The 57,671-nt window shown below is 70.0% G+C and carries 49 protein-coding genes, 2 pseudogenes and 1 riboswitch (2 of these 52 running past the window's edge); of the genes and pseudogenes, 35 read left to right on the plus strand and 16 right to left on the minus strand.

Annotated features, from left to right (window positions below):
* Nucleotides 1-1,754 carry the 5' portion of an ABC transporter ATP-binding protein gene (locus ACTWOL_RS26055; RefSeq protein ID WP_474299219.1) on the minus strand. It extends 73 nt beyond the left edge of the window, so only the first 1,754 of its 1,827 coding nucleotides appear in the window; the start codon lies at nt 1,752-1,754; its stop codon lies beyond the left edge, outside the window.
* Nucleotides 1,755-1,918: 164 nt separating this feature from the next.
* Nucleotides 1,919-4,129, minus strand: a complete 2,211-nt coding sequence (glgX, locus tag ACTWOL_RS26060) for a glycogen debranching protein GlgX (protein WP_474301264.1) — start codon at nt 4,127-4,129, stop codon at nt 1,919-1,921.
* Between the two features lie 316 nt (nt 4,130-4,445).
* Between glgX and ACTWOL_RS26065 the strand changes: the two genes are divergently transcribed.
* The 4 genes from ACTWOL_RS26065 to ACTWOL_RS26080 all read left to right on the plus strand — a co-directional run bounded on the left by ACTWOL_RS26065 (nt 4,446) and on the right by ACTWOL_RS26080 (nt 8,801).
* Nucleotides 4,446-5,699, plus strand: coding sequence for a L,D-transpeptidase (locus tag ACTWOL_RS26065; protein ID WP_474299220.1), 1,254 nt, complete (start codon nt 4,446-4,448; stop codon nt 5,697-5,699).
* A gap of 203 nt (nt 5,700-5,902) precedes the next feature.
* On the plus strand, nt 5,903-7,153 hold the full coding sequence (locus ACTWOL_RS26070; protein WP_474299221.1) for a L,D-transpeptidase: 1,251 nt from the start codon (nt 5,903-5,905) through the stop codon (nt 7,151-7,153).
* Between the two features lie 95 nt (nt 7,154-7,248).
* Entirely contained in the window at nt 7,249-8,016 is a 768-nt protein-coding gene (locus tag ACTWOL_RS26075) for an enoyl-CoA hydratase/isomerase family protein (protein ID WP_474299222.1), read from the plus strand.
* A 281-nt stretch (nt 8,017-8,297) separates the two neighbouring features.
* Nucleotides 8,298-8,801 (plus strand): ATP-binding protein, encoded by a 504-nt coding sequence (locus tag ACTWOL_RS26080; RefSeq protein ID WP_474299223.1) that lies wholly within the window; start codon nt 8,298-8,300, stop codon nt 8,799-8,801.
* Between the two features lie 429 nt (nt 8,802-9,230).
* Here the strand turns inward: ACTWOL_RS26080 and ACTWOL_RS26085 are convergent, their stop codons facing one another.
* A complete protein-coding gene (locus ACTWOL_RS26085; protein ID WP_474299224.1) occupies nt 9,231-9,872 on the minus strand; it encodes a GNAT family N-acetyltransferase in 642 nt (213 codons plus the stop codon).
* Between the two features lie 118 nt (nt 9,873-9,990).
* Here ACTWOL_RS26085 and ACTWOL_RS26090 point away from each other — a divergent pair, with 118 nt between their 5' ends.
* Entirely contained in the window at nt 9,991-10,206 is a 216-nt protein-coding gene (locus ACTWOL_RS26090) for an EF-hand domain-containing protein (protein WP_385560651.1), read from the plus strand.
* Between the two features lie 118 nt (nt 10,207-10,324).
* On the opposite strand, the gene ACTWOL_RS26095 is transcribed toward ACTWOL_RS26090, so the two are convergent.
* The 4 genes from ACTWOL_RS26095 to gcvT all read right to left on the minus strand — a co-directional run bounded on the left by ACTWOL_RS26095 (nt 10,325) and on the right by gcvT (nt 14,714).
* Nucleotides 10,325-11,692 carry an L-serine ammonia-lyase gene (locus ACTWOL_RS26095; RefSeq protein WP_474299225.1) on the minus strand — a complete coding sequence of 456 codons (1,368 nt, stop codon included), beginning with the start codon at nt 11,690-11,692 and terminating at the stop codon, nt 10,325-10,327.
* Nucleotides 11,693-11,858: 166 nt separating this feature from the next.
* A complete protein-coding gene (glyA, locus tag ACTWOL_RS26100; protein WP_474299226.1) occupies nt 11,859-13,118 on the minus strand; it encodes a serine hydroxymethyltransferase in 1,260 nt (419 codons plus the stop codon).
* A 42-nt stretch (nt 13,119-13,160) separates the two neighbouring features.
* On the minus strand, nt 13,161-13,535 hold the full coding sequence (gene gcvH, locus ACTWOL_RS26105) for a glycine cleavage system protein GcvH (protein WP_474299227.1): 375 nt from the start codon (nt 13,533-13,535) through the stop codon (nt 13,161-13,163).
* Between the two features lie 63 nt (nt 13,536-13,598).
* Nucleotides 13,599-14,714, minus strand: coding sequence for a glycine cleavage system aminomethyltransferase GcvT (gene gcvT, locus ACTWOL_RS26110; protein ID WP_474299228.1), 1,116 nt, complete (start codon nt 14,712-14,714; stop codon nt 13,599-13,601).
* Between the two features lie 159 nt (nt 14,715-14,873).
* A riboswitch (glycine riboswitch) is annotated at nt 14,874-14,971 on the minus strand.
* 155 nt (nt 14,972-15,126) lie between these two features.
* Here gcvT and ACTWOL_RS26115 point away from each other — a divergent pair.
* From ACTWOL_RS26115 to ACTWOL_RS26150, 8 genes and pseudogenes are all read left to right on the plus strand, one after another.
* Nucleotides 15,127-15,786, plus strand: coding sequence for an AAA family ATPase (locus tag ACTWOL_RS26115; protein WP_474299229.1), 660 nt, complete (start codon nt 15,127-15,129; stop codon nt 15,784-15,786).
* A gap of 277 nt (nt 15,787-16,063) precedes the next feature.
* Nucleotides 16,064-16,816 carry an enhanced serine sensitivity protein SseB gene (locus tag ACTWOL_RS26120; RefSeq protein WP_474299230.1) on the plus strand — a complete coding sequence of 251 codons (753 nt, stop codon included), beginning with the start codon at nt 16,064-16,066 and terminating at the stop codon, nt 16,814-16,816.
* Nucleotides 16,817-16,926: 110 nt separating this feature from the next.
* Nucleotides 16,927-17,748 (plus strand): enhanced serine sensitivity protein SseB C-terminal domain-containing protein, encoded by an 822-nt coding sequence (locus ACTWOL_RS26125; protein ID WP_474299231.1) that lies wholly within the window; start codon nt 16,927-16,929, stop codon nt 17,746-17,748.
* 231 nt (nt 17,749-17,979) lie between these two features.
* On the plus strand, nt 17,980-19,641 hold the full coding sequence (locus ACTWOL_RS26130; protein ID WP_474301265.1) for an ABC transporter substrate-binding protein: 1,662 nt from the start codon (nt 17,980-17,982) through the stop codon (nt 19,639-19,641).
* A 106-nt stretch (nt 19,642-19,747) separates the two neighbouring features.
* Nucleotides 19,748-20,752: an ABC transporter permease gene (locus ACTWOL_RS26135; RefSeq protein WP_474299232.1), complete on the plus strand. Its 1,005-nt coding sequence runs from the start codon at nt 19,748-19,750 to the stop codon at nt 20,750-20,752.
* The gene (locus ACTWOL_RS26140) at nt 20,752-21,714 is read left to right on the plus strand and encodes an ABC transporter permease (RefSeq protein WP_474299233.1); all 963 of its coding nucleotides are present in this window, start codon (nt 20,752-20,754) and stop codon (nt 21,712-21,714) included. Before ACTWOL_RS26135 ends, ACTWOL_RS26140 begins: the two co-directional genes overlap by 1 nt.
* Before the next feature lie 4 nt (nt 21,715-21,718).
* Nucleotides 21,719-22,711, plus strand: a complete 993-nt coding sequence (locus tag ACTWOL_RS26145; protein WP_474299234.1) for an ABC transporter ATP-binding protein — start codon at nt 21,719-21,721, stop codon at nt 22,709-22,711.
* Nucleotides 22,708-23,799: pseudogene (locus ACTWOL_RS26150) on the plus strand (ABC transporter ATP-binding protein); the annotation flags it as partial. The gene ACTWOL_RS26145 and the pseudogene ACTWOL_RS26150, both read left to right, overlap by 4 nt.
* Nucleotides 23,800-24,097: 298 nt before the next feature.
* On the opposite strand, the gene ACTWOL_RS26155 reads toward ACTWOL_RS26150, so the two are convergent.
* The gene (locus tag ACTWOL_RS26155) at nt 24,098-26,143 is read right to left on the minus strand and encodes a S8 family serine peptidase (RefSeq protein ID WP_474299235.1); all 2,046 of its coding nucleotides are present in this window, start codon (nt 26,141-26,143) and stop codon (nt 24,098-24,100) included.
* 217 nt (nt 26,144-26,360) lie between these two features.
* Here ACTWOL_RS26155 and ACTWOL_RS26160 point away from each other — a divergent pair, with 217 nt between their 5' ends.
* The 3 genes from ACTWOL_RS26160 (at nt 26,361) to ACTWOL_RS26170 (ending at nt 28,414) form a co-directional block, all read left to right on the plus strand.
* The gene (locus ACTWOL_RS26160) at nt 26,361-26,828 is read left to right on the plus strand and encodes a hypothetical protein (RefSeq protein ID WP_474299236.1); all 468 of its coding nucleotides are present in this window, start codon (nt 26,361-26,363) and stop codon (nt 26,826-26,828) included.
* Nucleotides 26,829-26,980: 152 nt separating this feature from the next.
* Complete coding sequence (locus tag ACTWOL_RS26165; RefSeq protein ID WP_474299237.1) at nt 26,981-27,418, plus strand: hypothetical protein; 438 nt, start codon at nt 26,981-26,983, stop codon at nt 27,416-27,418.
* Nucleotides 27,419-27,484: 66 nt separating this feature from the next.
* Nucleotides 27,485-28,414 (plus strand): hypothetical protein, encoded by a 930-nt coding sequence (locus ACTWOL_RS26170; RefSeq protein WP_474299238.1) that lies wholly within the window; start codon nt 27,485-27,487, stop codon nt 28,412-28,414.
* 116 nt (nt 28,415-28,530) lie between these two features.
* Here ACTWOL_RS26170 and ACTWOL_RS26175 read toward each other — a convergent pair whose 3' ends face one another.
* On the minus strand, nt 28,531-29,094 hold the full coding sequence (locus tag ACTWOL_RS26175) for a hypothetical protein (RefSeq protein ID WP_474299239.1): 564 nt from the start codon (nt 29,092-29,094) through the stop codon (nt 28,531-28,533).
* A 54-nt stretch (nt 29,095-29,148) separates the two neighbouring features.
* A complete protein-coding gene (locus ACTWOL_RS26180; RefSeq protein ID WP_474299240.1) occupies nt 29,149-31,014 on the minus strand; it encodes a trypsin-like serine peptidase in 1,866 nt (621 codons plus the stop codon).
* A 476-nt stretch (nt 31,015-31,490) separates the two neighbouring features.
* Here ACTWOL_RS26180 and ACTWOL_RS26185 point away from each other — a divergent pair, with 476 nt between their 5' ends.
* The 3 genes from ACTWOL_RS26185 (at nt 31,491) to ACTWOL_RS26195 (ending at nt 33,729) form a co-directional block, all read left to right on the plus strand.
* A complete protein-coding gene (locus ACTWOL_RS26185; RefSeq protein ID WP_474299241.1) occupies nt 31,491-32,171 on the plus strand; it encodes a trimeric intracellular cation channel family protein in 681 nt (226 codons plus the stop codon).
* Between the two features lie 25 nt (nt 32,172-32,196).
* Nucleotides 32,197-33,063 (plus strand): thioesterase family protein, encoded by an 867-nt coding sequence (locus ACTWOL_RS26190; RefSeq protein WP_474299242.1) that lies wholly within the window; start codon nt 32,197-32,199, stop codon nt 33,061-33,063.
* A 168-nt stretch (nt 33,064-33,231) separates the two neighbouring features.
* On the plus strand, nt 33,232-33,729 hold the full coding sequence (locus ACTWOL_RS26195; RefSeq protein WP_474299243.1) for a hypothetical protein: 498 nt from the start codon (nt 33,232-33,234) through the stop codon (nt 33,727-33,729).
* A 48-nt stretch (nt 33,730-33,777) separates the two neighbouring features.
* Here ACTWOL_RS26195 and ACTWOL_RS26200 read toward each other — a convergent pair whose 3' ends face one another.
* Nucleotides 33,778-34,449, minus strand: a complete 672-nt coding sequence (locus ACTWOL_RS26200) for a TetR family transcriptional regulator (RefSeq protein WP_474299244.1) — start codon at nt 34,447-34,449, stop codon at nt 33,778-33,780.
* Between the two features lie 95 nt (nt 34,450-34,544).
* On the opposite strand from ACTWOL_RS26200, the gene ACTWOL_RS26205 reads away from it, so the two are divergent.
* The 3 genes from ACTWOL_RS26205 to ACTWOL_RS26215 all read left to right on the plus strand — a co-directional run bounded on the left by ACTWOL_RS26205 (nt 34,545) and on the right by ACTWOL_RS26215 (nt 36,315).
* Nucleotides 34,545-34,703, plus strand: coding sequence for a hypothetical protein (locus tag ACTWOL_RS26205; RefSeq protein ID WP_474299245.1), 159 nt, complete (start codon nt 34,545-34,547; stop codon nt 34,701-34,703).
* Nucleotides 34,704-34,720: 17 nt separating this feature from the next.
* Entirely contained in the window at nt 34,721-34,996 is a 276-nt protein-coding gene (locus ACTWOL_RS26210) for a hypothetical protein (RefSeq protein WP_474299246.1), read from the plus strand.
* A 155-nt stretch (nt 34,997-35,151) separates the two neighbouring features.
* Nucleotides 35,152-36,315 carry a cysteine desulfurase family protein gene (locus ACTWOL_RS26215; protein ID WP_474299247.1) on the plus strand — a complete coding sequence of 388 codons (1,164 nt, stop codon included), beginning with the start codon at nt 35,152-35,154 and terminating at the stop codon, nt 36,313-36,315.
* Between the two features lie 144 nt (nt 36,316-36,459).
* Here the strand turns inward: ACTWOL_RS26215 and ACTWOL_RS26220 are convergent, their stop codons facing one another.
* Nucleotides 36,460-37,170 carry an N-acetylmuramoyl-L-alanine amidase gene (locus tag ACTWOL_RS26220; RefSeq protein WP_474299248.1) on the minus strand — a complete coding sequence of 237 codons (711 nt, stop codon included), beginning with the start codon at nt 37,168-37,170 and terminating at the stop codon, nt 36,460-36,462.
* A gap of 99 nt (nt 37,171-37,269) precedes the next feature.
* Between ACTWOL_RS26220 and mnmA the strand changes: the two genes are divergently transcribed.
* From mnmA to ACTWOL_RS26265, 9 genes and pseudogenes are all read left to right on the plus strand, one after another.
* Nucleotides 37,270-38,394 (plus strand): tRNA 2-thiouridine(34) synthase MnmA, encoded by a 1,125-nt coding sequence (mnmA, locus tag ACTWOL_RS26225; protein WP_474299249.1) that lies wholly within the window; start codon nt 37,270-37,272, stop codon nt 38,392-38,394.
* A gap of 208 nt (nt 38,395-38,602) precedes the next feature.
* Complete coding sequence (locus ACTWOL_RS26230; protein ID WP_474299250.1) at nt 38,603-39,142, plus strand: LOG family protein; 540 nt, start codon at nt 38,603-38,605, stop codon at nt 39,140-39,142.
* 16 nt (nt 39,143-39,158) lie between these two features.
* Nucleotides 39,159-39,848, plus strand: coding sequence for an SDR family oxidoreductase (locus tag ACTWOL_RS26235; protein ID WP_474299251.1), 690 nt, complete (start codon nt 39,159-39,161; stop codon nt 39,846-39,848).
* The gene (locus ACTWOL_RS26240) at nt 39,845-40,855 is read left to right on the plus strand and encodes a methionine synthase (protein ID WP_474299252.1); all 1,011 of its coding nucleotides are present in this window, start codon (nt 39,845-39,847) and stop codon (nt 40,853-40,855) included. The genes ACTWOL_RS26235 and ACTWOL_RS26240 overlap by 4 nt, the downstream gene beginning before the upstream one ends.
* 35 nt (nt 40,856-40,890) lie before the next feature.
* Nucleotides 40,891-43,074, plus strand: coding sequence for an NAD-dependent DNA ligase LigA (gene ligA, locus ACTWOL_RS26245; RefSeq protein WP_474299253.1), 2,184 nt, complete (start codon nt 40,891-40,893; stop codon nt 43,072-43,074).
* Nucleotides 43,075-43,314: 240 nt separating this feature from the next.
* Entirely contained in the window at nt 43,315-45,438 is a 2,124-nt protein-coding gene (locus ACTWOL_RS26250) for a putative bifunctional diguanylate cyclase/phosphodiesterase (protein ID WP_474299254.1), read from the plus strand.
* A gap of 122 nt (nt 45,439-45,560) precedes the next feature.
* Nucleotides 45,561-46,157, plus strand: a pseudogene (locus ACTWOL_RS26255) (transposase); the annotation flags it as partial.
* A 1,110-nt stretch (nt 46,158-47,267) separates the two neighbouring features.
* On the plus strand, nt 47,268-47,990 hold the full coding sequence (locus ACTWOL_RS26260) for an ATP-binding cassette domain-containing protein (protein ID WP_474299255.1): 723 nt from the start codon (nt 47,268-47,270) through the stop codon (nt 47,988-47,990).
* On the plus strand, nt 47,987-48,850 hold the full coding sequence (locus tag ACTWOL_RS26265; RefSeq protein WP_474299256.1) for a hypothetical protein: 864 nt from the start codon (nt 47,987-47,989) through the stop codon (nt 48,848-48,850). Before ACTWOL_RS26260 ends, ACTWOL_RS26265 begins: the two co-directional genes overlap by 4 nt.
* 43 nt (nt 48,851-48,893) lie before the next feature.
* Here the strand turns inward: ACTWOL_RS26265 and ACTWOL_RS26270 are convergent, their stop codons facing one another.
* Entirely contained in the window at nt 48,894-50,870 is a 1,977-nt protein-coding gene (locus tag ACTWOL_RS26270) for a phosphocholine-specific phospholipase C (RefSeq protein ID WP_474299257.1), read from the minus strand.
* 88 nt (nt 50,871-50,958) lie between these two features.
* On the minus strand, nt 50,959-52,458 hold the full coding sequence (locus tag ACTWOL_RS26275; RefSeq protein ID WP_474299258.1) for an endonuclease/exonuclease/phosphatase family protein: 1,500 nt from the start codon (nt 52,456-52,458) through the stop codon (nt 50,959-50,961).
* A gap of 278 nt (nt 52,459-52,736) precedes the next feature.
* Here ACTWOL_RS26275 and gatC point away from each other — a divergent pair, with 278 nt between their 5' ends.
* Genes gatC through gatB form a run of 4 tightly spaced genes read left to right on the plus strand, consistent with a single transcriptional unit; the run spans nt 52,737 to nt 56,305 of the window.
* Nucleotides 52,737-53,033: an Asp-tRNA(Asn)/Glu-tRNA(Gln) amidotransferase subunit GatC gene (gatC, locus tag ACTWOL_RS26280; RefSeq protein WP_010984178.1), complete on the plus strand. Its 297-nt coding sequence runs from the start codon at nt 52,737-52,739 to the stop codon at nt 53,031-53,033.
* A gap of 5 nt (nt 53,034-53,038) precedes the next feature.
* The gene (gene gatA, locus ACTWOL_RS26285; protein ID WP_474299259.1) at nt 53,039-54,538 is read left to right on the plus strand and encodes an Asp-tRNA(Asn)/Glu-tRNA(Gln) amidotransferase subunit GatA; all 1,500 of its coding nucleotides are present in this window, start codon (nt 53,039-53,041) and stop codon (nt 54,536-54,538) included.
* Nucleotides 54,535-54,774 carry a hypothetical protein gene (locus ACTWOL_RS26290; RefSeq protein WP_474299260.1) on the plus strand — a complete coding sequence of 80 codons (240 nt, stop codon included), beginning with the start codon at nt 54,535-54,537 and terminating at the stop codon, nt 54,772-54,774. Before gatA ends, ACTWOL_RS26290 begins: the two co-directional genes overlap by 4 nt.
* A 16-nt stretch (nt 54,775-54,790) precedes the next feature.
* Nucleotides 54,791-56,305: an Asp-tRNA(Asn)/Glu-tRNA(Gln) amidotransferase subunit GatB gene (gene gatB / locus ACTWOL_RS26295; protein ID WP_474299261.1), complete on the plus strand. Its 1,515-nt coding sequence runs from the start codon at nt 54,791-54,793 to the stop codon at nt 56,303-56,305.
* 82 nt (nt 56,306-56,387) lie between these two features.
* On the opposite strand, the gene ACTWOL_RS26300 is transcribed toward gatB, so the two are convergent.
* Both ACTWOL_RS26300 and ACTWOL_RS26305 read right to left on the minus strand, forming a co-directional pair.
* Entirely contained in the window at nt 56,388-57,350 is a 963-nt protein-coding gene (locus ACTWOL_RS26300; protein WP_474299262.1) for an ATP-grasp domain-containing protein, read from the minus strand.
* A protein-coding gene (locus ACTWOL_RS26305) for an MFS transporter (RefSeq protein ID WP_474299263.1) crosses the window boundary here: on the minus strand, nt 57,347-57,671 show its 3' end. Its footprint extends 1,007 nt past the window's final position; the window shows 325 of its 1,332 coding nt (coding positions 1,008-1,332); its start codon lies off the right edge, out of view; its stop codon occupies nt 57,347-57,349. Before ACTWOL_RS26305 ends, ACTWOL_RS26300 begins: the two co-directional genes overlap by 4 nt.

Raw genomic sequence — 57,671 nt, forward strand, 5'->3', positions numbered from 1 at the left:
TGGTGCGTGCCGACGGCCGTGATCCTGCCGTCGGACAGCAGTGCCACCCGGTCGGCGAGCATCACCGTCGAGGGCCGGTGCGCCACCACCAGCGCGGTCGTGTCCCGCAATACGCGTCTCAGTGCGTCCTCCACAAGGGCTTCGGTGTGTACGTCCAGCGCCGACAGCGGGTCGTCGAGCACCAGGAACCGGGGCCGGCCCACGACCGCCCGGGCGAGGGCGAGCCGCTGGCGCTGGCCGCCGGACAGGCTCAGCCCCTGCTCACCGACCTGGGTGTGGACACCCTGCGGCAGCGCGTCCACGAAGTGGGCCTGCGCCACGTCCAGGGCGCGCCGCACCTGTTCGTCCCCGGCGTCCTCGGCACCCATCAGCACGTTCTCTCCGACACTCGCCGAGAACAGCGTGGGCTCCTCGAAGGCCATGGACACCAGTCGGCGCAGCTCCTCGCGCGTCATGGCGGTGATGTCCCGCCCGTCGAGCGTGATCCGCCCGCCGGTCACCTCGTACAGCCGCGGCACCAACGCCGTCAGCGTCGTCTTCCCCGACCCGGTCGCGCCGACCAGGGCCATCGTCTCGCCGGACCGGACATGGAGGTCGATCCGCTCCAGTACGGGCCGGGACGCGGGACCGGCGTCCGGGTAGCGGAACTCGACCGCCTCGAATACCAGGCCCCCGGTGGGGCGTACGGCATCGGCCACGGCGGGCATAGCGGACCGGTCGACGGGCGTCCGCGGCTTCAGGTCGGACTCCTCCGGCGCGTCCAGGACCTCGAAGAAACGATCCGTAGCCGTCGCCGCCTCCTGACTCATCGCCAGGAGGAAGCCGATCGACTCCACCGGCCACCGCAGCGCGAGCGCCGTCGACAGGAAGGCGACCAGGGTGCCGGCGGAAAGCTCCCCGTCGGAGACCTGAAGGGTGCCGAGGACCAGCGCCGCGCCGATCGCCAGCTCGGGAGCGGCCATGATGACGGCCCAGATGCCCGCCAGCAGCCGGGCCTTGACCAGCTCGGTGCCGCGCAGCCGCTCGGCGAGGGAGCGGAAGGCGGCAGCCTGGCTGCGGTGCCGTCCGAAACCCTTGACGATGCGGATGCCAAGCACACTCTCCTCGACCACCGTCGTCAGATCCCCGACCTGGTCCTGCGCGGTGCGCGCGGCCGCCGAATACCGTTCCTCGAACAGCCACAGGAGCACCACCAGCGGTGCGACAGGGATCAGAAGGACCAGTCCCAGCGTCCAGTCCTGTGCGAGCAGGATCGCGGCACCGACCAGCACCGTGACGCCGTTGACCAGCAGGAAGGTCAGCGGGAAGGCCAGGAACATCCGCAGCAGCATCAGGTCCGTCGTCCCCCGCGACAGCAACTGGCCCGAGGCCCAGCGGTCGTGGAAGGCCACCGGCATCAGCTGCAGATGCCGGAACAGGTCGGCCCGCATCGCCGCCTCCACGCCCGCCAGCGGACGCGCCACCAGCCACCGGCGGAAGCCGAACAGCGTTGCCTCCGCGATGCCCAGAAGCAGCAGATACAGCGCCCCCAGCCATACTCCGCCCACGTCACGCACGGCGACCGGCCCGTCCACGAGCCACTTGAGGACGAGAGGGATCACCAGGCTCAGACACGACGCGACGATCGCGACGACCGCCGCACTGAAGAGCCGGGCCCGTACGGGCCGTACATATGGCCACAGCCGCAGCAGCGAGCGGATGGTGGACCGGTTGTCCTCGGCGACGGAGTCGGTGACTGAATGTGTTGTGGGCATCAGGTGCGAGCCTACGTTTCACCACTGACACCCGCCCACTGAGTTTTCCTCCGGGCTCACCCCACCAGGAGCGGAAGGCCAACGGGCACACAAGGGCCGGGAATCGAAAGGAGTTTCCCCCCTCCGGGCGTTCACACACAGTCCCGCCCGAATCACCGGCCACGTCAGCCGCTGATCACCCGGAGCAGCCACACCGCCCGCGCCGGCACCGTCACCGTCTCGCCGCCCCGGTGCACCGTGTCCGGCGTGGCCGACTGGTCCTCCAGCGAGGTGTCGACCACCAGCTCGTACTCCTCTGCCCACGGAGGGCCCGGCAGCTGGAACGCCAGCGGCCGGCTGCCCGCGTGCAGCACCGCCAGAAAGCTGTCGTCCGTGACCTGCGCCCCCCGCGCGTCCCGGCCCGGGATGTCCCGGCCGGAGAGATAGAGCGCGACCGTCGACGCCGGCGCGTACCAGTCCTGCTCGGTCATCTCCGTTCCGTGCGGGGTGAACCACGCCAGGTCCCGCAGTCCGTCCGCGGTCTGCGGGCGGCCCGAGAAGAACGCCTTACGGCGCAGCACCGGATGTGCCCCGCGCAGCGCCAGCAGCCGGGACGTCAGCTCCAGCAGCCCGGCCGGCCCGGGCTCGTCCCGCAGCGACCAGTCGACCCAGCTGACCTCGTTGTCCTGGCAGTAGGCGTTGTTGTTGCCGTGCTGCGTACGGCCCATCTCGTCACCCGCCACCAGCATCGGCACCCCGGTGGACAGCAGCAGGGTCGTGAGCAGATTGCGGATCTGCCTGCGGCGCAGGGCGTTGATCCCCGGTTCGTCGGTCTCGCCCTCCGCTCCGCAGTTCCAGGCACGGTTGTCGTGTGTGCCGTCCCGGTTGCCCTCCCCGTTCGCCTCGTTGTGCTTGCGCTCGTACGTGACGAGGTCGCGCAGGGTGAAGCCGTCGTGGGCGGTGAGGAAGTTGACCGAGGCGTACGGGCGCCGGCCGCCCCAGGCGTACAGATCGCTGGAGCCGGAGAGCCGGTAGCCGAGGTCCCGCACATCGGGCAGCGCGCCGCGCCAGAAGTCGCGTACCGCGTCCCGGTAGCGGTCGTTCCACTCGGTCCACAGCGGGGGGAAGGCGCCCACCTGGTAGCCGCCGCTGCCGACGTCCCACGGCTCGGCGATCAGCTTCACCCGGCGCAGCACCGGGTCCTGGGCGATCACGGCGAGGAAGGGCGAGAGCATGTCGACGTCGTGCATCGAGCGGGCGAGCGCCGCGGCGAGGTCGAAGCGGAAGCCGTCGACGCCCATCTCCGTGACCCAGTAGCGCAGCGAATCGGTGATCAGCCGCAGCACCTGGGGCTGGACGACGTGCAGGGTGTTGCCGCAGCCGGTGTAGTCGGCGTAGCGGCGGGCGTCGGCCTGGAGGCGGTAGTAGCCGCGGTTGTCGATGCCCTTGAGACTGAGGGTCGGGCCCAGCTCACCCGCCTCTGCCGTGTGGTTGTAGACGACGTCGAGGATGACCTCGATGCCCGCCGCGTGCAGCGCCCGCACCATCCGCTTGAACTCGCCCACCTGCTGCCCTGCCGTCCCCGACGAGCTGTAGGCGGCGTGCGGGGCGAAGTAGCCGATCGAGTTGTAGCCCCAGTAGTTCCGCAGCCCGCGCCGCAGCAGATGGTCCTCGTGCGCGAACTGGTGCACCGGCAGCAGTTCCACCGCGGTCACACCCAGCCGTACGAGATGGGCGATCGCGGCCGGATGGGCGAGGCCGGCGTACGTGCCGCGCAGCTCCTCGGGAATCTCCGGGTGCAGCTTGGTGAAGCCGCGGACGTGCAGCTCGTAGATGACCGACTCGGCCCACGGTGTCTTGGGACGGCGGTCGTCGGCCCACTCGTCGCCGGGTGCGTCGTCGTGGACGACCACCCCTTTGGGTACGAACGGGGCGGAGTCGCGGTCGTCGCGCACGGTGTCGGCGACATGCTGCTGGAGCCAGTCGCGCACATGGCCGTAGACCTCCGGCGCACGCCCCGATTCCCCGAAGTCACCGTCCACGGCGCGTGCGTACGGGTCGAGCAGCAGCTTCGCCGGGTTCCAGCGGGCGCCGGTCCACGGGTCCCAGCGGCCGTGCACCCGGAAGCCGTAGCGCCGGCCGGGCCCCACCCCGGGCACGAACCCGTGCCAGATCTCATGGGTCAGCTCGGTCAGCGGGAGCCTGGTCTCGCCGCCCGCCTCGTCGAACAGACACAGCTCGACGGCCTCGGCTCCCGCAGCCCACAGCGCGAAGTTCGTCCCCGCGACGCCGTCGGGGCCGGTACGGAACCGTGCTCCGAGCGGGGTGGGCGAACCCGGCCAGACCCCGGCCGTGTCGCCCCGGCCGTCCCCGGGCCGCCGGCCGAGCCCGTTCAGCGTCGCGCGACGCCGCACATCAGGGGACGGCTGCTCCCCTTCCCGCACTGCCTCCTGCTCGGCTGCGCTCGACACCTGTCGGCCTCCCGCGGCTCGTCGGGCCCACGGCGCGCCGCGCGCGGCGTCCCGGCCGCGGCTGTCGCGACCCCGTCCGGTCGTCGGGCCGGACCGACCGGACAGGGCCTGCGCGTGGTCCTCCCACCTGTTCTGCCCGCGCTGTGCTCCTCCCAACATGCCCGGGCTCACGTACCCCTGCGAGGGGGCCGGTCGTTGGGCGGGGCGTGCTGTGTCTCTGCGACCCGACGAGGTGGACTCTGTGAGCAACGCGGTGAGGCGGACGAGGGCCACGCTGGCGGCCGTCCTCGTATGGACCGGACTGCTGGCCGCCCTGACCGGCTGTACCGGTGGTACCGGTGGTACCGGTGGTACCGGAGCCGAGGTGGAACTCGGCAACAAACCGCGGTCCCGCGCCGACACCATCCGGGTCACCCCCGAGGACGGGGCCAAGGGCGTGGCGGCGGACGGCAAACTGGAAGTGAGGCTGCCCAGCGGGCGGCTGGAGCGGGTCCGGGTGACCCAGACCGGGGACGCCCAGCCCGTCGAGGTCCCCGGCGCGATCTCGGAGGACGGGCTGCGCTGGCGGCCGCGCGCCGGCACCCGACTCGCCCTCGCGGCCAAGTACCAGGTCGACGCGGTGGGGCTCGACGCGCACGGCCGGCGCTCGGCCCGGCACACCACCTTCACCACGCTCGTGCCCGAGCACCATTTCATCGGGTACTTCAACCCGGAGGACCGCTCCACCGTCGGCACCGGAATGATCGTCTCGTTCGTCTTCAACCGGCAGATCAAGGACCGTGCGGCCGTCCAGCGGGCCATCCGCATCACGGCGCAGCCACCGGTGGAGGTCGTGGGGCACTGGTTCGACGGACAGCGGCTCGACTTCCGTCCGCGCGTGTACTGGCGACCGGGCACCAAGGTCACCGTCGATCTGAAGCTGCGCGATGTGGAGGGCGCGCCGGGCGTCTACGGGATCCAGCGCAAGACCACGGGGTTCACCGTGGGCCGCTCGCAGATCTCCACGGTCGACGTGCGCAGCCACACGATGGAGGTACGGCGCGGCGACCGGCTGGTGGCGACCCTTCCGGTGACGGCCGGAGCGAGGGAGACGTCGACGTACAACGGCAAGATGGTGGTGAGCGAGATGTTCGACGTCACCCGCATGGACGGCGCGACGGTCGGCTTCCGCAACGAGACGGGCAAGAGCGAATACGACATCAAGGACGTACCGCACGCGATGCGCCTCACCACGTCGGGCACCTTCCTGCACGGGAACTACTGGGCCGACGCTTCGGTGTTCGGTTCGCTGAACACCAGTCACGGCTGTGTGGGACTACGGGACGAGAAGGGCGGCAGCCAGAGCACCCCGGCCGGCTGGTTCTTCGACCGGAGTCTCATCGGGGACGTGGTGGAAGTGATCAACTCTCCCGACCGCGAGGTCGACCCGTGGAACGGTCTGAGCGGCTGGAACATGGACTGGGAGGAGTGGAGGGCCGGTTCCGCGACCGGCTGACCCCGCCGCACCGGCATGGCCCGCACCGGTCCTGGACATGTTGGGACTGAACGGTGACATCCGTGGGGAGTTACCACGGCTCGCGGTGTGATTATCTATCGCCAGATGCGCGCAGTCGGTGCGCGTGGGGGTAGCAGTCCGGCGCGAGGCCGGGATCCACGGGCCGTGGCGAGGCCAGGCCGTGTGAGGGGAGAAGACCAATCGTGAACGGGCAGCCGATATCGGGGGCATCGGCAGGGGCGTACAGCGGGCGCGGACGAGCCGGACGGGGTCTTCAGGCCCTGCTGCTGGGTGCGTTGTTGCTGCTGGTGACGGCATGCGGGGGCGGAGAGCCGGACAAGGGTGGTGACGGCGCGCCCAAGCAGGACGCGGGCCGGGCCGCCACCGCCGCCTCGCAGGCCGTCGTGACCATCGCACCCAAGGACGGCGCCGCCTCGGTCGCCACCAGCGGCGCCCTCAAGGTGACCGCCGACAAGGGCAAGCTGACCGCGGTCACCGTCAAGGACGACAAGGGCAACGCGGTGGAGGGGAAGCTCGCGGCCGACGGCGCCGCCTGGGAGCCGCTCACCCATCTGGCGGCCGCCACCAAGTACAAGGTGCACGCGGTCGCCAAGGACGGGGAAGGCCGCGAGTCCGCGAAGGACACCACCTTCACCACACTCGTCCCCAAGAACACCTTTATCGGCCACTACACGCCCGAGGACGGCGCCACCGTCGGCGTCGGCATGCCCGTCTCCATCCGCTTCACCCGGGGCATCACCAACCCCGAGGCCGTCGAGAAGGCCGTCAAGGTGACGGCCGAGCCCTCGGTCCCCGTCGAGGGCCACTGGTTCGGCAACGACCGGCTGGACTTCCGTCCCGAGAAGTACTGGGCCGCGGGCACCAAGGTGACGGTCAAGCTCAACCTGGACGGTGTCGAGGGCCGGCCCGGGGTGTACGGCGAGCAGTCCAAGACGGTGAAGTTCACCATCGGCCGCAGCCAGGTCTCCACCGTGGACGCCCGCGAGCACACCATGGAGGTCGTGCGGGACGGCAAGGTCGTCAAGACCGTCCCGATCACCGCGGGCGCGCCGGCGACGACGACGTACAACGGGCAGATGGTCATCAGCGAGAAGTACGAGGTGACCCGGATGAACGGCGCCACCGTCGGCTTCGGCGGCGAGTACGACATCAAGGACGTGCCGCACGCGATGCGCCTGTCCGACTCGGGCACCTTCCTCCACGGCAACTACTGGGCCCCGTCGGACACCTTCGGCTCGGCCAACGTCAGCCACGGCTGCGTCGGGCTGCGCGATGTGCGGGGCGGCTGGGACAAGAAGGTCCCGGCTGCCTGGATGTACGAGAACTCGATCATCGGTGACGTGGTGATCGTGAAGAACTCCAAGGACAAGCAGATCGCCCCGAGCAACGGTCTGAACGGCTGGAACCTTCCCTGGGCCGAGTGGACCAAGTAGGTCCACAGTGCGTACGACGCGTGAGCGGACACGGGCCCGGTGCTGTGACGGACAGCACCGGGCCCGTGTCCGTTAACGGGGGCTAACCTCCCCGTATGACAGTCACTCTCGAAGTCTCCGAAGGCGTGGGCACCATCCGCCTGGACCGTCCGCCGATGAACGCCCTGGACATCGCCACCCAGGACCGGCTGCGCGAGCTCGCCAGCGAGGCGAGCGACCGCGACGACGTCCGGGCAGTGATCCTCTACGGCGGCGAGAAGGTGTTCGCGGCCGGCGCGGACATCAAGGAGATGCAGGTGATGGACCACGCCGCGATGGTGAAGCGGTCCAAGGGCCTGCAGGACGCGTTCACCGCCGTCGCCCGTATCCCCAAGCCCGTGGTCGCGGCTGTCACGGGTTACGCCCTGGGCGGCGGCTGCGAGCTGGCGCTCTGTGCGGACTACCGGATCGCCGCCGACAACGCGAAGCTCGGCCAGCCCGAGATCCTGCTCGGACTGATCCCGGGTGCGGGCGGCACCCAGCGGCTCGCCCGGCTGGTCGGCCCGTCCAAGGCCAAGGACCTCATCTTCACGGGCCGCCATGTGAGGGCCGACGAGGCGCTGACGATCGGCCTGGTCGACCGGGTGGTCCCGGCGGCCGAGGTCTACGAGCAGGCGCACGCCTGGGCCACGAAGCTCGCCCAGGGGCCCGCGTTGGCGCTGCGCGCGGCCAAGGAGTCCGTGGACGCGGGTCTGGAGACGGACATCGACACCGGCCTGGCGATCGAACGGAACTGGTTTGCCGGCCTGTTCGCGACCGAGGACCGGGAGCGCGGGATGCGGAGCTTCGTCGAGGAGGGACCCGGCAAGGCCAAGTTCCTCTGAGACACCGTGAGATGCCCTGAAGCTCTTCCTGGTTGACGCCGGGTCAGGTGCGTCGGCGCGGGAGGCGGCTTAAGGGAACCTTAAGGGAGCCCTAAGGCGTGGCGCGGTCGCAGCGCTTCGCGATCATTCGTAAGCGCTGTGTCATGGCTGGTCAGGGACCTCAGGGCGGTTCATCGCTGCCAGCGTCATATGCCGATCCGGTACCCCGGGGCCATCCGCCCCGGGGTGCCGATTCCTCCGGAACGGCCCCCGGGGGCCTTCTGGGCGGCCATGATGGGGGTATGGCGGGGCTGGAGGGTGTGGAGCAACCACGGCGGCGCGGCGGTGCGACCGCCGAGCGGTGGATGCCGGCCGTGGACGACGAACAGGCCCTGAGGGCACTTGAGTTGTGCGGCAATCCCGCCGATGACGAGGTCGAGCTGCCGTCCCTCCCCGAGTCGGCGGCGACCGCTCGCAGACTGACGCAGTGTGTGGTGCTGCGTCACTGGGCGCTCTCCCCGCAGATCGCCGAGCACGCGATCCTCCTGGTGTCCGAGCTGGTCGGCAATGCGGTTCGCCACACCGGTGCGCGGGTCTTCGGTCTGCGCATGCTGCGCCGGCGTGGCTGGATCCGGGTGGAGGTGCGGGATCCCTCCCGGGGGCTGCCGTGTCTGATGCCGGTGCGCGAGCTGGACACCAGCGGCCGCGGCCTCTTTCTCGTCGACAAGCTCTCCGACCGCTGGGGGGTCGATCTGCTGCCGCGCGGCAAGACGACGTGGTTCGAGATGCGGGTGTCCGACCGCTGAGGCGTCGGGCCTGGACGTGCCCCGGCGGGCGCGGCCCCCGTCGCCCTTGGCGCACGAAGGCCCCCTGCTGCCGGGCGTGGCGCCGGAGGGGGCTTCATGCGTGCGGTCGTGGACAGGAGGGGTGGGATCCACGACCGCTGTAACGACCTGGCCCGGGTCAATGGGGGTCGTGGCACCGACTATGTCAGATGGGGGCCACGTCGCCAAAAGTGCCCCCTGGGTCAAATTCGCCCATTCTTGGACATTCTCAAAGTGAATCTAAGGTGAAATAAGGCACCCTCCTTGCAAACGGCGAAGAGACATCGACCGTCGTGCGTGATTCTTCGATCCAACGCGTCTTCGATCGGCGCTGGAGGGTGGGACCCCTGTCGATCCGGACGTAGGCGAATCGTTACCTTTTGCCCGTCGCACCCCTCCCGGGGCGATGCCTCAACCGGTCAGCAGCAGCGCCTCGGAGCCGACCGGACGGAACCCCGCCAGCTGGAACGTCCGCACACTGCGCGCGTTGCCCGGCGACTTCTGGGCCCAGACGTACGCACCGTCCGGGACCAGATGGCGCGCGGCGTCCGCGAGCCGTGGCCCGAGCCCGGCGCCGCGCGCCTCCAGCTCCACTTCGATCGCCGCCTCCCAGCGGCCGGCGACTCCGCGGCCGAGGACCAGAACCCCGCCGTGGGCGGCCCACACCCGCACGTCGTCACGGAACTGCAGGGCCCTCGCCACCCGCGGATGCTCCGGGTCCTCGATCTCACGGAGCGCGAGCTCCGGCGGACCCTGCCGCCATGGGGCGACGGAGAGCAGATCGATCGTGTTCATGGTGCGCCCGGTCCGCGCCATCAGCGCGCTCAGGAAGCCCGGATGCATGCTCGCCGCGAGCGGATCGCTCGAGACCGCCGCGAGGGCCTCACGGACCCATTCCGGGTCCTCGTCCGTGAACACCACCGTGTGCGCGGTGAAGGCCAGCACACCCGCGTCCCGTGCACTGGGCTGGGGAACCACGGTGGTCATGCCGTCGGGTGGCGGGAAGACGCCCCGCTCCGCCTCTGCCAGGATCCTCGCCAGCGCATCGCTCATATCCCCATGGTCTCCCCCTGGGGGCCCGAGCGGGTGGTCCTGACCTCCCCCCTCGGGCGGCACCGGGCCCCGCCGATACTCTGCCTCCATCAGTAATGCACCAAGAAGGGGTGGACCAGTGGCGGACATCGAGTCGGCGCGCAAGGCCTTCGATCGATACGACCTGAACGGCGACGGGCTGATCTCGGCCGCCGAGTACAAGAGCGTGATGGCGCAGCTCGGCGACTTCCATGTGACCGAGACCGTGGCCGAGGCCGTCATCAAGTCGAAGGACGGCAACGGTGACGGCCTGCTGACCTTCGACGAGTTCTGGGCGTCGCTCGACAAGGACTGACGCTTCCGGCGCACGACGACGGCCCCCGGCGCATGCCGGGGGCCGTGCAGTGCTGCTCAGGCGCTGATGGCCCCACCGCCCGACGCCGCGGAGATCCGTCAGAAGCCCCCTAGCGGCCTCAGCACTCGATGATGTTGACCGCAAGACCGCCGCGCGCGGTCTCCTTGTACTTGACCGACATGTCCGCGCCGGTCTCCTTCATGGTCTTGATGACCTTGTCCAGCGAGACCTTGTGACTGCCGTCGCCGCGCATCGCCATCCGGGCCGCGGTGACCGCCTTCACCGCGGCCATGCCGTTGCGCTCGATGCACGGGATCTGCACCAGACCGCCGACCGGGTCGCAGGTCAGGCCGAGGTTGTGCTCCATACCGATCTCCGCGGCGTTCTCCACCTGCTCGGGGGAGCCGCCCAGCACCTCGGCGAGCGCCCCCGCCGCCATGGAACAGGCCGATCCGACCTCGCCCTGGCAGCCGACCTCGGCGCCCGAGATGGAGGCGTTCTCCTTGAAGAGCATGCCGATCGCGCCCGCGGCGAGCAGGAAGCGGACGACGCCTTCCTCGTCCGCCCCCGGCACGAAGTTCATGTAGTAGTGCAGCACCGCCGGGATGATGCCCGCGGCGCCGTTCGTCGGGGCGGTGACGACGCGGCCACCGGCCGCGTTCTCCTCGTTCACGGCCATCGCGTAGAGCGTGATCCACTCCATCGCGAGGGCCTGCAGGTCACCCTCGGAGCGCAGCTTGCGCGCGGTCGTCGCGGCCCGCCGGCGCACCTTGAGGCCGCCGGGCAGGATGCCTTCGCGGGACATCCCGCGCGAGACGCAGGCCTGCATCACCCGCCAGATGTCCAGCAGCCCCCCGCGGATCTCGTCCTCGGTGCGCCAGGACTTCTCGTTCTCCAGCATCAGCGAGGAGATCGACAGGCCCGTCTCACGGGACAGCCGCAGCAGCTCGTCACCGGTGCGGAACGGGTACTTCAGCACGGTGTCGTCGAGCTTGATCCGGTCCTCGCCGACCGCGTCCTCGTCCACGACGAAGCCGCCGCCCACCGAGTAGTAGGTCTTCTCCAGCAGCGTGGCGCCCCGGGCGTCGTAGGCCCACAGCGTCATGCCGTTGGCGTGGTAGGGGAGCGCCTTGCGGCGGTGCAGGACCAGGTCCTCGTCGAAGTCGAAGTCGATCTCGTGCACCCCGAGGAGGCCGATCCGCCCGGCGCTCTTGATCTCCTCGACCCGCTCGTCGGCCGTCTCGACGTCGACGGTGCGGGGCGACTGGCCCTCCAGGCCGAGCAGGACGGCCTTCGGGGTGCCGTGGCCGTGGCCGGTCGCGCCGAGCGAGCCGTACAGCTCACCGCGGACCTTGGTGGTGTGGGCCAGCAGGCCCTCGTTCTTCAGCCGGCGGGCGAACAGGGCGGCCGCGCGCATCGGGCCGACCGTGTGGGAGCTGGACGGGCCTATGCCGATCGAGAACAGGTCGAAGACCGAGATGGCCACGGGGTACTCCTTGGGCGGTGGTAGACGTCGTCGTCTGCCGGGGTCGTGCAGAGAACATGAGAGCGCGTAGCGCCGTCGGGCGGGCGCATGGCGCGGGTGCGTGGTGCGGGGCACCGCATGCACCGGAGGTGTGTGCGGTGCCCCGTCCGGCTTTTCGCTCCGGCTGTTACAGCCCAGGGTAAAGCGGGTGCTTCGCGGCGAGTGCCGTCACCCGTCCGCGCAGCGCCTCGGCGTCGTAGGACGGCTTCAGCGTCTCGGCGATGATGTCCGCCACCTCGCGGAAGTCCTCGGCCTGGAAACCGCGGGTCGCGAGCGCCGGCGTACCGATGCGCAGACCCGAGGTGACCATCGGCGGCCGGGGGTCGTTCGGGATGGCGTTCCGGTTGACCGTGATGCCGACCTCGTGGAGGCGGTCCTCGGCCTGCTGGCCGTCGAGCTCGGAGTTCCGCAGGTCGACGAGGACGAGGTGCACGTCAGTGCCGCCGGAGAGGACCGAGACGCCGACCTCCTTGACATCGTCCTGGACCAGGCGGTCGGCGAGGATCCGCGCGCCGTCCAGGGTGCGCTGCTGGCGCTCCTTGAAGTCCTCGGAAGCCGCGACCTTGAAGGAGACGGCCTTGGCCGCGATCACATGCTCCAGCGGACCGCCCTGCTGACCGGGGAAGACCGCGGAGTTGATCTTCTTGGCCAGCTCGGACGTGCAGAGGATCACTCCGCCGCGCGGGCCGCCCAGCGTCTTGTGCGTGGTCGTGGTCACGACATGCGCGTGCGGCACCGGGTTCGGGTGCAGACCCGCGGCCACCAGGCCCGCGAAGTGGGCCATGTCGACCATCAGGTACGCGCCGACCTCGTCCGCGATCCGGCGGAAGGCGGCGAAGTCCAGCTGACGCGGGTAGGCCGACCAGCCGGCCACGATCAGCTTGGGCTTGGTCTCCTTGGCGAGTCGCTCGACCTCGGCCATGTCGACCTGGCCGGTGGCGTCGTCCACGTGGTACGCGACCACGTTGTAGAGCTTGCCGGAGAAGTTGATCTTCATTCCGTGGGTCAGGTGCCCGCCGTGCGCGAGGTTCAGACCCATGATCGTGTCGCCCGGCTTCAGCAGCGCGAACATCGCGGCCGCGTTGGCCTGGGCGCCCGAGTGCGGCTGCACGTTGGCGTGCTCGGCGCCGAACAGCGCCTTGATGCGGTCGATGGCGATCTGCTCGACCACGTCGACGTGCTCGCAGCCGCCGTAGTAGCGGCGGCCCGGGTAGCCCTCGGCGTACTTGTTGGTCAGGACGGAGCCCTGGGCCTCCATGACGGCGACCGGAGCGAAGTTCTCCGAGGCGATCATTTCCAGGGTGGACTGCTGACGGTGGAGCTCGGCGTCGACGGCGGCGGCGACGTCCGGGTCGAGCTCGTGCAGGGGAGTGTTCAGAAGCGACATCACGCGATCCCTTGTGGCCTGTGGTCGGTGGTCAGACGGAGGTCAGCCGGCGAAGTCGGTGTACTCGTCGGCGGAGAGCAGGTCGGCCGGCTCCTCCGCGACACGCACCTTGAACAGCCAGCCGCCCTCGAACGGAGCGGTGTTCACCAGCGACGGGTCGTTCACGACGTCGTCGTTGACCGCGGTGACCTCGCCGGACACCGGGGAGTACAGATCGCTGACCGACTTGGTCGACTCCAGCTCACCGCAGGTCTCACCCGCGGTCACCGTGTCACCGACCTCGGGGAGCTGCACGTACACGACGTCGCCGAGGGCGTTCGCCGCGTGCTCCGTGATGCCGACCGTCGACACGCCGTCCTCGGCGGCCGACAGCCACTCGTGCTCCTTGCTGTAGCGCAGCTGCTGGGGGTTGCTCATGGCCTGAATTCTCCTGTACGCGGGGGAGTGCTGCTGATGGGGGTCGCCGGGTGGCGGCGGGGACTACTTCTGGCGCTTGTAGAAGGGGAGCGCGACGACCTCGTACGGCTCATGCGTACCGCGGATGTCGACACCCACACCCGCGCTGCCGGGGGCGGCGTGCGTCGCGTCCACGTACGCCATGGCGATCGGCTTGCCCAGGGTCGGGGAAGGTGCGCCGGAGGTGACCTCGCCGACGACCTCGCCGCCCACGACCACGGACATCCCGGCCCGCGGCACCCGGCGGCCCTCGGCGATCAGTCCGACCAGCTTCCGCGGCGGGTTCGCCGCGGCACGCTCGGCGGCGGCCTCGAGGGCGCCGCGGCCCACGAAGTCACCCTCCTTCTCGAACTTCACGACCCGGCCCAGGCCCGCGTCGAACGGGGTGAGCGAAGTGGTCAGCTCGTGCCCGTACAGCGGCATGCCCGCCTCCAGGCGCAGCGTGTCGCGGCAGGACAGACCACAGGGGACGAGGCCGGCAGGTGCTCCCGCCTCGGTCAGCGCCTGCCACAGCTTCTCTGCGTACTGCGGCTCGACGAAGAGCTCGAAGCCGTCCTCACCGGTGTAGCCGGTGCGGGCGATCAGCGCGGGGACACCGGCGACGGTGCCGGGCAGGCCCGCGTAGTACTTCAGCCCGTCCAGATCGGCGTCGGTGAGCGACTTCAGGATGCCGGGGGACTCGGGGCCCTGGACGGCGATGAGCGCATAGGCGTCGCGGTCGTCGCGTACCTCGGCGTCGAAGGCCCCGGCGCGCTCGGTCAGGGCGTCCAGCACGACCTGCGCGTTCGAGGCGTTGGCGACGACCATGTACTCCTGGTCGCCGAGGCGGTAGACGATCAGGTCGTCGAGGATCCCGCCGTCCTGCCGGCAGATCATCGTGTAGCGGGCCCGGCCGACCCCGACCCCGCCGATGTTGCCGACCAGCGCGTAGTCCAGAAGGGCGGCGGCCTGCGGTCCGGTCACGGTGATCTCGCCCATGTGGGAGAGGTCGAAGAGGCCGGCCTTGGTGCGTACGGCGTTGTGCTCGTCGCGCTCGCTCGCGTACCGCAGCGGCATGTCCCAGCCGGCGAAGTCGGTCATGGTCGCGCCGAGCGAGCGATGCAGCGCATCGAGGGCTGTGAGACGGGGGGTGGTGCTCATTGGATAGGACTCCCAGGGCATGACTGGTGAGGACGATCCTCCCCATCTGTCATCGAAACCTGAGAGGTTCATCACGGCCAGACGTACACGGCGTACGCACAGGGCATGACTTGCACCTTGGGTGGAGCCGCTGAGTTGCGGCCCGCTTTTCAGATCTGCCTCATCCTCGCGGTACGGGGCCTGAGAGATTCAAGGGAGGGACTTGCTCCTTCGGCGCCCGGAACACACAGTGACCGGGACTCTCCCGCGCGGATTCAAACGGCCGGTATGCAGTTGGCGCGCTCATCATTGCACGGGTGCCACGATCGGCAAATCACTTGATGGCCATTACCTTTTCTTTAGGCTTCCTGGGCAGGGTCTCTCAGACCCGACAAGGGGGAGAGCGATGACGTTGGAGCAGTCAGGTGCCTCGATGACGACGAGAGCCGCGGTGCCCGCCGGGTCCCGGGCATCCGTACGCGGATTCCTGGGCGCCCACACGCCCGTGTCCCAGCCCGTGGTGCGTGACCTGCGGGAACGCGCCGGGCGCGGTCCGCGGGCCCTGGAGTTCGCCGAGGGGGACGTGGTCGTGATCTCCGGCCTGCCCGGGAGCGGCAAGTCCACGCTGATCCGGCGCGCCGCCGCCGGCGGTGGGATCGACTCCCAGGACACCCGCGACCGCTGGGACGCCCGGATGCCGCGGCTGCTGCCGTACGCGGTGTACCGCCCGCTGGTCCGTGTCGCCCACTACGCGGGGCTGCGGCGCGCGCTGCGCTCCGGTTCCGGGGTGATCGTCCATGACTGCGGCACCCAGTCCTGGGTCCGGCGCTGGCTGGCCCGCGAGGCCCGCCGCCGCGGCCGGTCCCTCCATCTGCTCCTCCTGGACGTCACCCCGGCCGTCGCCCGCGCCGGCCAGCGCGAGCGAGGACGCGGCGTCTCCCCGTACGCCTTCCGGAGGCACCTGCGCGCCGTCACCCGGCTGGTGCGGGACGCCGAGCGCGGCCGCCTCCCGCGGGGGTGCGCCTCCGCGGTCCTGCTGGACCGGGAGGCGGCGACCGCCCTCGGACGGATCGGGTTCGGCGCGAGGCCTTAGGTCCTGTCCGGGCGATCTTCTCGGGCCCGGACGACAGCTGCGGCGCCTCGCTGCGTTGTCGGAGTCGTCCGAGTACGTCCAGTACGGGGACGATCCTTCGCCTTGCGATGCACCGCATCTGACGCCGCGGGCTGGTCCTCAAAGATCGCCCGGACAGGACCTAGGCGGACACCCCCTGCCGTGCCTGTTCGGGCGACCTGCCGTACTCCCTTCCGGCTACCCTGCTGACGCAGGGAGACGGCGCCCGGCAGGGGCGGACGGGGAAGCAGGGAACGCAGTGGACACGACATGGCCCGCCAATGAACTGGAACAGGTGCTGGCCGCATCCGTCGGGACGCCCGGTGCGGGCGCCCGGATCGTCGAGGTGCTCGGCCGCAGCCACGTCTGGGTGCCTCTGCCCAACGGAGGCGGACCGGACAGCCCGAGCCTCGATCTGCCCACGCTGGAGATAGACGGGGCGCCCTACGTCCCCGTCTTCAGCTCCCACCAGCAGTTTCTGCAGTGCGTGGGCGAGCACATGTCCGGGACCGTGGCTCCGGCGGTCGAGTTCGCGCGCGGGCTGCCGCCCCAGCTGGGCATGGCCGTGAACCCCGGGGGCGCCGTCGGCGTACCGCTGCCGCCGCTCGCCGTCGCCGAGCTGTGCCGGGTCGGCCGCACACCGCTGGACGGCCCGGCGAGCGGAGGCCGGGTGCGGCTGTTCGAGCCGGACTGGCAGGAGGAGCCGATCGACTTCCTCGCCGCCGCGGCCGGGGAGTTCGAGGAGACCGGCGTCGTCCAGACCGCCCGTCGTGTCCTGGCGAGCATCGAGGGTGACGCGCCGACGCTGTTCATCGGCGTCCAGATGTCCGCATGGGAGGGGCAGCACCGCACCGCTCCCATGGACGCACTCGGTCGCGCACTCGGCCGGGTCCCCGTGAAGTGGCCGGTCAACCTGGTCCTGCTGGACGTCGCCCAGGACCCCGTCGGCGACTGGATGCTGAACCGGGTGCGGCCCTTCTACACCCGGCAATACCCGTCGTCGCACGTGTAGTCGTCAAGTCGGTGTCAGCACGGCCGCATAAGCTGGTTTGATGACGAGGCCGCCGCACTGCCCGGTGCGGCCGCTCACACCATGGCGGATCGAAGAGGGGCGGGACCCAAGTGAGTGCGTCAGGCACCGCGGCGGCCGGGCAGGTCGAGCACATGCTGCGCCAGGTGACGCCCGGGCGCTATGACGCCTACGAGGCGCTGCTCCACGCACTCGCCGACCCCTCGGCAGGCCACCTCTGGATGCTGCTGTGGCACGGCCAGTCCGGCTCACCCGACGCCCAGTACGGGAACATGGAGGTGGACGGCCAGCTCTACGCCCCCTGTGTCACCTCCGCCCAGGAGCTCGCCGCCTCCGGATGGAACCGGGCCCACGAGGTCATCGGCGCCACCGACATCGCGCGCGCCCTCTTCCCCGACCGGTACGGCATCTGGCTCAACCCGCACGCCCCCGGCGGCGGAGTCGGCATCCCCTGGCCCGATCTGCGCCGTATCGCCACCGGGCTCGACCGGATGCCCGCGGGACCGCTGCGGCTGACCGAGCCCGCCATCGAGCTGCCCCAGTTCTACGCGCTGCTCACGCAGAACGCCCACCGCACCCCCGCCATCCGCACGCTGCGCAGGGTCTGGGTGCAGCCCGCGCTGGGCGCCCCGTACCTCGCCATCGGCCTGGACCTGTACGACACGGGGCAGCAGTCCGTCGAGAGCGTGCGGGCGATGATGCAGCAGTCGATCGCCGCCGTCCCGGACGGACTTCCCGTCTCCACCGTGGCCATGTCCGACGAGTACGACCCGGTGACTCTGTGGCTGCGGGCCAACGGCCGCCCCTTCTACGACCGCGAGGCGCACGGCGCGCCCGACCAGCCCGGCCGGCCCGGTTACGGCTATCCGCCACCCGGTTTCATGGGCGGGGCGTCCACTGCGCAGTACCGCTGAGCGAGGGTCCGCCGGCGTCTCCTGCCGCCATCTGCAGGTCATCCGCCCAACGCCGTCCGGTGTCCGGGAAGTTAACCGAAGCGTCGTGATGTCCCGCAAGCACCCGATTTGGTGAGTGTCCGGGTCTCAGCTCGGTATCACCGCTATGCGGACTGTTCTCTGCCTTGACATGCGTGAGTAGTGTTCGGCCGGTCAAGACCACACATGGCGACCAGGGGTGGACCCATGCGAATAATGAAGTCCCGGGCTGTACGGGCGGTGACGGCGGTCCTTGCGGTCGGCCTGATCGCCACCGGATGCACGAGCGAGCGTGGCAAGGACAGTGGCAAGGGCGGGGAGGACACCTTCGTCTTCGGTGCTCCGGGTGACCCGGGTTCTCTCGACCCGGCCCTCGCGAGCGACGGTGAGACCTTCCGGGTCACCCGTCAGGCGTTCGAGGCTCTGCTGGAGCACGAGCCCGGCGGCAGCAAGCTCGTGGGCGGGCTGGCCGAGAAGTGGTCCAGCGACCCGGCCGGCAAGGTCTGGACGTTCAACCTGCGCAAGGGCGTGAAGTTCCACGACGGCGAGGCGTTCAACGCGGCCGCGGTCTGTGCCAACTACGACCACTGGTTCAACTGGACGGGCACGTACCAGTCGAGCGCGGTCTCGTACTACTGGCAGACCATCATGGGCGGGTTCAAGAAGAACGAGGACAAGGAGACGCCGAAGGCGAACTACAAGTCCTGCACCGCCAAGGACGAGAACACCGCGGTCATCGAGGTCAACGAGACCTCGGCCAACCTGCCCGGCGGTTTCTCGCTCCAGGCCCTCGCCATCCACTCGCCGAAGGCGATCAAGGAGTACGAGAAGCAGCAGGCGAGCGCCAAGGGCGACGCCATCACGTACCCCAAGTACAGCCAGGAGGCCGGCACGGTCGCCGGTACCGGCCCGTACAAGATCGCGAAGTGGAACAAGGGCAACAAGGAAGTCACCCTCGAGCGCTTCGACGACTACTGGGGCGACAAGGCGAAGGTGAAGAACCTCGTCTTCCGCACCCTCGACACCGAGGACGGCCGTCGTCAGGCCCTTCAGGCCGGTGACATCGACGGCTACGACCTGGTCGCGCCCGCCGACATCAAGACGCTGGAGAGCGCCGGCTTCAAGGTGCCGACCCGTGACGTCTTCAACCTCTTCTACCTCGGTATGTCCCAGGAGAAGAACCCGGCGCTGAAGAAGCCCGAGGTCCGCCAGGCCATCGCGCACGCCATCGACCGCGAGAACCTCGTCAAGACCCAGCTGCCCGAGGGCGGCAAGGTCGCGACCCAGTTCATGCCCGACACGGTCGCCGGCTACTCGGAGAACGTGAAGAAGTACGCCTTCGACACGGCCAAGGCCAAGTCGCTGCTGGCGGCAGCGAAGGAGCCCAGCCTCTCCGTCGAGTTCTGCTACCCGACCGAGGTCACCCGCCCGTACATGCCCTCGCCGCAGGACATCTTCGAGCTGATCAAGGCCGACCTGGAGAAGGCCGGCATCAAGGTCACCCCGAAGCCGATGAAGTGGGCCCCGGACTACCTGGACGCCACCGAGGCCGGCTCCTGCGCCCTGCACATGCTGGGCTGGACCGGTGACTTCAACGACGGCTACAACTTCATCGGCACCTGGTTCGCCGAGTACGACAAGCAGTGGGGCTTCAAGGACCCGAAGGTCTTCGCCGCGGTGAAGGCCGGTTCCGTCGAGGCCGACCAGACCAAGCGCGTGGAGCTCTACAAGAAGGCCAACGAGGCCATCATGGAGTACCTGCCGGGTGTCCCGCTGTCCTCGTCGCCGCCGGCCATCGCCTTCGGCAAGAACGTCAACCCGCCGAAGGTCTCCCCGCTGACGCAGGAGAACTTCGCCGAGGTCTCCTTCAAGTAACACACCGCATGAGGGTCCGCCCGGCCGATGAACTCCGTCGGCCGGGCGGACTCGCATCCCATTCCCGTACCACTCGTACAACACACGCAAGAAAGGGGCATGCGGGGTGTTGCGACTCGTCGTACGACGACTGCTCCAGCTGATACCCACCCTGCTCGGCCTGTCGGTTCTGCTGTTCATCTGGCTGAACCGGCTGCCCGGCGGACCCGCCTCAGCGATCCTGGGCGAGCGGGCGACCGAAGCCGAAGTGGCACGCATCAACCGGGCGCTCGGGCTCGACCAGCCGCTGTACGTCCAGTACGGCCGCTTCCTCAAGCGCATCCTCGAACTCGACCTCGGCACCTCGACCCAGACCGGACAGCCGGTGTGGGACGAGTTCGTCCTGCGTTTCCCCGCGACCGTCGAACTCAGCGTCGCCGCGATGATCATCGCCGTCGTGGCCGGCATTCCGCTCGGCTACCTCGCGGCGCGCAAGCGCGGAGGCTGGCTGGACGTGGCCTCGGTGTCCGGATCGCTCGTCGGGATCTGTATCCCGGTCTTCTTCCTCGCCCTGCTGCTCAAGGGCATTTTCGCGGTCAACCTGCACATCTTCCCCAGCTACGGCCGTCTGTCCACCGGTATCGACGCCACCGACATCACCGGCTTCGCCGTCTTCGACGGCGTTCTCACCGGTGAGTTCGACGCCTCCTGGGACGCGCTCATGCATCTGGTGCTGCCGGCGCTGGCCCTCTCCTCCATTCCGCTCGCCGTCATCGTGCGTATGACCCGCGCCAGCGTGCTGGAGGTGCTCGGCGAGGACTACATCCGTACCGCCGAGTCCAAGGGCCTCGAGCGCCGGGTCGTCCGCGGCCGGCACATCATGCGCAACGCGCTGCTGCCCGTGGTCACCACGGTCGGCCTGCTCACCGGCAGCCTGCTGTCGGGCGCGGTGCTCACCGAGTCGGTGTTCTCCTTCGGCGGTATCGGCTCCTTCATCCGTACCGCCATCGATGCCCGCGACTATCCGGTGCTCGTCGGCTTCATCATGTTCATCGCGACGATGTACGTCCTGATCAACCTGCTGGTCGATCTCGCCTACAGCGTCATTGATCCGAGGGTGCGGGTGCACTGATGAGCCTGGCAACTACCAAGACCTCGAAGATCGACCGGCTCGCCGAACTCACCGCGAAGACCGAGACGTCCAGCGGCGCCAGCCTGTGGCGCGAGGCGTTCCGACGGCTGCGCGCCAGCAAGATGGCGATCATCGGTGCGGTGATCATCGCGCTGTTCGTCCTGGTCGCGATCGTCGGCCCGTGGGTCGCTCCCTACGGCCCCACCGAGCAGACCTGGCGCGGTGAGGTCTTCCAGAACCAGGGCAAGTTCGTCGGCGCCCGCGCCGGAAACTGGTTCGGACTCGACCACCTCGGCCGCGACCTGTTCTCCCGGATGCTCGTCGGAGCCCGGCAGACCCTGCTCGTCGGCGTGGTCTCCATGCTGATCGGCCTGGTCATCGGCGCCGTGATCGGCGCCGCCTCGGGCGCCGCTGTCACGCTCGGCGGACGCGCCGGACAGCGCGTCGACGACGTTGTCATGCGCGTCACCGACATCATGCTGGCGCTGCCCTCGCTGCTGCTGGCCGTCTCCATCGCCGCGGTGATGGGACAGTCGCTGACCACCGTGATGATCGCCGTCGGTGTGGTGCAGGTGCCCATCTTCGCCCGGCTGCTGCGCGGTTCGATGCTGGCGCAGGGCGGTAGTGACTACGTCCTGGCCGCGCGTGCCCTCGGCATCCGCAAGCGGCGCATCGTGGTCACGCAGATCATGCCCAACTCGCTGAGCCCGGTGATCGTCCAGGCGACCCTCAGCCTCGCCACCGCCATCATCGAGGCCGCGGCGCTGTCGTACCTCGGTCTCGGCAACCCCGACCCGGCCGTCCCGGAGTGGGGCGTGATGCTCTCCCAGGCCCAGCGTTTCTTCGACAACGAGCCGATGATGTCGATGTATCCGGCGGTGGCCATCATCATCACGGCCCTCGGCTTCACGCTGCTCGGCGAGGCCATGCGCGAAGCCCTCGACCCGAAGCTGCGAGGTTGATGTCATGCCACTGCTCAATGTGGACGAACTCACCGTCACCTTCGGCGGACGCGGCCGGGGGGACGTCAGGGCCGTCAACGGAGTGTCCTTCTCCGTGGACCAGGGCCAGGTCGTGGGCCTGGTCGGCGAGTCGGGCTGCGGCAAGTCCGTCACCTCGCTCGCCCTGATGGGCCTGCTCCCGCGCAAGGGCGTCACCCTCGGCGGGAACGCCGACTTCGAGGGCGCGGACCTGCTGTCGCTCAGCCCCGCCAAGATGCGGGACATGCGCGGCAGCAAGCTGGCGATGATCTTCCAGGACCCGCTGTCGTCGCTCAACCCGGTCGTCCCGATCGGGGTGCAGGTCACCGAGATCCTGCAGCGCCACCGGGGCCTGAAGGGCGAGGCCGCCCGCAAGGAGGCCGCGCACCTGCTGGACCGGGTCGGCATCCCCGACCCGAGCCGGCGGCTCAAGGAGTACCCGCACCAGCTCTCCGGCGGTATGCGGCAGCGCGCCCTGATCGCCATGGCGGTGGCCTGTGCGCCGAGGCTGCTCATCGCCGACGAGCCGACCACCGCGCTCGACGTGACCATCCAGGCCCAGATCCTCGAACTGCTCAAGGAACTGGTGGACCAGGAAGGCACCGCACTGCTGATGATCACCCACGATCTGGGGGTCGTCGCCGGGCTGTGCGACCAGGTCAACGTGCTGTACGCGGGCAAGGTGGTCGAGTCGTCGGGCCGGCGTGAGCTGTTCGCGCACCCGACGCATCCGTACACCCACGGACTGCTCGGCTCCATCCCGCGCCTCGACGCACCGCGTGGCGAGCCGCTCAGCCCCATCCGGGGGTCCATCAACGACCAGATCGCCTGGGCCGAGGGCTGCGCCTTCGCGCCCCGCTGCGACCGCTACGAGATGGGCTGCCTGACCGGCACGCCCGAGCTGACCGAACCACGCGAGGCCGGACACCAGGCCCGCTGCGTCAACCCGGTCCTGGCCACCACGGAGGTCCCGGCATGAGCCTGCTCGAACTGGACGGAGTGAAGGTCCACTTCCCCGTCAAGAAGGGCATTCTCTTCGACCGCACGGTCGGCCACGTCTACGCCGTCGACGGGATCTCGCTGTCGGTCGAGGCGGGCCAGACCTACGGTCTGGTCGGCGAGTCGGGCTGCGGCAAGACCACGCTCGGGCGTGCGGTGCTGCGGCTCGTCGACATCACCGACGGCAAGGTCGTGCTCGACGGCACGGATGTGGCCAAGCTCCCCGAGAGGGAGCTGCGCTCCTTCCGGCGGCGGCTCCAGATGGTCTTCCAGGACCCGCTGGGCAGCCTCAACCCCCGGCAGAACATCGAGTCGATCCTGTCCGAGGGCATGGCCGCGCACGGCATCGGCGCGAACCAGGACGAGCGCCGGGAGAAGATCAAGGAGATCCTGGCGAAGGTGGGGCTTCCGGCGAACGCCCTGTCCCGCTACCCGCACGAGTTCTCCGGCGGTCAGCGCCAGCGCATCGGGATCGCCCGGGCTCTGGTGCTCGAACCGGACGTCATCATCTGCGACGAGCCGGTGTCGGCCCTGGACGTGTCGATCCAGGCGCAGGTCATCAATCTGCTGGAGGAACTCCAGCAGTCGATGGGCCTGACGTACCTGGTCATCGCACATGACCTCGCGGTCGTCCGGCACATCTCGGACGTCATCGGGGTCATGTACCTCGGCTCGCTGGTGGAGGAGGCCCCGAGCGACGCGCTGTACGCGGAGCCCAGGCACCCGTACACCAAGGCCCTGATGTCGGCGGTGCCGGTGCCGGACCCGGAGGTCGAGGACCGCCGGGAGCGCATCCTGCTCCACGGTGACCTGCCTTCGCCGGCGAATCCGCCGGCGGGGTGCCGGTTCCACACGCGCTGCCCCTGGGCGCAGGACCGCTGTGCGAAGGAGCGGCCCGAGCTGACCGACCTCGGCGACGGTCACAAGGTGGCGTGCCACTTCACGGCGGAGATCGCTTCGGGCGAGCTCGCCCGCACCTCGGGCGAGGTCGTCTCGGCGGTGCGCGAGGGCGTGGAGGACGTGGATCCGGTCGTGGGGACGGCGGGGGAGGTCGCGGAAGCGGCGGAAGCCGCGGAAGCCGCGGAAGCCGCAGAAGACGTCCAGGCGGCGGATGCCGACGTGGTTCCGGGTGCCGTCCCGGAGCCCCGTGACGAGGCTCCCGAAGCGGACGGGGCCTCGGAGACGCCTGCGAGCAAGTAACCCCTCGGGGTGCGGGGTACCCGACCCCGCACCCCGGGCGGTGAACACGGAGGGCGGGCCCTGGAATCCAGGGCCCGCCCTCCGCGTTCGCGCGGACTGGCCGGCAGGCACCGGCCCGGTCCTGACCAGTGCGTGGGGGCGGTCCTGTGGGTGGTCAGCCGGTGACCTATCCGGTGGCGACCAGTGCGAAGTCGGCGTCGGTCGCCTGGGTCTCCACGTGCCCGTCCGCGTTGACCTGGCTGGCGACGACCTCGATCGTCCAGGTGCCGGTGGCCGGGTTCTGGATGAACACGTTCTCCACGGTGTCGAGTGTGTTCGCCGAGCCGCCCGACGTCGACCAGTTCCCTGCCGCGAGTCCGTTGTTGCCCCAGTACACGGTGCCGTCCGGGGCGGTGACCTTCAGGGTCAGGTCGTTGACCCGTGCCTGGGCCGCCGACGGCGAGCCCATCGGGTCGGTGTAGACCATCGTCGCCTTCAGGGGCCGGCTGCCGTCGGTGGTCATCGTGTACGTCGCGGTCTGGCCCTGCGTGATCACGTTGCTCTCGTCGACCAGGATCGGCAGGTGCCAGTTGCCGTCCTGCGCCTGCTGGTACAGGTTGCCGGCGCTGGCCGTACCCCAGCCCTGCTTCATACGCGCGAGGTCGTGGGAATCGCCCGTGAAGGCGTACTGGTCGGCCGAGTTGACCAGCAGCGCCTTCGCGGTGGAGGCGTGCGGCCGGGACGCGAAGACGTCGCGGTCCAGACCGGGGCCGCCGTCGAAGACCCCGTCGGCCCACATCTGGAAGACGAGACCCGCGTAGCCGCAGGTGATCGGGGCGGAAGCGCTGGTGCCGTTGAACGTGTCGGTGTACGCGGTGTCGCTGCCGCTCGCGGCGGTGCGGACCGCGTCGTAGTAGTTCGACAGGTCGGGTTTGATCCGCCCGTCGGCGGCCGGTCCGATTCCCGAGCCGCCGTTCCATGCGTCGTCGGTACGGGAGAGGGTGTCGTAGTGGAAGACGCCGCCGACGGACAGCACGTTCTTCGCCCACGCCTGGGGGCGGGCCGATCGGTTACCGGTGTTGCCCTGGGACTGGCAGATCAGGATGTCGTGGTCGAAGACGATGTCGTCCATCGCCGCCGACGTCGTGTTGTAGCCGAATGTCAGCGCACTGCCCCAGCTGTTCGACTGGAACACCGCACGGTACGAGCCCGCCGGGTCGACGAGCTGCGCGGTATGCGCCCACCGGTCGGTCACCAGACTGCTGGCGGCGAAGATGGGCTGCGCCTGGGGGAGCAGACCGCGGGCGCTGGCGGAGACTCCCGAGGCGAAGATCTGCCCGTACGTGGAGGTGCCGTGGCTCGTGCTGGCGGTGTTGGCGGTGTGCATGATCGGCGGGGTCGCCGCGAACTCCTGGTGTGTGGTGCGTACCCCGGCGTCCATCAACTCACCACGCACGCCCTGGCCGAGATAGCCCTGCGCGGTCTCGAGTGTGTCGGCGCCGCCCGCGACGCGGGCCTTGTCCATGTCCTCTTCGGGGGCCGACCAGACGTCGAGCGCGAGCACCGCGTCGAGGTGCGCCACCGCGCGTGCCTGCGCCTGCGTAAGGGTCGCGTCGATCAGTTGCCGGCTCGCCGACGCGACATGCACGGTGCCACCGTGCTTCGCGATCCGCTTGACCACGTTTCGTTGGGCGTCGGCGTCCGGTTCCACGAGCGTGATGAGATACCGGCGGGTGTTCGGCGGTACGGCCCCGCCGTCGAACTTGTCGCCGGGGTCGTACGGGCCGACCCATCGCACGTACGGCAGCTCGGCGACGCGCCGCCGGGTCTTCTTGTCCATGTGCACCACGTACGCCGAGTCGGGGATGTACGAGCCGATCCGTGCGCCGAGTGCCTCGAGTGCGGCGCGGTGGCTGTCGAGTGGCGCGGTCGCGAACTGGACGAGGTACGCGCTGCCGTCCTTCGACCGGAGGTTGCCCTTCGGCCGGGTGCGTTCCCCCTCCGGTGTGGTCGGATCGAAGGTGCGTGTGCGAAGCCGGATCAGCGTGGGCTTCGGATGGATCGGACTCGACGTCGAACGGCCGTCTTCGTTCAGGCGGTTGTCGCCGGCACTGGCCAACGGGGTTGATCCTGTGCCGCCGTGGTGCGTCGGCGTGGACTGGGCGGGGCTGGCGGAGGCGGCGAGGGCCAGGGCGAGGACGGTGTACGCCACTGTGCGTGCGGAGTTACGCATGGGGCTTCTGGGCGAAGATCCGCCGAGGGATGCGGATCGGTGAATCCGGTCGAGCAACGCCAACCGGTCAAAGCTGCCAGGAAACCGTCCGAACGGGTGACGATGGGCTCAAAGTCGCCGCGCAAGTCCCTATAGTCGCGGCGTGCAAATGCTGTGGACGCTGATGGGCGTCGGATCGGCGGTCGTGGTAACGGCGTTGCCCGGCGCAGGAGCGCCGGTGGCGAGTCAGGACGTGATACGCACCGCGCGACAGCCCCACCTACTGACGATCACCGTGCCGGCCTCGGTGAATCTCGGCTCGACCTTCCCCGGCGCGACCATCAGCCGACAGCTCGGTGAGGTCCAGGTGACGGACAAGCGCGCCGGGCAGAACACGGTCTGGACGGCGACGGTGGCGGCGGGCGACTTCACCACGCCCGGTGGCGGCGCCGCCCGGCAGATCCCCAGGAGCCGGTTCTCCTACTGGTCGGGCCAGACCACGAGAACCAACGGCCCTGGCACCCGAGTTCCGGGCCAGGCCACGAGTGCCCAGGCGCAGAGCCTCAGCGTCCCGCGTACGGCTTTCACCAAGACGTCGGGCAGCGGAGCCAACACCACCGCCTGGCAGCCGACGCTCATCGTGGCGGTGCCGACGACCGCTCTGGGCGGCACCTACACCGGGACGATCACCCACTCAGTCGCATGATCCAGGACGAATACCGAGATTTCTTTACATGCCGAACTATGGTGACCCCGTGCGCAGGTAGAGTATTGCTTTCCTCCGTCGTCGCCTTTCTCAGCGCGACATCCCTGCCCGCAGTCGCCCAACCATCGGGCGACACGACCGTAACCTTCACCGTGTCGACGTCGAACCTCACGATCGAGGTGCCCGCCTCGGACCATCTGGGGTCCGGGTTCCCGGGGCAGACGATCAGCGGTCAGCTCGGCACCGTGACGGTGGAGGACGGACGGGCCGCCGCGAACGCCACGTGGACGGCGTCGGTGATCTCGACGCAGTTCGACACCGGGACGGACGACGCCACCGAAGTCATCCTGCCGAACCTGGTGGCCTACTGGTCCGGGCCGGCGACCGCCACCACCGGCACCGGTACCTTCGTGCCGGGCCAGCCCACGCGTGCCGACCGGGTCACCCTGAGCAGCCCCCGCACCGCGTTCTCCAAGACCTCGGGCAGTGGAAACAACAGCGCGAGCTGGAACCCGACCCTGGAGATCACCATTCCGCCCGACGCCGTGGGCGGTCTCTACAGCGGGACGGTGACCCATTCCGTGGCGTGAACCCGTGGGGGGGGGGGGGGGGGGCTGCTACTTGCGGTGTCACTGCTCGGCGGGTCGGTCGCGCCCGTGGCCGCGCAGGTACCGCGGCAGGCGGCGTCCGATGACGTCAGTGTGGGCATCCGGCTCGTCGACGCGCCGCTCAGCCGCCGCGACGACGAACGGGCCCACCGCTACATCATCGACCACGTCCAACCGAAAGAGCAGATTCGCAGACGGATCGCCGTCACCAATCTGTCGGACCGGCGGCACCGCGTACAGCTCTACCCCGCGGCCGCCGCCGTCCACCGCAAGGACGGCTTCGTCTTCGACCACGGCCGTGCCGGCAACGAGCTCACCGAGTGGGTGACGGTCGAGCCCAGGGAAGTCGTCCTGGCGCCCGACGAGACCAGGACGGCGTGGACCGAGATCACCGTGGCGAGCGACGCGACCGGCGGCGAACACTACGGTGTCATCTGGGCGGAGATCAGTCCCAAGCCCGACCGCTCACAGCAGGTACGCAACGTGGCCCGCGCCGGAGTGCGCATATACCTGTCCGTAGGACCAGGCGGGGAACCGCGGTCGGACTTCTCCGTCCACAACCTGACCTGCGTCCGCACCGCGGCCGGCGTACCGAAGGTCACGGCTCGAGTGAGGAACACCGGGGGGCGGGCCCTCGACCCGACGGGCAGGCTCAGCCTGTCGGACGGGCCGGGCGGGCTGTCCGCAGGCCCCTTCAACGTCAAGGCGGGCACCGTCGGCCCGGGCGACTCGACGCGGGCGAAGGCCACCCTCGACCGGCGGCTGCCGGACGGTACGTGGACAGCACGACTGACCCTGGTGAGTGGATGCGTCAAACGAGAGGCGACCGCCCGCATCACCATCGGCACGTCGCGGCCGGACTCCCAGGACGGCGGGGGCACCCGGACGGCGATGCTCGCGGTCGGCGGACTTGTGGGGGTTGCCGCGGCAGTGCTGCTCGCCACATACGCACGTCGCCGTGGAAACCGCACCCACTGAGCGCCCGTCGCACGGTATCCGGCCCCGTGGCCGGGCCCCATGCCGCCTGGCGGCGGACAACCGGCTTCGAGCGCAACCGCAGGGACCGGCTCCGGCCGGTCCCTGCGGCCTGCGGGCTACCGCTGTCGCGTGCGCCGGCGATGGAGGACGAACCCGCCGACTGCGACAGCCGTGAGGGCCAGCGCCCCTGACACAACGATCACCGTCGTCGTGCCGATTCCGCCGTCGTCGGCAGCCCGGGTCCCGAGGACTTCCTCCTTGCCGCGGGCGCTGGCGCAATAGTCGCGGTTGGCGGGATCCACGTCCGCCGTCACCTTCAGCGTGGTCCACCCGACCCCGTACTTCTCCTGCGCCGTCTTGGCCTGTTCCCCGACCGTCTTCACCGTGTAGGAACCGGGTGGGACGGCACAGCGCACCCTCGCCTTTCCGTGCGAGTAGGCCCTTCCCATCCGGATCTCCACCGGGGCGACGAAGACCGGTGAGTCGACGGTGATGGAGTCGCTGTCGGTGAGGGTGAACGGATCCAGTGTCGCGACGATCTTGATCTCCGCCCCGCGCTGGGCGGGACGGTTCCCGTTGACCTCGAGGCCGGACTCGTCAGGAGCCGCCGAAGGAGAGGCCGCGAGGGCGAGCGTGGCCACGCTCAGGCCCAGATATGTGGTGGCACCTATGAACGACATGGTCGATTGGTCTCCGCTCGTGTGGCCTGGCGGCTGTGGTTCAGCCGGCGCCTGTTACTGCACCTTGGGGGGCACCAGATTGCGTTCGGCGCCCAGAGCGGTGCCCGTGTCCGCGTACAGGGTGACCTCGCCGTCGCTCCAGCGGACGATGAGGTCGTCGGGGTGGCCGTTGCCGTTGTAGTTACCCGCGGTCAGGACTTCGGAGTGCTTCCACAGCGGATTCGGGGCCTGCATCTGCACCTCCTTGCCGAGGCCGGCGTCGCTCACGTCCGTGTACAGGGTCCGCTCCCCGTCGCTCCAGCGGATCAGGACGTCCCAGTTGTCGTTCCCGGTGAAGTCCCCGCTCGCCAGCAGCGTCGCGTGCTCCCAGAGCGCCTCCGGCTTGCGGAGTTGCTTCTCCTTGCCGAACTTCACACTGTCGCTCACGTCCGTGTAGAGCGAGACCTCGCCGTCCTTCCAGCGCACCAGTACGTCGTCGGTCCACTTGTTGGCGCTGTACCGGCCCGCGATCACCTGTGTGGCGTTCTTCCAGACCGAGTTCTTCGCCGCCAGCTTCGTCTCCTTGGAGAACTTCGCGGTGGCGGTCACATCGGCATAGAGGCTGACCTCGCCGTCGGACCAGCGCACGATCAGGTCGGCGGTGCCGGAACCGGTGAAGTCGCCGCCGGTGATCACGGTGGCGTGCTTCCAGAGGTCGTTCTTCGAGAGGAGCTGGGTCTCTCCGCCGTAGCCGCCCTGACCGTTGCCGCGGTAGAGGGTGACCTCGCCGTCGGTCCACACCACGATGGTGTCCGCCTTGCCGTCACCGGTGTAGTCGCCGGAGGCCATGAGCCGGGCGTGCTCCCACAGTTCGCCGCCGCCGGCCGTGTACGGCGAGTAGGGCAGCGGGGAACGCGTCGGCGTGCGGTTGTTCACCGCGTCGTCGTAGAGCCTGAAGACCTCGTCGTCGTAGTAGGGGCTGAAGGAGATCCGGTCGCTGTCGTTGAGCAGACCGCCTCCGTTCCAGCCGCCGAGGTTGCCGACCACTTCGCCGGTCTTGGTCTTCTCGTCGAAGTTGGCGATCCAGGGGCTGCCGGAGGTGCCGCCGTAGAATCCGCCGCACTCCATGCGCAGTTGCCGGTACCCGGGCAGGCGGGTGGTCTTCGTCTTGCACTTGACCGCCTGGTCCTTGGGGGAGCTCACGCTGTTGGGATAGCCGATGACGGTGACCCAGGTTGCGTAACCGGGGGTGCGGGTGAGCCGGTTGGCCCCGGTGATCGACTCGATCTGCCGGCCCAGCCTGTCCGGTTTCACCGTGACGAAGGCGAAGTCCAGGTCTGATCCCGGGCCGAACCTCGTGCGCCGGGGGTCCCTGAAGACCTTGCCGATCGCCCAGATACCGTGCGGCTGCCGGGAGGCGGGCTTGTTGCTGCGGTACTGGGGCACGAACGCCCGCTTGCTGTCCAGCGCGCAGTGTGCGGCGGTCAGCAGCAGATTGCCGTGGGGGCTGTGGACCACGCTCGCCGTACAGCTGTGCGTGGCCAGGTCGCTGCCGACGTAGTAGATCATGCCGACGGTGGGAACGCCTTCGTAGAACGGATCCTCCATCGCTGCCCGCGGAGCTCTGCCGGCCCGGCGGGCCGCCTGCCCGGAAGCCGACTCCTGCGGAATCGGCTCCCCCTTGGCCTCGGCCCTGGCCTTGCTCTCGGCCTTGCTTTCCGGATTGCTCTCGGGTGCGGCGGACGCCATGCGTTCCTCGGTCCAGAAGGCCGCGGCGTCCTCACTGTCCCAGTTGTCGTCGGTGTCGTTCGCCGGTTCGGGTTCCGCCGGTCCGGCCGGGCTCGTCGGCGTGGTCGTCGCGGTCGGTCCGGTGGGTGCGGCCGGAGCGGCCGCAGACGCGGTCGTCGCCGACACACCCAGAATTCCGGCACCGATACACATCGCTGTGAGTCTGGCTAAACGAGAGAAGCGCACAAATGCCTTTCATGTACATGGGTATGAACAAAGGGCCGGCCGGTGGAACGTTCCACGGCATGCGAAAGGTGCGGCGAATCCCGCCGCACGGGGCGCTCCCGGCGGTCCTCCTGCGGGGAGCGCGCGAGGTGAAGCCGCTCTTGGCTCAGCCCGGCAGTGCGCTTGACCCGGCGAACGCCGAAGATCCGGTATGCGTCGCCGATGGCCTGAGAATGATCCGCATGAATCCCCCGTGAAGTGAGAGGCGCATCTGTGAGTCAGACAGAGGCGCCCGGGCCCGGTTGTCAGTTCGAGCTGATCAGGACCCTACGGTCAACGACTTTTCCCCGCAAAGGAGTTCATCGCCGTTGTGGTGCCGGTCACAGGTGGTGGACGGTGTGGCAGTCGTCACGCACCACCACACACCGGCAAGCCAGGCAGTCGCGCCCCGCACAATTGGGGGCGTGCTCCATGAACTGTTCACCCCCTCCGTTCAACACGCGCTCGACCTCGCCGGCATCTTCGTCTTCGCGATCTCCGGCGCCCTGCTCGCCGTACGCAAGAACTTCGACGTCTTCGGCATCGCCGTCCTCGCCGAGAGCACCGCGCTGGGTGGCGGGCTCTTCCGGGACCTGGTCATCGGGGCGGTACCGGCCGCCTTCACCGATCTCGGCTACTTCCTGATGCCGCTCGTCGCCGCCGCGCTCGTCTTCTTCCTGCACCCGGAGGTCGAGCGCATCCAGGGCTCGGTCAATGTCTTCGACGCCGCCGGTCTCGGGCTCTTCTGTGTCACGGGGACGACGAAGGCGTACGAGTACGGCCTTTCCCTCACCTCGTCCGCCGTGCTCGGCCTCGCCACCGCCGTCGGCGGTGGTGTGCTGCGTGACGTCCTCGCGAACGAGGTGCCTTCGCTGCTGCGCTGGGACCGGGACCTGTACGCCGTCCCCGCGATGGTCGGCGCCACGATGGTGGCGCTATGTATTCGTTTCGATGCGCTGAACGCCGCCACCAGCGGTCTCGCCGTGGTGACGGCGTTCGTCCTGCGGCTGCTCGCCATGCGCTACCACTGGCGGGCGCCCCGCGCATGGAACCGCAGGTCGGCGGCCACTGAGACGGAGGAGACGGGGGGCAAAGCTACCGCTTAGTAGTTTCCTGCTGTACGGTGCAGACATGGCACAGGTGGCACAGGCAACCATGGGGAACAGCGAGTTCGACCGCGACACCGCTGTCACCCTGCGAGACTCCCATGTCCCGGGCGTGTACAGCGCGGAGCTCTCCGCAGGCTGGACGATCATCCAGGCCGTCAACGGCGGCTATCTCCAGGCGATGCTCGGGCGGGCCCTCGGTGACGCCCTGCCCCACCCCGACCCGTTCACGTTCTCCGCGCATTACCTCAGCCCGTCCGAGCCCGGCCCCGCGGTGATCCGCACGGAGATCATCCGTACCGGACGGACCCTGTCCACGGGGCAGGCCTCCCTTTTCCAGTACGCGGAGGACGGCACCGAGGTCGAGCGCATCCGTGTCCTCGCCACCTACGGCGACCTGGACCGGCTGCCCGACGATGTGCGTACGACCGCGAAGCCGCCGGCCATCCCGCCGTACGAGCACTGCCTCGGCCCGGGCGACGGGCCCGCGTCCGAGGCCATTCCCGGCTCCTCCGCGATCACCGGGCGGCTGAACATCAAGCTCGACCCCGCCACCGTCGGCTGGGTCGTGGGGGCGCCCTCCGGCAAGGGTGAGATGCGCGGCTGGTTCGGGCTCGCCGACGGCCGCGACGCCGACCCGCTCTCGCTGCTGCTGACGGTCGACGCGCTGCCACCGACCGCCTTCGAGCTGGGCATCCAGGGCTGGACCCCGACCGTCGAGCTCACCACCCACATCCGGTGCCGCCCGGCCCCCGGTCCGCTGCGCGTCGCGATCACCACCCGCAATCTCGCCGGCGGCTTCCTCGAGGAGGACGCCGAGGTCTGGGACAGCGCCGACCGCCTGGTCGCCCAGTCCCGACAGCTGGCGAAGGCGCCGCTGACGGCGCATTAGGCATTCGGTCCGGGCCCGGCGGTGCTGTGATACCAGCACTGCCGGGCCCGGTCTGGCACCTGGCCGGGTGCGTGTCGTTCCCGTGGAGCGGCGGCGTCCTCGTGCGACGCTCGCCACTGCGCCGGCCGGGCCCCGCGTCACCGCCGGTATGCCGAAGCGGGAGGCCTGATGGATGTCAGCACGTTCTACGCGCTCTTCGCGGCCACCTGCTTCACGCTGGTCGGCCTCTGGTGGAACGTGGTGCAGGGGCACGCCGACTGGATGCGTCAGCCGCCGCTGCGCCGGATCGTCGGCGGCGTCTATCTCTCCTTTCTGCTTCCCGCGGCGATGGGGCTGTTCGCCCAGGTCGGAGGTCGGGGGACGCCCGGTGTCTGGCGGGCGAGCTTCGTCGTGCTCGCGCTGCTCGGCTGTGCGTCGACGCTGCGGCTCCTCGCGCGCGGCCGCCAGGACGCAAGGTCCGCTGTCCTCACCCCGGCCATGGGGGCGGCCGCGGTCTTCTATGTGCTGATCGCCGTGGTCGGCGCGGCGCCCGGGGTCGCCCGTGTCGTCGGTCTCTCGGGTCTCCAGGCCGAAGCCGTACTGCTGATCTTGCTGGTGCTGCTGGGGCACGGGCTGGTGTGGCGGTTCATGGCGGGCGTGGGGCGGCCCGCCGACGACGGGGACTGAGCCTGGGCGGACCCGCCCTGCCCGGCGAGGGTGAGGGCGAGCTGCCGTTCAGTCGCGGCGGGCCCCGAGGGTGTCGTCCTCCAGCCAGTAGCGGCGGCCGAGCGAGACGATCCGGAGGCGATTGCGCGCGATCCGGGCCACTTCCCGCTCGTCGGGCGCGCCGCGCTCCCCGGCGTGCTCCGTCTCGTGCACCGACAGGAACGCCGACGCGGTGAGCACCATGTGTTCGACGTAGAGCCCCGCCAGCATGTGCAGGTCCTCGTCCGTCCAGCCCCGGGAGGTCGGTTCCCTTGCGAACGCCCCGGCCACCTCGTCGGTGAACGCCTCGAGCTGGGCCGCGATGGCCGCGCGGACCGGTCCGACCCCACCGTGCCGCTCGCGCGCGACGAAGCGGAAGTGGGCGGGCTGGTCCCGGACGTGGCGTGCGATGAGGTCCACCGTGCGGGTGATCCGTACTTCCGCGTCCCCCGTCTCCTTGAGGAGTTCGGAGATCAGCCCGTGCAGGCTGCCCAGGGCCTCCTCCACCAGTGCGACGCCGAGCTCCGCGAGATCCGTGAAGTGCCGGTAGAACGCGGCGGGCGCCACTCCGACCGCCCTGGTCACCTCGCGCAGGCCGAGGCTGCTCAGGCTCTGGTGCTCCAGGAGCTGCAGGGCCGCGTCCAGCAGTGCCTGGCGGGTCTTCAGCTTCTGGGTCCGGCGGATGCCGACGGTGTGACTCATGCCATTCAGTAAACATGTGTTCTCTGGTGCTGGGAATACTAGACTGAGAAGTCGGTGAACAGTTGTACTCGATTTCGTTCAGTGAAAGGCTGATCATGATCGCCCTTGTTGCCGCGCTGCTCCTGCTGGGAGTCCTCCTGGGAGCCGTGGCACAGATCCCGCTTCCCGTGTCCGCAGCCGCCGCCGCCCTCATCGGCGTCTGGCTGCTCGTCTTCGCCGTACGCGAGCGCCACACGCGCCGCCGCACCCACTGAGCCCAGGGAGACGGACCATGGAACTCGCCCCTACCGCCCGACGGTTCACCGGCACCAGGCGTGACGCCGACGGTATGGCCGTCGCCTCGTTCGTGCTCGGCCTGCTCGGTCTGCTCGTGATGAACGTGATCCTCGGCCCCTCCGCGATCGTCCTCGCCGGACTCGCCCTGCTGCGCGGCACCGCCCGCCGCGGGCGCGCCCTGCTGGGCCTCGGTCTCGGCATCGCCGACCTGGTCGTCCTCGTCGTGCTCCTCGAAAGCAGCGGCACCGTCGTCTGGAACCTCGGCGGCTGACACGCGACGACGTCCGACCGGGTGCCGGGGCGCACCATCCGGCACCCGGCCGCGTGCCCGCGCCGCGGATGCACCCGCGGTGCGCCCCGGCACCCCCTGTCGTGCACCCGGCCGGGGCAGCCGGCCCTCCCGCGGCTCGTAGAATCGTGGGCACCATGGCTTACCTCGACCACGCCGCGACCACCCCGATGCTTCCGGAGGCGATCGAGGCGATGACCGCCCAGCTCGCCGTCACAGGAAACGCCTCGTCGTTGCACGCCGCGGGCCGTCAGGCCCGCCGTACCGTCGAGGAGGCCAGGGAGGCACTCGCCGACGCACTCGGGGCACGTCCCAGTGAAGTCGTCCTCACCTCCGGGGGCACCGAGGCCGACAATCTCGCCGTGAAGGGCCTGTACTGGGCGCGCCGGAACGCCGACCCCCGCCGTACCCGGGTCCTGTCCAGCCCCGTCGAACACCACGCCGTGCTCGACGCCGTACACTGGCTCGGCGAGCACGAGGGCGCCACCGTCGAGTACCTGCCCGTCGACCGCCAGGGCCGGGTGCACCCCGATGCGCTGCGCGAGGCGATCGAGCGCGAACCCGGCGATGTCGCCCTCGCCACCGTGATGTGGGCCAACAACGAGATCGGCACGGTCCTGCCGATCCGCGAACTCGCCGACACCGCGGCCGAGTTCGGCGTCCCCCTGCATTCCGACGCCGTTCAGGCCTTCGGGCAGCTCGACGTGGACTTCGGGGCCTCGGGCCTTGCCGCGATGACCGTGAGCTCCCACAAGATCGGCGGCCCTTACGGCATCGGCGCGCTCCTGCTCGGCCGGGAGTACACCCCCGTACCCGTCCTGCACGGCGGTGGCCAGGAGCGCCATGTGCGCTCGGGCACCCTCGACGTGCCGGCCGTGGCCGCCTTCGCCGTGGCAGGCCGGCTGGCCGCAGAGCGCCGTGCCGGCTTCGCCCGGGAGATCGGCACCCTGCGGGACCGGCTCATCGAGGCCGTGCGTACGGCCGTACCGGACGCCATCCTCGGCGGCGACCCCGAGAACCGCCTGCCGGCCAACGCCCACTTCACCTTCCCCGGCTGTGAGGGCGACTCCCTGCTGCTGTTGCTCGACGCCCAGGGCATCGAGTGCTCCACCGGCTCCGCCTGCACGGCAGGCATCGCCCAGCCCAGCCACGTCCTGCTCGCGACCGGCACGGACCCGGACCTGGCCCGCGGCACGCTCCGCTTCAGCCTCGGCCACACCTCCACCCAGCACGATGTGGAGGCCGTCGCGAAGGCCATCGGCCCGGTGGTCGAACGGGCGCGTTCGGCCGGACTCAGCTAGTGCTGTGACCGGATAGGTTCACCGGCTCGAGGCGCCCTGCACGGCGCCTCGCTGCGTTGTCGAGTCACCCGAGTACATCCAGTACAAGGGCGACCCTCCGCCTGGCGATCCACCGCACCGGACGCCGCGAGCTTCCCGGCAAACCTATCCGGCCACAGCACTAGACCTGGAAGCGGCCGGGGCGGGGGCCGGCGAACCGCTGGGCGCCGCCACCGAGCGTACGAGCCGCAGATAGCGGTCCCAGTTCCAGTGCGGACCGGGGTCCGTGTGGTCCGTGCCGGGCACCTCCGCATGGCCGATGATGTGCTTGCGGTCCACGGGGATCCCGTACCGCCGGCAGATCCTGGCCGTCAGCCGCGCCGACGCCTCGTACATCTCGTCCGTGAAGTCCTGCGGCCGGTCGACGAACCCCTCGTGCTCGATACCGATGCTCCGCTCGTTCATACCGCGGTTCCCGGCGTGGAACGCGACATCGAGCTCGCGGATCATCTGGGCTATCCGCCCCTCCTTGCCCACCACATAGTGCGCGGCCGCGCGGTGCCCGGGGTCCTGGAAGACCTTCAGTGCGCTCGCGTAGCTGCCCTGGACGACATGGATCACGACCCGGTCGATCGTGTAGTCGGAGGGTCGGTCCGCCTGCCGCCAGTTCGCCCGGGCCGCCGCCGTCCACAGCGCCCCCGGGTGGTCCAGCTCGCCCTCCACCCGGTCCTTCTCGACGCCGGGCATCCGCCACCAGTAGTGGCCGAGGCCGTCACGGGCAGCCACACCCGCGACCCCCGCGCCGACGACCACGGCCCCGCCGCCGATCAGCATCGCCCTGCGGCTGATACCGCGCCGCGCGTCCCCACCGCTCATGCCGCCCCACCCTGTGCCCCCGCTTCGAGTCTCTGTCAACCACACGAACGTTCGCATACGAGTCGGAGGTTCCCGCGGGCCCCGTACCCTGGTAGGGCTATGACTCAGATCCCTGCTCGCCCGCTCCGTGTCCTCGCCGCCATGTCCGGCGGTGTGGACTCCGCCGTCGCCGCCGCCCGCGCCACCGAAGCCGGGCACGACGTCACCGGTGTGCACCTCGCGCTCTCCGCGAATCCGCAGTCCTTCCGCACCGGCGCGCGCGGCTGCTGCACCATCGAGGACTCGCGCGACGCCCGCCGTGCCGCCGACGTCATCGGCATCCCCTTCTATGTGTGGGACCTCGCCGAGCGCTTCCGCGAGGACGTCGTCGAGGACTTCATCGCGGAGTACGAGGCGGGCCGCACCCCCAACCCGTGCCTGCGCTGCAACGAGAAGATCAAGTTCGCCGCGCTGCTGGACAAGGCGCTGGCGCTCGGGTTCGACGCCGTGTGCACGGGCCACTACGCCACGGTGATCGTCCAGGAGGACGGCACCCGTGAGCTGCACAGGGCGAGCGACATGGCCAAGGACCAGTCCTATGTGCTCGGCGTGCTCGACGAGAAGCAGCTCGCGCACGCGATGTTCCCGCTCGGTGACACCCTGACCACCAAGGACGAGATCCGCGCGGAGGCCGAGCGGCGCGGCCTCGCGGTGGCGAAGAAGCCCGACAGCCACGACATCTGCTTCATCGCCGACGGGGACACCCAGGGCTTCCTCGCCTCCCGCCTCGGCACGGCGGAGGGCGACATCGTCGACGAGTCCGGTACGAGGCTGGGCACGCACGAGGGCGCCTACGGCTTCACCATCGGTCAGCGCAAGGGCCTGCGCATCGGCCACCCGGCGCCCGACGGCAAGCCGCGGTACGTCCTGGACATCTCGCCCGTCGACAACACGGTCACCGTGGGCCCGGCAGCGGCGCTCGACGTCAGCGCCCTGACGGCGATCAAGCCCCGCTGGTGCGGCACCGCACCGGAGGGCCCGGGTGTCTACACGGCCCAGCTGCGCGCCCACGGAGGTGAGACGGAGGTCTCGGCCGAGCTCGTCGACGACCAGCTGCGTGTCACCTTCACCGAGCCGGTGCGCGGGGTGGCTCCCGGCCAGGCGATCGTGCTGTACGACGGCACCCGCGTGGTCGGTTCGGCGACGATCGCGACGACGGTGCGGCGGGCGGGCGCGGTGGTCTGATCCGGCCACCCGACCGGTCACAGCACCATGCGGTGAAACGCCTTCCGGCACCTGCTCCGCCGCCATGCGCGTCGGCGGCGGTCGGCGGGACGGACCGCGGCGGGGCCGAACTCATCCCCGCCGGACGGTGTTTGCGGGAGCCGGTGCGGGCGGCTTCGGCCCGAATGCCCGGGACCGGCAGCTGCGGGCGCCCCGTACCGTGGACCGCATGAACATCTGTGTCTTCCTCTCCGCCGCCGACCTCGACGAGCGCTACACCGGACCCGCACGCGAATTTGCCGAGCTGCTCGGCAAGGGTGGCCACACGCTGGTCTGGGGCGGCTCGGACGTCGGTCTGATGAAGGTCGTCGCGGACGGGGTGCACGAGGCCGGCGGCCGTCTGGTCGGGGTCTCGGTGGAGTTTCTGCAGGACAAGGCCAGGCCCGTCGCCGACGAGATGGTGGTCGCCCGCGATCTCGCCGAGCGGAAGGCGCTGATGCTGGCCAAGTCGGACGCAGTTGTGATCATGGTCGGCGGTACGGGCACGCTGGACGAGGCCACCGAGATCCTGGAGCTGAAGAAGCACGGGCACCAGACCAAGCCGGTGGTGCTGCTCAACACCGCGGGGTTCTACGACGGACTGAAGCAGCAGTTCCTGCGGATGGAGGCCGAGGGCTTCCTGCCCGTTCCCCTCACCGATCTGGTGTTCTTCGCCGAGGAAGCCGTCGGCGCGCTCGCCTACCTCGAGGAGTCCACGGGCGTGCGGTGATGCGAGCATTGCCTGCATGACTACCCATCTGATCACCGGAGCGGGCTCCGGCATCGGCGCCGCCGTCGCGCGCCGGCTGCACGAGCGCGGCGACGAGATCGTGCTGCTGGCACGCGACGCGGGGCGCGCCAAGGAGCTCGCACAGGCATACCCGGGCGCCCGCACCCTCGTCGGCGACCTCGCCGCGCCCGACCGGCTCTCCTGGGCGTTCTCCCACCAGACCATGCCCGAGCGCCTCGACTCACTGCTGCACATCGCGGGCGTCGTCGACCTGGGCCCGATCGGTGAGCTCTCGACGAAGACCTGGCACGCCCAGCTCGATGTGAACCTGGTCGGGCCCGCCGAGCTGACCCGGCTGATGCTGCCCCAGCTGCGGGCCGCCCAGGGCACCGTGATCTTCGTGAACTCGGGCGCGGGGCTCAACGCCCATGCCGCATGGGGTGCGTACGCCGCCTCCAAGCACGGTCTCAAGGCGCTCGCCGACTCGCTGCGCCATGAGGAGAAGCCCCATGGCGTCCGGGTCAGCTCCGTCTACCCGGGGCGCACCGCCAGCCCCATGCAGGCCAAGGTGCACCAGCAGGAGGGCAAGGAGTACGACCCGGACCAGTGGATCAGCCCCGAGTCGGTCGCCACGACGATCCTCACCGCCCTCGATCTGCCGCGCGACGCGGAGGTCAACGATCTGACGGTGCGGCCGGGGCGATGAGCCACGAGACCGAGGGAGCCTTCGTCTGGGGCAGAGCCACGGGAGTCGGCTCCATGCCGGGAGGCGACGCCCGCGAGGCCGCCAAGACCGTCACCGGTTCGTTCGAGGACTTCCCGTATCTGCCCGAACTGCCCACCCGTGGCCCCGGCGCGGACATGATCGGGCGGACGATCGGCCTGCTGGTGGAGATGTACGGGCATGTCGAGCCCAGCGGCTGGCGGGTCAGCGACCGGCCCGGCCGCGACACCCGGCGGGCCAGGTCCTGGCTCGGCGAGGACTTGGACGCGCTGGAGGAGTTCACCCAGGGCTACGAGGGCCCGCTGAAGGTCCAGGCCGTCGGGCCGTGGACGCTTGCGGCCGCCCTGGAGCTCAGGAACGGCGAGGCGGCGCTGGCCGATCCGGGCGCCTGCCGTGATCTCACCGCCTCGCTCGCGGAAGGGCTGCGGGCGCACCTCGCGGAGGTGCGGCGGCGTGTTCCGGGGGCGCGGGTGCTGCTTCAGCTGGACGAGCCGTCGCTGACCGCCGTGCTGCGTGGCCACATCAAGACCGCCAGCGGCTACCGGACGCACCGGGCGGTGGACCGGCAGATCGTGGAGAGCGCGCTGCGCGAGGTGCGAGCCGTCACGGACGGGCCGGTGGTGGTGCACTCCTGCGCCCCGGACGTGCCGTTCGCGCTGCTGCGCCGGGCCGGGGCCACGGGTGTCTCGTTCGATTTCAGCCTGCTCACCGAGCGTGATGACGAGGTGATCGGCGAGGCGGTCGAAGGCGGGACGAAGCTCCTCGCCGGGGTGGTCGCGTCCACGGACGGTCCGTTGTCAGACCCTGCCGGTAGCGTCATGGGTGTCAGGACGCTGTGGCGCAGGCTGGGGCTGAGTCCGGGGACCCTTGAGGGGTCTGTGGTAATCACTCCTTCGTGCGGGCTGGCGGGCGCTTCGCCCGCCTACGCGCGTGCGGCTCTCGCGCACTGTGTCAGGGCGGCGAGATCGCTCGCGGACAACCCTGAGTAATGGACTCGGGGCTGAGGTAACGGGAGGACATCACGGTGGCTGTCGAACAGCAGGGGACGGTGCCCGCCGAGGCACGGGAGAACCACGCCCAGCTGGCCGAGCAGGTCGAGGAGCACCGCTTCCGGTACTACGTGAAGGACCAGCCGGTCATCAGCGACACCGAGTTCGACAAGCTGATGCGGACGCTGGAGGCGCTGGAGGAGGAGTATCCGGAGCTGCGCACTCCGGACTCGCCGACCCAGAAGGTCGCGGGAGCGTACGCGACGGAGTTCACGGCCGTCGAGCACCGCGAGCGCATGCTCTCGCTGGACAACGCCTTCGACGACGCGGAGCTGGCGGCGTGGGCGGACCGGATCGCCAAGGAGCTCGGGACGTCCGCGTACCACTTCCTGTGCGAGCTGAAGGTGGACGGCCTCGCGGTCAACCTGACGTACGAGAAGGGCCGGCTGACGCGGGCGGCGACCCGCGGTGACGGCCGCACCGGCGAGGACATCACGCCGAACGTGCGGACGATCGGGGACATCCCGGAGCGGCTGAAGGGCGATCGCATCCCGGATCTGGTCGAGATCCGCGGTGAGGTCTACTTCCCGATGGAGGCCTTCGAAGAGCTCAACGCCCGGCGTGTGGCAGCGGGCGAGCAGCCGTACGCCAACCCCCGCAACTCCGCGTCGGGTTCGCTGCGCCAGAAGGACCCCAAGGTGACCGCGACGCTCCCGCTGCACATGGTGGTGCACGGCATCGGCGCGCGCGACGGTCTCGAGATCACGCGTCTGTCGCAGGCGTACGAGCTGCTGCACGAGTGGGGTCTGCCGACGGCCCGGCACAACAAGGTGGTCGGCTCCCTGGACGAGGTCCGCGAGTTCATCACGTACTACGGCGACCACCGCCATTCCGTCGAGCACGAGATCGATGGAGTGGTCGTCAAGCTCGACGAGATCCCGCTGCAGGGGCGTTTCGGCTCGACGTCGCGGGCCCCGCGCTGGGCCATCGCGTGGAAGTACGCGCCGGAGGAGGTCAACACCAAGCTGGTCAACATCCGCGTGGGTGTGGGCCGCACGGGCCGGGTCACTCCGTACGCGCAGGTGGAGCCGGTCAAGGTCGCCGGTTCCGAGGTCGAGTTCGCCACGCTCCACAACCAGGAGGTGGTGAAGGCCAAGGGCGTGCTCATCGGCGACACCGTCGTGCTGCGCAAGGCGGGTGATGTCATCCCCGAGATCCTCGGGCCGGTGGTGGACCTGCGGGACGGCAGCGAGCGCGAGTTCGTGATGCCCGCCGAATGCCCGGAGTGCGGCACGGCACTGCGGCCCATGAAGGAGGGCGACATCGACCTCCGCTGCCCCAACAGCCGTACCTGTCCGGCCCAGTTGCGTGAGCGGCTGTTCTATCTCGGCGGGCGCAAGTGCCTCGATATCGAGGCGTTCGGCTATGTCGCGGCGGCGGCGCTTACCAAGCCCCTGGAGCCGTCCGACCCACCCCTGGTCGACGAGGGTGAGCTGTTCGACCTGACGGTCGAGCAGCTGCTGCCGATCAAGGCCTATGTCCTGGACCAGGACAGCGGGCTGCCCAAGAGGGACCCGAAGACCGGCGAGGAGAAGATCGTCACCGTCTTCGCCAACCAGCAGGGCGAGCCGAAGAAGAACACACTGGCGATGCTGGAGAACATCGCGGCGGCCAAGGAGCGCCCGCTGGCCCGCATCATCACGGGGCTGTCCATCCGCCATGTGGGCCCTGTCGCCGCCGAGGCACTCGCCCGTGAGTTCCGCTCCCTCGATCGCATCGAACAGGCCACCGAGGAGGAGCTGGCAGCCGTCGAGGGTGTGGGGCCGACCATCGCCGCCTCGCTCAAGCAGTGGTTCGAGGAGGACTGGCACCGCGAGATCCTGCGCAAGTGGCGGGCCGCGGGTGTCCGGATGGAGGAGGAGGGAGCGGGTGAGGACCAGGGTCCGCGACCGCTCGAGGGCCTCACGGTCGTCGTCACGGGCACGTTGCAGAGCCACACCAGGGACGGCGCGAAGGAAGCCCTCCAGGCCCTCGGGGCCAAGGTGACGGGCTCGGTCTCCAAGAAGACCTCGTTCGTCGTCGTCGGCGACAACCCCGGTTCCAAGTACGACAAGGCCATGCAGCTGAAGGTACCGGTGCTCGACGAGGAGGGCTTCGCCGTTCTGCTCGAACAGGGGCCGGACGCGGCCCGTGAAGCCGCGGTACCCGTCGAGGAGTAGGACATGTGATCGAGCGTTAAGCCTGATGTGGGTCACTCGTTCGGCGCATATCAGACGGATAAGGGTGGCTGGGCCGCATTCGGGCAAGAGCTGTAGAGCGCTGCCCGTCAGAGCCTTCCGCAGCCTACTGTTGAGATGTGCGCCCGTCGTGCACGGCTGCGTGAAGAGGCTCCCGCCGTGATGGCATGACAGGGGAGCCATCGCGTGGCATCGGCACCGCCGGCTGTGAGAGGGACGGGAATGGAACCGACCGAGAGCGCCGCCCCGGTCTCACGGCCGCGGGGATTCGCGGGGTTTGGGGGCATCGCCGCGAGGATGCCCGTCGTGGTCGTGGGGCTCGCCGCCGTTGTGCTGGGCGCGGGAATCGCCGTAGCCGTCCGGGACGGTCATGCGCTGTTTCCCGGCGGGATCGAAGGCTGGTCCCTCGCCGTGCTCACCGGAATCATCGTCAGCCATTTGGCCGCACTGGGACGTGACCGCTGGTGGGGCGGCACGGGCTCGGGCGCCACCCTCATCCTCGCCGTGCTGCTGCTCTACGGCTGGGTGCCTGCGGGCCTGGTCAGCCTGGCCGTCGTGCTGCTGGGCGGCTCGACCCGCCGGCACCGCCGGCGACCGGGGGTGCTGCACGGTGCGGCGGACATCCTGGGCGTCGGGGCGGCGGCCCTGGTGCTGGCCGCGTTCGGGGACGTGCCCACCGTCGATCAGCCCTGGGCCCCGCTGGAGTGGGGGCCGTCGGCCGTGCCCGAAGTGGTGCTTGCCGCGGCGGCCTATCTCGCCGTCACCCGGACGATGCTGTGGTACACGCTGGCACCGCAGTGCGGCGGGTTGCCCAGCGTCGCCCGCACCGCCCTGCTGCGCCAAGGTCTCGTCGCGGTGGCCCTGCTGGGTATCGCCCCGCTGATCTGTGTGGTGGCGACCGCAATGCCGGTCCTGCTGCCGCTGTTCGCCGTGCCGCTGATCGCCCTCGACTCCACTCTGTGGATCGCCCGGGCCCGCGCCGAGGAGCAACTGCGCGACCCGCTCACGGGCCTGCCCAACCGGCAGTGGCTGCTGGAGCGCACCTGGGCGGCGCTCGAGGAGGCCGAAGGCGTCGGCGCCCGCTCGGCGCTCGTACTCATCGATCTCGACCGGTTCCGTTCGGTCAACGACACCCTGGGCCATCTGGCCGGTGACCGGCTGCTTCTCCAGATAGCCGAACGGCTGCGGGTCGCGCTGCCGCGCGGCGCGGAGGCGGCGCGGCTCGGCGGCGACGAGTTCGCCGTACTGCTGCCCACCGCGGACTCCACCACCAGCGCCCAGCGCATCGCCCGCCAGCTGGTGGGCCGGCTCTCCTCGCCGCTCGACCTCGACGGGCTCACCCTCGTGCTGGAGGCGAGCGCGGGACTCGCCGTCTTCCCCGACCACGCGCTGGACGCCGAAGGGCTGCTCATGCGTGCGGATGTGGCGATGTACCAGGCGAAGCGCGACCGCACGGGCGTCGAGGTGTACGAATCCAAAAGGGATTCGAACACACCGGACCGGCTCGGTCTGCTCGGCGATCTGCGCCGGGCACTGGACGCGGGCGAGGTCGAGCTGCACTACCAGCCCAAGGTGGGTTTCGACGGGCAGGTGGTGGGGCTCGAGGCACTGGTGCGCTGGGTCCATCCGGACCGCGGCCGGGTCCCTCCCGACGAGTTCATCGCCATCGCCGAGTCCTCCGGGCTGATGCCCCATCTGACGGAGTACGTCCTGGAGACCGCGCTGTGCCAGGTCGCCCGGTGGCGCGCCCAGGGGCTCGACGTCCCCGTCGCCGTCAATGTGTCGCCGCGCGACGTCCACACCCCCGGATTCGCGGGGGCCGTCGCCGCCCGGCTCGCCCGGCACGGAGTTCCGGCGGGAGCACTCCAGCTGGAGATCACCGAGCACGTCCTGCTGGAGGACCCGGAGCGCGCGGCCGACACCCTGGCCGGGCTCGCGGGCCACGGGGTGAAGATGTCGCTCGACGACTTCGGCACCGGATACTCCTCACTGGTCCATCTGCGCCGTCTCCCGGTGAGCGAGCTGAAGATCGACCGTTCCTTCGTGGCCCGCCTCGCGATCGACGCGCAGGACGCGGAGATCGTCCGCTGCACCGTCGATCTCGCCCACTCACTCGGCCTGCTCGTGGTGGCGGAGGGCGTCGAGGACGACGAGACCTGGGAACGGCTGCGGGATCTGGGCTGCGACGCGGTCCAGGGCTGGCTCGTCGCCGCGGCGATGCCCCCGCAGGAGACCACGGCCTGGCTGCGCGCCCGCGGTGAGCACGGCTGGCGCCGACCGGTGGGCGAACTGCCCGCCGCGGCACCGGCGGAGGCGGACAGCCCGTCGGGTCATGCCGTGAACTAACCTCGCGCTTTCACGAGCGGGCTTGTGCGGGTCTTCATTAGATAGGCGGAGAGTGCTGCTGACCTGCAACGATGGGACTTGTCTAGGGTCCTGTTGGCTGCACAGAAAGAGGCACTCTCCAGGTGAGCAAGCGTATCGGGCTGTACCCGCGTGTCCGTGCCGAGAGCGGCGGCCGCGGGGTGGCCTCGCAGGCCGGGTCGGTGCTGCTGGTCGACACGATTCGCAAGTCCGGCCCGGACACCGCGATATCGGCAGCGCTGGCGCCGTGGCGCAAGCCGCGGGCAGTGCACGACCCGGGCAAGGTCCTGCTGGATGTCGCGCTCGCGACGGCTCTGGGCGGCGACGGCCTCGCCGATGCCGCCATGCTGCGAGCCGAGCCGGACGTGTTTGGCCCGGTGGCATCAGACCCCACGGTCTCCCGGCTCATCGGCGTCCTCGCCGCAGCCGGGCCGAAGGCGCTCACCGCGATCCGCACGGCGCGAGCCGAAGTACGCACGCGGGTCTGGGAACTGGCCGGTGAAGACAGTCCGGCCGCCGACGGCAGCGTGACCGTGGATATTGACGGGGTGCTGGTCCTCGCGCACTCCGAGAAGCAGGACGCCATCGCGACCCGGAGGAAAACTTTCGGCCATTACCCGCTCGTCGCGTTCGTCGACCACGGCCTGGCCGGGTCCGGGGAGCCGGTGGCCGCCCTGTTGCGGCCGGGCAACGCGGGCTCCGCCTTCGACTGTTCTCCGCCGCCGCCCAGCTCGTGAACACCGGACGCCGCCACTGGCTCCGCTTCACCGCCCGATGGCCCTGGACCGACATCATCACCCACGCGACCGCCAGGCTCCGCAGCCTCCCGAACCCCGTCTGAGCAGCCACTTCGACCATCCCGACAACCCGCATCACCAGACCGGCGAAGTGGAACCCGGCGCGAAAGCCGGGCCCTCAACCTGCCCCAGCCCGAAAAGACCCTCACCACAAAGACGCAGAGTCCCCGTCAGCACACCGACGGGGACTCATGAACGAGGCTAAGGGCTGTCCCTCCATCAACTCCCGCAGCTGTCCACCGACTCGCCCTTCCCGGGCGGCGGTCGGCACACAACTCACCCAAGGTTTCGGCCTCTTGCTCGGTTTGGTGCCGTTGGCCTGTCCCTTCTCCTGTTGCCGGGGCTACTCAGGAGTTATCACAGCGCGGCCGTTTCCGCGCCGTGGCCACCATGCATACGGCTCATGCCGCTGCCGCCCCTGTGTCCGGCCGGGGGAGAAGCGTTGCTCTTCGGGCTCTGATGCCGGCCAATCCGCTGTTCACGGTGTGGATCATTCTGAAGCCCAACTGCCCGGCTTCTGACGGAGGTTGCTGCAAACAACGACGAGATTGAGCCGGAGGACACAGGGCATTTCCGCCCCGGCCCTCGGGTGTCGCCCGTCCTCGCACCGCTACGGATCGCCGAGTTCACCCAGGCCCGTCGTGCGCAGTGTGTGGTCGGCCGAGTGGAGACGGCCGACCGCGTTCAGATGGGCGGGGACCATGGGTCTGTGCGCACGGGACGCGTTCTCCCTCGCAGCGGCGGGACGTGGGCTGCGCTGCCCGGACAATGTCAAGAAACGGGCGCGAAAGCGGGCGGGGAAAGCTGATTTCACGCCCGAACGGAATCAGCTCGCGCTTTCTGACCCGGCAAGGCTCAGAAGTAGCTCAAACCTGATTGAGGTTTCCGGCCCGGCTGCTAGATTCCACGCGTCGCAATCGCGCGGAAGGGGTATTCCTTCGTCGCCGGCGGTCGCGTTTCTCCGAGTCGGTCGCACTCGCAGGCATCAGGAAGGCACCTCATATGCGGGAAAGTGTGTCGCTGAACTATGAGCACGTGTCCAGGAAATATGGAGGCGGCTTCGCTCTGGGGCCGCTGTGCGCGTCGCTCGAACCCGGAGTCACCTGCCTTGTCGGGCCCGAAGGGGCGGGGAAGACGACCCTTCTCAAAATAACCGCCGGGATGGAGAAGGCGACCACGGGAAGAGTTCGTCTGACGGAATACGGCAAGGTCGTTGCCAATCGGCGCATCGGTTTCCTTCCGCATCAGGTGAAAATGCCGCCCAAGGTCACCTGCGAAGAATTCCTCAAATATGTCGCATGGGCTCACAGAATCCCGGTTGAGCGAAGATCGGCTGCCGTTCTGGCGGCGCTTCGAAGTGTCGGTCTGACGGATATGCGTACCCACTTGGTGGGATCCCTTCCCGTGGAAATGCGACGGCGTCTCGGTGTTTCCACCGCCCTGATCAACGACCCTGACGTCCTCCTCCTGGACGAGCCGACCGCCGGCCTCGACGTCGAGCAGCGCCGGTCGTTGCGTGAACTGATATGGGCGAGCAGAGCCGACCGCATCGTGATCGTCTCCACCCGACTCGCGGAGGACATCCGAAGCCTCGCCCACCGCGTCCTCGTCCTCGATCAGGGCACGCTGGCGTTCCACGGCGACGTTTCCGCACTGGAAACGCTCGCGATCGACGGCACTCCGGGGCGGAACCTCCTGGAGAAGGGGATCGCATCGTTGACGAGGGCCGCAGGATGACGCGACCTGCACTCGGATACGCGCTCAGGACACTGCTGGGCCCATGGACGACCGTGATCGTGGCGCCTGTGGAGATCATCAACTTCTTCGTCCAGGGCATGCCGTGGCGCGGGGAGACGGTGTCGTCGAACGACTGGTTCGCGCTCGTTCTCTTCGTCACGGGCACCGTGATCTGCGCCGCCGCCGCCATCGATTCCTCGCGTCTGTCGCGAGCGGAGCACTTCCATCTGATCGCGACGACCCCCGCTCCGGGGGTCCCGTACCTCCGCGTGGTGTCCTGGTGTGTCGCGCCGGCCGTCGCCGTCCATCTGCTGACGGCCGTCCCAGCCCTGCTCTTCGGCGGGTTCCCCGGTGAGAGTTCACCGGTGTTGGCCGCCGCCGCCGTCCTCGTGCAGTGCCTGGCACTCGGCTGGTACGCGGCCGTCGGATCCGTCATCGGACGCTTCACGCCCCCCGTGGTGGCCGGCGTGACAGCGGCGGCCGCCGCGTGCGGTGCGAGCTATCTCTGGGTCTACCCCGCCCCTGGGGACGGCGCCGAGTCCGGCCTCCTCTCCCTCGGTGGTGCGACGTTCTCCCGGCTCGGCTCCTCCTACGACCCTGCGTACCTTCTCGTGCAACCGGCCCTCCTGGGCGCCACGGCCGTCCTGCTGCTCCTCGTGGTGCCCACTCTCCGATCCGGCCGCAGGGTCCCCACGACCGGGGGCGCTCTCCTCGCCCTCTGTGCGGTACTGCTCACCGCACTCGGCCCCCGGCTGCTCACGGGCCCCGCACTCACCTCACGTGCCGCGCCGTCCACGGAGTGCTCAGGGCGTCATCCGGTGGTCTGCCCGCATCCGGCCTCTCGTCGGGATCTGCCGTGAGAGCCGCCCCAGGGCTGGTGTGCGCCGGCCGGCGTGGCGGATGTCAGGCCGTGGGATGCACCGTGCCCGCGTAACGCCGTACGAAGCGGGATCCGTTCGCCGCCGTCACCTCGAGGTCGTAGCGGCCGTCGCGCACCTCACAGATGAGCGAGGAGCGCCCGCCCGCGGCCACCCACACCGTGCGGGCCGCCTTGGTGTCGCCGTCCGGGGTGACCGTGAACGACACTTCCGTGGCACCGGCGTTGGCCAGTTTCAGCTCGACGGTCGCGTGCCCGGGACGCCGCCCGTGCAGGGACGCCTTCACCGACGGCACCGGCGCGCCCGCCTCGTGGCCCGTGCGGACCACGCTGCCGGAGAAGCGGCGCACGAAACCGTCCGCGCCCATCACCGTGAAGTCGTACCGCCCGTCGGTCTCCGATGTGTCCCAGGTGTACGTCTTCGACGCGCCGGGGGCCACGGTGAACGGGGTGCCCGTGAACGGCTTGATCACATGGGGCAGCACGGTGAAGTGGAAGGTCTCCGTGCCCTGGTTGGCCAGGGTGCAGACGACCTTGCCGGTCTCCCGGTCGACCGTCACATCCGCCCACGGCCGGTACGGCAGCGGGCGGTGTGGCCGTGTGCCGGGCTCCTGGGTGGCCATGGACTGGCCGCCGCTGGGCGGGAGCTTCACCGCGGGCAGGGCCTTCGCCGCGTCCGCCTCGGCCATCAGCTCGTTCGTGTCCGGCAGCCGCGGGATCGAGTAGTCCGGGCGGCCGAAGTCGAAGCAGGTGGTCAGATCGCCGCAGACGGCCCGGCGCCAGTCCGAGATGTTCGGCTCCCGCACCCCGGTCACGACCTCCAGGAACCGCAGCACCGATGTGTGGTCGAAGACCTGGGAGTTGACGTAACCACCGCGCGACCAGGGCGATATGGCCCACAGCGGGACGCGGTTGCCCAGTCCGATCGGTCGCCCGCCCGCGAACTCCTCCGGGGTGCCCGGTTCCGGGAACGGCGGCAGGACATGGTCGAAGTAGCCGTCGTTCTCGTCGTACATCAGCAGGAAGACGGTGTGCTTCCAGACGTCCGGGTTGGCGAACAGCGACTGGAGTGCCGTGTTCACCCAGTGCGCGCCGTAGTTCGGGCCCGCCTCGGGGTGCTCGCAGAACAGGTACGGGGCCACCAGCCAGGAGACCGTCGGCAGGGTGCCGTTCCTGCAGTGCTCGTCGAAGGCGGTCAGATCGAACTTGGTCATCGCGTTGACGTAACGCGGGTCGTCCTTGGGGAACTTGTGGAACTGCCCGAAGTACGACAGCCCGTTGTCGTCGTAGTCCCCGTACCGCTCGTCCTTCGACGGGTTGTGGTACACGCGCCAGCCGACGCCCGCTTCCTCCAGCCGCTCGGCGTAGGTGGTCCAGTCCGCCACGGGGTTGTCGGTGACCGGGGTGTTGTCCGTCCAGGGGCCGGTGGTGCCGTCCTTGCCCGGTCCGCAGCTGCCGGACCACAGATACAGGCGGTTGGGGTCGGTCGGGCCCGCCTGCGAGCAGAAGTAGGCGTCGCAGAGCGTGAACGCGTCGGCGAGGGCGTACTGGTAGGGGATGTCCTCCCGGGTGAAGTAGCCCATGGTGCGCTCGCCCTTGGCGGCCACCCACTTGTTCATCGCGCCGCCGTTGACGGCGGTGTGGCCGGTGCCCCAGTCGTGCGGGAGGCCGGAGGCGTTCTGGGCGTTGTACTTGGTGGTGTCCATGCGGTACGGGAGCATGAAGCCGTCACCGCGCCCGGGGGCCGGCTGCTTGAAGACGGAGTCGCCGCCCGGGAAGGTCAGGGCCTGGCGGTCGTCGAAGCCCCGGACGCCGCTCAGGGTGCCGAAGTAGTGGTCGAAGCTGCGGTTCTCCTGCATGAGGATCACCACGTGCTTCACGTCCTTGACGGACCCGCGGGGGCGGGGGGCGGCCGAGGCGTCCGCCTCGGGAAGACCGACGGCGGCAGCGGCCGCGGTGGCGGCGGACGCGCCCACGAAGGCGCGTCGGCTGAGTGGGGTCATGGTGGGGAAGCCCTTCGGTGCGAGGCGAAAGCGGGAGCGTGCTGCGAGGGCGCTTGCGGCTGCCCGGCGGGGGTCCGGCGGTGGCCGCTCAGCGGAGCGAGAACGTGACGGCGGGAGCCGCGTGGTCGGACGGCCAGCCGTTCCCGGCGGCGTCCGGCACGGGCTTCGGCCAGCCGGTGCACAGCACGTACGCGCTCTCCACCCGCAGCGGTCCCGCGTACTGCACCTGGTCGATGCGGTCCTGCGGCTGATCCGGGCGCACCGGCGACCAGGTGATGCCCGGGTGGCGGGTGGTCCCGGGGTGCTCGTCACGGAAGGCGTCGTCGAGCCCTGCCTTGCGGAGCGCCACCGTGACCGGCCAGCGGACCGTGCCCTTGCCCGTGCGGTCCAGGTGCGAGGGCGACGCGAGGCCCGCCGCGAGGATCACCGGAGTGGTGCGCGCCGCTTTGATGCCGGACTTCATGGCGGCGAGCAGCATCCCCGCCTGCCGGTAGCGGAGGCTGCTCAGCTCTGCTGCCTCGACCTCGGCGGGAGTGCGGCCTTCGGCGAGGGCCGCCGGTCCGTAGGCGGACTCGTCGAGCTGGGCGCCCCACAGCCGTACGGCACGGTTGCCCGGAAGCCGCAGGGTGGCCGCGACCGCGGGTAGGTCGGTGAACGGGGCGGAGAGGTCCTCCAGCGGGAAGCGGCTGATCAGCCCGACACCGGCGGCCGTGTCGTGGGCGTGCCACCCCAGTGCGTCGGCGAGCGTCTTCGCGGCGGTGCCCGCCGTCTCCTGGAGCGCGACCGCGTCCAGCCCCTGCGCGAGGATCAACCGGAGCACCTTCTCGTGGCCGTCCTGGACGTTCCCGCCCGCCTCCCACAGGTTCAGCGAGCCGACCGTCAGCCGGGCCCGTGCGGCCGCGGATCTCACCGGCACCTGGACGGTCACGGTCTCGCTGCCCCCGGCGCTGTCCCTCACGGCCACCGTGATCCGGGCCGGGTGCGCCCCCGGCCTGGTGGGCGCGGTGCCGCTGATCCTGCCGTCGGACGACACACCGAGCCAGGAGTCGCCGGAGAGCCTCCGGAAGGACGGGGTGCCCGTCGCGTTGCCCGCCGGGCGGATCCACAGCGGGCCCAGCGCGAGCGAGACACGGGCGCCCGGTGCGACGGCGCCCGCCGTGAAGGAGTCGACGGCGCAGTGCGGGGGTGTCACCGGGGGCCTGAGCGTGACGGTGAAGGGGTCGGTCCTGGCGAGGATGCCGTAGCCGTCCTTGGCCAGCAGATAGGCGGTGTAGACGCCTTCGCCGAGGCCGCTGGTGTCGAGGGTGGCCTCGCCGGACGCGGTGGTGACGTATGACCAGACCAGCGAGGAGCCGGTGCCGGGCTTGCGGTCGCCGTCGTAGAGGCCGATCCAGTTCTTGGCGTGGGGCGCGTCGGTGGACCAGCGGAAGGTCAGCCGGTCGCCTTCGCGGGGGCTCGTGGGTGAGATCAGCGACAGGGTGCTGCCGGACCCGGCAGACGTGGGTGCGGAAGACGTGGGTGCGGCAGACGTGGGTGCGGAAGAAGTGAGCGCGACAGACGTGAGCGCGGCAGAACTGAGTGGGGACACCGGACTGAAGGTCCTCTCCGCCCCGGGACGCCCCGGGTGCCCAGAAGTTGTTTGGACAACTTGGAACAGTCAGCCAGGCATCGGCGCACTCGACATGAACGGGACATGACCGCCAGCCGGAGAGCATCGGAACGGGGCTTCGGCGCGGGTCCCGGCCGGGCCTGCGTCAGGGCCGGAGCGGAGCCGGAACCGGCGTGCGGGCAAAGCGTTTCGCGGGGACGGGCGGCGGCCCCATAGGATTGGGCCAAAACCCGAACACTCACCCTGAGGATCGCTGCATGCCTGGCATCACGCGCGAGGAGGTCGCCCACCTCGCCCGGCTGGCGCGTCTGGAGCTGAAGGCCGAAGAGCTCGACCACTTCGCCGGACAGCTGGACGACATCATCGGCGCGGTGGCCCGCGTCTCCGAGGTCGCCGACCAAGACGTCCCGCCGACGTCTCACCCGCTGCCGCTGACCAACGTCATGCGCGCGGACGAGGTCCGTCCGTCGCTCACCCCCGAGCAGGCGCTCTCCGGCGCCCCCGCGCAGGAGCAGCAGCGTTTCAAGGTGCCGCAGATCCTGGGGGAGGACTAAGAGTCATGACGGACAGCTCCATCATCAAGCTCACCGCGGCCGGGATCGCCGCGAAGATCGCCTCCGGCGAGCTGACGGCCGTCGAGGTCACCGAGGCCCACCTGGCCCGTATCGAGGCCGTCGACGAGAAGGTGCACGCCTTCCTGCACGTCGACCGCGAGGGCGCCCTCGCACAGGCCCGGGCCGTCGACGAGAAGCGTGAGCGCGGCGAGAAGCTCGGCGCGCTGGCCGGCGTACCGCTGGCGCTCAAGGACATCTTCACCACCGCGGGCATCCCGACCACGGTCGGTTCCAAGATCCTCGAGGGCTGGATCCCGCCGTACGACGCCACGCTCACCAAGCGGCTGAAGGCCGCCGACGTGGTCATCCTCGGCAAGACCAACATGGACGAGTTCGCCATGGGGTCCTCCACCGAGAACAGCGCGTACGGCCCGACCGGCAACCCTTGGGACCTGACCCGGATCCCCGGCGGCTCCGGCGGTGGCTCCTCCGCCGCCCTCGCCTCCTACGAGGCCCCGCTCGCGATCGGCACGGACACCGGTGGATCGATCCGCCAGCCCGCCTCCGTCACCGGCACCGTCGGCGTCAAGCCCACCTACGGTGCGGTGTCCCGCTACGGCATGGTCGCGTTCTCGTCCTCCCTGGACCAGGGCGGCCCCTGCGCGCGCACCGTCCTCGACGCGGCGCTGCTGCACGAGGTCATCGCCGGGCACGACCCGCTGGACTCCACCTCCATCGACGCCCCGGTCCCGCCGGTCGTCGAGGCCGCCCGCAACGGCTCGGTCGCCGGGATGCGTATCGGCGTGGTCAAGCAGTTCCGCGGCGAGGGCTACCAGGCCGGTGTGGTGCAGCGCTTCGACGAGTCCGTCGAGCTGCTGCGAGAACTGGGCGCCGAGATCGTCGAGCTGGACTGCCCGTCCTTCGACCTGGCGCTCTCTGCGTACTACCTGATCGCCCCGTCCGAGTGCTCCTCCAACCTCGCCCGCTTCGACGCCATGCGTTACGGCATGCGGGTCGGTGACGACGGCACGAACTCCGCCGAGGACGTCACCGCCCTCACCCGTGAGGCCGGCTTCGGCGACGAGGTCAAGCGCCGCATCATGCTGGGCACCTACGCGCTGTCTTCCGGTTACTACGACGCGTACTACGGCAGCGCCCAGAAGGTCCGCACGCTCATCACCCGCGACTTCGAGAAGGCCTTCGAGCAGGTCGACGTGATCGTCTCCCCGACGACCCCGACCACGGCCTTCCCGATCGGTGAGCGCGCCGACGACCCGATGGCGATGTACCTCGCCGACCTGTGCACCATCCCGACCAACCTGGCCGGCAACGCGGCGATGTCGCTGCCCTGCGGCCTGGCGCCGGAGGACAACCTCCCGGTCGGACTGCAGATCATCGCCCCCGCCATGAAGGACGACCGCCTCTACAAGGTGGGCTCCGCCGTCGAGGCCGCCTTCGTGGAAAAGTGGGGTCACCCGCTGCTGGAGGAGGCACCGTCACTGTGAGCACGCTGCAGAAGGCCAAGGGCTTCAAGAAGTCCAGGACCGGCACGTATGTGTCCATGGCCACCACCGCGTTCGGCGCCATCAGCGTCGCCAAGCAGGCCAAGAAGGCGCGTCTCGAGCACGACACGCTCCGCCTGATCGACGCGGCCGTGTCCGCCGCCGCCATCGTCACCGGACTGGCGATCCTCTACCGGGAGCTCAAGCGCCTGGGCGACGACGACGTCCTGTTCGGCTGAGAGGGAAAGTTTCACCGTGACCGTCACGACCGACCTGGTGCCGTACGAGGACGCCCTCGCGGCCTACGACCCCGTCATGGGCCTTGAGGTCCACGTCGAGCTGGGCACCAAGACCAAGATGTTCTGCGGCTGTTCGACCGAGCTGGGCGCCGAGCCCAACTCGCAGACCTGCCCCACCTGCCTCGGCCTGCCCGGCTCCCTGCCGGTGATGAACGCCGTCGGCGTCGAGTCCGCCATCAAGATCGGTCTCGCGCTGAACTGCGAGATCGCCGAGTGGTGCCGCTTCGCCCGGAAGAACTACTTCTATCCGGACATGCCGAAGAACTTCCAGACCTCGCAGTACGACGAGCCGATCGCCTTCAACGGCTATCTGGACGTCCAGCTGGAGGACGGCGAGATCTTCCGCGTGGAGATCGAGCGCGCGCACATGGAGGAGGACACGGGCAAGTCGACGCACGTCGGCGGCGCAACCGGCCGAATCCACGGCGCGTCCCACTCGCTGCTCGACTACAACCGCGCCGGCATCCCGCTGATCGAGATCGTCACCAAGCCCATCGTCGGCGCCGGTGACCGGGCCCCCGAGGTCGCCAAGGCGTACGTCGCCGAGCTGCGCGAACTCATCAAGGCGCTCGGGGTGTCCGAGGCCCGGATGGAAATGGGCCAGATGCGCTGCGACGTGAACCTGTCGCTGATGCCCAAGGGCAGCACGCGGTTCGGCACCCGCAGCGAGACCAAGAACGTCAACTCGCTGCGCAGCGTGGAGCGTGCGGCGCGCTTCGAGATCCAGCGCCACGCCGCCGTGCTGGGCGGCGGCGGCAAGATCATCCAGGAGACCCGCCACTTCCACGAGGAGGACGGTTCGACGACGTCCGGGCGCATCAAGGAAGAGGCCGAGGACTACCGGTACTTCCCGGAGCCCGACCTGGTGCCCGTCGCCCCGTCCCGCGCGTGGGTCGAGGAGCTGCGGGCGGTGCTGCCCGAACTTCCGCGCGTGCGCCGCAACCGGCTGCGCGAGGAGTGGGGCGTCGCCGAGCAGGACATGCAGTCGATCCTCAACGCGGGCGCGGTCGATCTGATCGTGGCCACCGTCGAGGCGGGCGCCGACTCCGCTTCGGCCCGCAAGTGGTGGATGGGCGAGCTCGCCCGGAACGCCAACGAGTCGGGCCGGGCGCTCGAGGAACTGCCCATCACCCCCGAGCAGGTCGCCCGGGTGACCGCTCTGGTCGCCGACGGCTCGCTCAACGACAAGCTGGCCCGCCAGGTCATCGAGGGCGTGCTCGCGGGCGAGGGCGACCCGGACACCGTCGTCGAGAAGCGCGGCCTCAAGGTCGTCTCCGACGAGGGTGCGCTCGGCACGGCCGTCGACGAGGCGATCGCCGGCAACGCAGCCATCGCGGACAAGATCCGCGGCGGCAAGGTCGCGGCGGTCGGCGCACTGGTCGGCGCGGTCATGAAGGCCACGCGCGGTCAGGCCGACGCGGCCCGGGTGAAGGAGCTGATCCTGGAGAAGCTCGGGGTTACCGAGGGCTGATCCTCAGCGGTACGCATACGAGGGCGGGACACCGGGAGCGGTGTCCCGCCCTCGGGCGTTCACGGTCACACCCGGACGGGACCTAGCCGCCGGACGGCTCACCGAGCCCCCGCAACCGGTCGCAGACATAGGCGACGAGGGCGTCCGCGACCCGGGAGCGATCCGGCTCGGGCAGATCCTCGTACGCGGCAGAGACCGTCATCCACTCGTTGAACACCGGGCCGTCGCAGGTGAGCAGCCAGTCCACGCACAGATAGGGCGCGTCCAGACTGCGCGCGAGCCGCTCACTCAGCACGGCCACCCCGGCGGGTACGTCGGCGGGCGGCGCCGAACCCGTGCCGCCCTCGCTGACGTTGGCCAGATAGCTGCCATCGGCCGGTTCTCGCAGGAGGGCCGCGACGTAGGCGCCGTTGTGGACGTAGACCCGCACATCGCCCGTGTTCCTGCGGAAGGGCTGGATGACGCAGCCGAGCGCGCCCGGAGTGAGCAGGTCCACGGCCGCCGTCAGCTGCTCGAAGGTGTCGGCCTTGAGGACGCCGAACCCCATGGCCATCTCACGCGGCTTCACGAGATAGCCGCCGGAACCGTCGAGCCGGGCCGAGACCGTGGCGAGGGCCCGGCGCGCGTAGCGGCCGAAGGGGACGGCCACCGTCGGCAGTACGGGGACACCGAGCGCCCCCGCGTGATGGCACATGGCCAGTTTGTCGTTGCCGAGCGTCTCCGGGTCCCGGATGCCGTCGTTGAGCAACACGCTGCCGGACGCCCGGATCGTGCGGGCGATCGCCTGGAGATGCCGTCCCGCACCCGCGTCCCAGGTCCACGAGGACATCAGGAACCCCCGGTCCTTGCTCAGCAGATCGCTGTCGCCCCGCCACAGCCGGGGACCGTCGCTCCAGGCGGGAACGATCTCGTTGGCGTGCACCACGGTGAGGTCGAAGCCCCGGGACCTGAGCATGTCGACCCGTTCCGAACCCGCGCGCCTGAGCCGTTCCTGAACGACGGGGTCGTAGTTGTCGGGGCAGGTGATCCAGACGAGCTCGGTCATGTTCGCTCCTTGTCGGTGAGATCGGCTCCCGTGAGGCCGTCCGCCCCTGTGCGGCCGTCCGCGCCCGTGACGTCGTCCGCGCCCGTGACGTCGTCCGCGGCGCCGACGGGCAGGGTGCGCAGACCGCGCAGCGGGGAGAGGAGAAGCCAGACGACCGCCAGCGACGTACCGGCAGCCCCGGCCCAGACGGCCTGGCGGACGCCGGCGAACTCGGCTATCGCCCCGCCGCACAGCGCACCCACCGGCCGGGCACCCCAGGCGAAGAAGCGCACCGTCGCGTTGACCCGGCCCAGCAGGGCCGCCGGCACGCTGCGCTGACGG

The sequence above is a fragment of the Micromonospora sp. IBHARD003 genome (genome assembly GCF_056106285.1).

Coding starts and splice junctions, on each gene's coding strand:
- ACTWOL_RS26075 (WP_474299222.1), top strand. CDS start 7,249: ATGACAGTCACTCTCGAAGTCTCCGAAGGCGTGGGCACCATCCGCCTG.
- ACTWOL_RS26080 (WP_474299223.1), top strand. CDS start 8,298: ATGGCGGGGCTGGAGGGTGTGGAGCAACCACGGCGGCGCGGCGGTGCG.
- ACTWOL_RS26085 (WP_474299224.1), bottom strand. CDS start 9,872: ATGAGCGATGCGCTGGCGAGGATCCTGGCAGAGGCGGAGCGGGGCGTC.
- glyA (WP_474299226.1), bottom strand. CDS start 13,118: ATGTCGCTTCTGAACACTCCCCTGCACGAGCTCGACCCGGACGTCGCC.
- gcvH (WP_474299227.1), bottom strand. CDS start 13,535: ATGAGCAACCCCCAGCAGCTGCGCTACAGCAAGGAGCACGAGTGGCTG.
- gcvT (WP_474299228.1), bottom strand. CDS start 14,714: ATGAGCACCACCCCCCGTCTCACAGCCCTCGATGCGCTGCATCGCTCG.
- ACTWOL_RS26115 (WP_474299229.1), top strand. CDS start 15,127: ATGACGACGAGAGCCGCGGTGCCCGCCGGGTCCCGGGCATCCGTACGC.
- ACTWOL_RS26140 (WP_474299233.1), top strand. CDS start 20,752: ATGAGCCTGGCAACTACCAAGACCTCGAAGATCGACCGGCTCGCCGAA.
- ACTWOL_RS26145 (WP_474299234.1), top strand. CDS start 21,719: ATGCCACTGCTCAATGTGGACGAACTCACCGTCACCTTCGGCGGACGC.
- ACTWOL_RS26155 (WP_474299235.1), bottom strand. CDS start 26,143: ATGCGTAACTCCGCACGCACAGTGGCGTACACCGTCCTCGCCCTGGCC.
- ACTWOL_RS26175 (WP_474299239.1), bottom strand. CDS start 29,094: ATGTCGTTCATAGGTGCCACCACATATCTGGGCCTGAGCGTGGCCACG.
- ACTWOL_RS26180 (WP_474299240.1), bottom strand. CDS start 31,014: ATGTGTATCGGTGCCGGAATTCTGGGTGTGTCGGCGACGACCGCGTCT.
- ACTWOL_RS26190 (WP_474299242.1), top strand. CDS start 32,197: ATGGCACAGGTGGCACAGGCAACCATGGGGAACAGCGAGTTCGACCGC.
- ACTWOL_RS26195 (WP_474299243.1), top strand. CDS start 33,232: ATGGATGTCAGCACGTTCTACGCGCTCTTCGCGGCCACCTGCTTCACG.
- ACTWOL_RS26200 (WP_474299244.1), bottom strand. CDS start 34,449: ATGAGTCACACCGTCGGCATCCGCCGGACCCAGAAGCTGAAGACCCGC.
- ACTWOL_RS26205 (WP_474299245.1), top strand. CDS start 34,545: ATGATCGCCCTTGTTGCCGCGCTGCTCCTGCTGGGAGTCCTCCTGGGA.
- ACTWOL_RS26210 (WP_474299246.1), top strand. CDS start 34,721: ATGGAACTCGCCCCTACCGCCCGACGGTTCACCGGCACCAGGCGTGAC.
- ACTWOL_RS26215 (WP_474299247.1), top strand. CDS start 35,152: ATGGCTTACCTCGACCACGCCGCGACCACCCCGATGCTTCCGGAGGCG.
- ACTWOL_RS26220 (WP_474299248.1), bottom strand. CDS start 37,170: ATGAGCGGTGGGGACGCGCGGCGCGGTATCAGCCGCAGGGCGATGCTG.
- mnmA (WP_474299249.1), top strand. CDS start 37,270: ATGACTCAGATCCCTGCTCGCCCGCTCCGTGTCCTCGCCGCCATGTCC.
- ACTWOL_RS26230 (WP_474299250.1), top strand. CDS start 38,603: ATGAACATCTGTGTCTTCCTCTCCGCCGCCGACCTCGACGAGCGCTAC.
- ACTWOL_RS26235 (WP_474299251.1), top strand. CDS start 39,159: ATGACTACCCATCTGATCACCGGAGCGGGCTCCGGCATCGGCGCCGCC.
- ACTWOL_RS26240 (WP_474299252.1), top strand. CDS start 39,845: ATGAGCCACGAGACCGAGGGAGCCTTCGTCTGGGGCAGAGCCACGGGA.
- ACTWOL_RS26250 (WP_474299254.1), top strand. CDS start 43,315: ATGGAACCGACCGAGAGCGCCGCCCCGGTCTCACGGCCGCGGGGATTC.
- ACTWOL_RS26265 (WP_474299256.1), top strand. CDS start 47,987: ATGACGCGACCTGCACTCGGATACGCGCTCAGGACACTGCTGGGCCCA.
- ACTWOL_RS26270 (WP_474299257.1), bottom strand. CDS start 50,870: ATGACCCCACTCAGCCGACGCGCCTTCGTGGGCGCGTCCGCCGCCACC.
- gatC (WP_010984178.1), top strand. CDS start 52,737: ATGCCTGGCATCACGCGCGAGGAGGTCGCCCACCTCGCCCGGCTGGCG.
- gatA (WP_474299259.1), top strand. CDS start 53,039: ATGACGGACAGCTCCATCATCAAGCTCACCGCGGCCGGGATCGCCGCG.
- ACTWOL_RS26300 (WP_474299262.1), bottom strand. CDS start 57,350: ATGACCGAGCTCGTCTGGATCACCTGCCCCGACAACTACGACCCCGTC.